Source organism: Hydrogenophaga luteola (genome assembly GCF_042648585.1).
GTDB classification, from domain to species: Bacteria; Pseudomonadota; Gammaproteobacteria; order Burkholderiales; family Burkholderiaceae_C; genus Hydrogenophaga; species Hydrogenophaga luteola.
In genome coordinates this window covers 164,463-218,781 of the sequence record NZ_JBHRXX010000002.1, presented here as the reverse complement: position 1 = coordinate 218,781, position 54,319 = coordinate 164,463, and the positions used below count along the sequence as shown (strand labels likewise).

General features: G+C 68.1%; 56 protein-coding genes (2 of these 56 only partly in view). 28 read left to right on the top strand and 28 right to left on the bottom strand.

What is annotated here, in order from left to right; translation table 11 throughout:
• The 9 genes from ACFOPI_RS04790 to ACFOPI_RS04750 all read left to right on the top strand — a co-directional run.
• Positions 1-38 carry the 3' end of a VirB3 family type IV secretion system protein gene (locus tag ACFOPI_RS04790; RefSeq protein WP_382171520.1) on the top strand. It extends 247 nt beyond the left edge of the window, so 38 of the gene's 285 nt are visible here — the last part of the coding sequence; the start codon falls outside the window, past its left edge; its stop codon occupies positions 36-38.
• Between the two features lie 10 nt (positions 39-48).
• Positions 49-2,496, top strand: a complete 2,448-nt coding sequence (trbE, locus tag ACFOPI_RS04785) for a conjugal transfer protein TrbE (protein ID WP_382171517.1) — start codon at positions 49-51, stop codon at positions 2,494-2,496.
• The gene (gene trbJ / locus ACFOPI_RS04780) at positions 2,493-3,266 is read left to right on the top strand and encodes a P-type conjugative transfer protein TrbJ (RefSeq protein ID WP_382171515.1); all 774 of its coding nucleotides are present in this window, start codon (positions 2,493-2,495) and stop codon (positions 3,264-3,266) included. The genes trbE and trbJ overlap by 4 nt, the downstream gene beginning before the upstream one ends.
• Before the next feature lie 18 nt (positions 3,267-3,284).
• Entirely contained in the window at positions 3,285-4,652 is a 1,368-nt protein-coding gene (gene trbL, locus ACFOPI_RS04775; RefSeq protein ID WP_382171512.1) for a P-type conjugative transfer protein TrbL, read from the top strand.
• A 12-nt stretch (positions 4,653-4,664) separates the two neighbouring features.
• The gene (trbF, locus tag ACFOPI_RS04770) at positions 4,665-5,369 is read left to right on the top strand and encodes a conjugal transfer protein TrbF (RefSeq protein WP_382171510.1); all 705 of its coding nucleotides are present in this window, start codon (positions 4,665-4,667) and stop codon (positions 5,367-5,369) included.
• Positions 5,366-6,379, top strand: coding sequence for a P-type conjugative transfer protein TrbG (gene trbG, locus ACFOPI_RS04765; RefSeq protein WP_382171507.1), 1,014 nt, complete (start codon positions 5,366-5,368; stop codon positions 6,377-6,379). The genes trbF and trbG overlap by 4 nt, the downstream gene beginning before the upstream one ends.
• 8 nt (positions 6,380-6,387) lie before the next feature.
• A complete protein-coding gene (locus tag ACFOPI_RS04760) occupies positions 6,388-7,701 on the top strand; it encodes a TrbI/VirB10 family protein (protein WP_382173056.1) in 1,314 nt (437 codons plus the stop codon).
• Complete coding sequence (locus ACFOPI_RS04755) at positions 7,698-7,973, top strand: DUF2274 domain-containing protein (RefSeq protein ID WP_382171504.1); 276 nt, start codon at positions 7,698-7,700, stop codon at positions 7,971-7,973. Before ACFOPI_RS04760 ends, ACFOPI_RS04755 begins: the two co-directional genes overlap by 4 nt.
• 160 nt (positions 7,974-8,133) lie before the next feature.
• On the top strand, positions 8,134-8,442 hold the full coding sequence (locus tag ACFOPI_RS04750; protein WP_382171501.1) for a helix-turn-helix domain-containing protein: 309 nt from the start codon (positions 8,134-8,136) through the stop codon (positions 8,440-8,442).
• Here ACFOPI_RS04750 and ACFOPI_RS04745 read toward each other — a convergent pair.
• Together ACFOPI_RS04745 and ACFOPI_RS04740 are read right to left on the bottom strand one after the other, a co-directional pair.
• Positions 8,369-9,595 carry a tyrosine-type recombinase/integrase gene (locus tag ACFOPI_RS04745; protein ID WP_382171499.1) on the bottom strand — a complete coding sequence of 409 codons (1,227 nt, stop codon included), beginning with the start codon at positions 9,593-9,595 and terminating at the stop codon, positions 8,369-8,371. The genes ACFOPI_RS04750 and ACFOPI_RS04745 overlap by 74 nt on opposite strands.
• 291 nt (positions 9,596-9,886) lie before the next feature.
• Complete coding sequence (locus tag ACFOPI_RS04740) at positions 9,887-10,459, bottom strand: OmpA family protein (protein WP_382171497.1); 573 nt, start codon at positions 10,457-10,459, stop codon at positions 9,887-9,889.
• Positions 10,460-10,557: 98 nt separating this feature from the next.
• On the opposite strand from ACFOPI_RS04740, the gene ACFOPI_RS04735 reads away from it, so the two are divergent.
• Both ACFOPI_RS04735 and pdxH read left to right on the top strand, forming a co-directional pair.
• Positions 10,558-11,211, top strand: coding sequence for a gamma-glutamylcyclotransferase (locus ACFOPI_RS04735; protein ID WP_382171494.1), 654 nt, complete (start codon positions 10,558-10,560; stop codon positions 11,209-11,211).
• 19 nt (positions 11,212-11,230) lie between these two features.
• The gene (pdxH, locus tag ACFOPI_RS04730; RefSeq protein WP_382171491.1) at positions 11,231-11,866 is read left to right on the top strand and encodes a pyridoxamine 5'-phosphate oxidase; all 636 of its coding nucleotides are present in this window, start codon (positions 11,231-11,233) and stop codon (positions 11,864-11,866) included.
• A gap of 9 nt (positions 11,867-11,875) precedes the next feature.
• Here pdxH and folK read toward each other — a convergent pair whose 3' ends face one another.
• Genes folK through ACFOPI_RS04705 form a run of 5 tightly spaced genes read right to left on the bottom strand, consistent with a single transcriptional unit; the run spans position 11,876 to position 16,559 of the window.
• Complete coding sequence (gene folK / locus ACFOPI_RS04725) at positions 11,876-12,352, bottom strand: 2-amino-4-hydroxy-6-hydroxymethyldihydropteridine diphosphokinase (protein ID WP_382171489.1); 477 nt, start codon at positions 12,350-12,352, stop codon at positions 11,876-11,878.
• An 18-nt stretch (positions 12,353-12,370) separates the two neighbouring features.
• A complete protein-coding gene (gene pcnB / locus ACFOPI_RS04720; protein WP_382171487.1) occupies positions 12,371-14,065 on the bottom strand; it encodes a polynucleotide adenylyltransferase PcnB in 1,695 nt (564 codons plus the stop codon).
• Entirely contained in the window at positions 14,062-14,730 is a 669-nt protein-coding gene (locus ACFOPI_RS04715; RefSeq protein WP_382171484.1) for a histidinol-phosphatase, read from the bottom strand. Before ACFOPI_RS04715 ends, pcnB begins: the two co-directional genes overlap by 4 nt.
• A gap of 12 nt (positions 14,731-14,742) precedes the next feature.
• Positions 14,743-15,429, bottom strand: a complete 687-nt coding sequence (hda, locus tag ACFOPI_RS04710; RefSeq protein ID WP_382173055.1) for a DnaA regulatory inactivator Hda — start codon at positions 15,427-15,429, stop codon at positions 14,743-14,745.
• A 17-nt stretch (positions 15,430-15,446) separates the two neighbouring features.
• Positions 15,447-16,559, bottom strand: coding sequence for an AI-2E family transporter (locus ACFOPI_RS04705; protein ID WP_382171481.1), 1,113 nt, complete (start codon positions 16,557-16,559; stop codon positions 15,447-15,449).
• Between the two features lie 103 nt (positions 16,560-16,662).
• On the opposite strand from ACFOPI_RS04705, the gene purM reads away from it, so the two are divergent.
• The 4 genes from purM to ACFOPI_RS04685 all read left to right on the top strand — a co-directional run bounded on the left by purM (position 16,663) and on the right by ACFOPI_RS04685 (position 19,984).
• Positions 16,663-17,700: a phosphoribosylformylglycinamidine cyclo-ligase gene (purM, locus tag ACFOPI_RS04700; RefSeq protein ID WP_382171478.1), complete on the top strand. Its 1,038-nt coding sequence runs from the start codon at positions 16,663-16,665 to the stop codon at positions 17,698-17,700.
• A gap of 93 nt (positions 17,701-17,793) precedes the next feature.
• Positions 17,794-18,360: a cysteine hydrolase family protein gene (locus ACFOPI_RS04695; RefSeq protein ID WP_382171476.1), complete on the top strand. Its 567-nt coding sequence runs from the start codon at positions 17,794-17,796 to the stop codon at positions 18,358-18,360.
• Positions 18,357-18,989: a DJ-1/PfpI family protein gene (locus tag ACFOPI_RS04690; RefSeq protein WP_382171474.1), complete on the top strand. Its 633-nt coding sequence runs from the start codon at positions 18,357-18,359 to the stop codon at positions 18,987-18,989. Before ACFOPI_RS04695 ends, ACFOPI_RS04690 begins: the two co-directional genes overlap by 4 nt.
• Positions 18,968-19,984, top strand: a complete 1,017-nt coding sequence (locus tag ACFOPI_RS04685) for a GlxA family transcriptional regulator (protein ID WP_382171471.1) — start codon at positions 18,968-18,970, stop codon at positions 19,982-19,984. Before ACFOPI_RS04690 ends, ACFOPI_RS04685 begins: the two co-directional genes overlap by 22 nt.
• Positions 19,985-19,988: 4 nt before the next feature.
• Here the strand turns inward: ACFOPI_RS04685 and ACFOPI_RS04680 are convergent, their stop codons facing one another.
• Together ACFOPI_RS04680 and murJ are read right to left on the bottom strand one after the other, a co-directional pair.
• Positions 19,989-20,846, bottom strand: coding sequence for a SirB1 family protein (locus ACFOPI_RS04680; RefSeq protein WP_382171469.1), 858 nt, complete (start codon positions 20,844-20,846; stop codon positions 19,989-19,991).
• A 7-nt stretch (positions 20,847-20,853) separates the two neighbouring features.
• A complete protein-coding gene (murJ, locus tag ACFOPI_RS04675; RefSeq protein WP_382171467.1) occupies positions 20,854-22,419 on the bottom strand; it encodes a murein biosynthesis integral membrane protein MurJ in 1,566 nt (521 codons plus the stop codon).
• A gap of 117 nt (positions 22,420-22,536) precedes the next feature.
• On the opposite strand from murJ, the gene rpsT reads away from it, so the two are divergent.
• Entirely contained in the window at positions 22,537-22,836 is a 300-nt protein-coding gene (gene rpsT / locus ACFOPI_RS04670; protein WP_382171464.1) for a 30S ribosomal protein S20, read from the top strand.
• 117 nt (positions 22,837-22,953) lie between these two features.
• Here rpsT and ACFOPI_RS04665 read toward each other — a convergent pair whose 3' ends face one another.
• Complete coding sequence (locus ACFOPI_RS04665; RefSeq protein WP_382171462.1) at positions 22,954-23,784, bottom strand: TIGR00266 family protein; 831 nt, start codon at positions 23,782-23,784, stop codon at positions 22,954-22,956.
• 69 nt (positions 23,785-23,853) lie between these two features.
• A complete protein-coding gene (locus tag ACFOPI_RS04660; RefSeq protein ID WP_382171459.1) occupies positions 23,854-24,183 on the bottom strand; it encodes a DUF3579 domain-containing protein in 330 nt (109 codons plus the stop codon).
• Between the two features lie 215 nt (positions 24,184-24,398).
• Between ACFOPI_RS04660 and ACFOPI_RS04655 the strand changes: the two genes are divergently transcribed.
• Genes ACFOPI_RS04655 through ACFOPI_RS04635 form a run of 5 tightly spaced genes read left to right on the top strand, consistent with a single transcriptional unit; the run spans position 24,399 to position 28,153 of the window.
• Complete coding sequence (locus ACFOPI_RS04655; RefSeq protein ID WP_382171457.1) at positions 24,399-25,604, top strand: aspartate aminotransferase family protein; 1,206 nt, start codon at positions 24,399-24,401, stop codon at positions 25,602-25,604.
• Positions 25,605-25,622: 18 nt separating this feature from the next.
• Entirely contained in the window at positions 25,623-26,570 is a 948-nt protein-coding gene (argF, locus tag ACFOPI_RS04650; RefSeq protein WP_382171455.1) for an ornithine carbamoyltransferase, read from the top strand.
• A gap of 7 nt (positions 26,571-26,577) precedes the next feature.
• Positions 26,578-26,889, top strand: a complete 312-nt coding sequence (locus ACFOPI_RS04645) for a YkgJ family cysteine cluster protein (RefSeq protein ID WP_382171452.1) — start codon at positions 26,578-26,580, stop codon at positions 26,887-26,889.
• A gap of 5 nt (positions 26,890-26,894) precedes the next feature.
• Positions 26,895-27,215: a YkgJ family cysteine cluster protein gene (locus ACFOPI_RS04640; protein WP_382171450.1), complete on the top strand. Its 321-nt coding sequence runs from the start codon at positions 26,895-26,897 to the stop codon at positions 27,213-27,215.
• A gap of 8 nt (positions 27,216-27,223) precedes the next feature.
• Positions 27,224-28,153 (top strand): class I SAM-dependent methyltransferase, encoded by a 930-nt coding sequence (locus ACFOPI_RS04635; RefSeq protein ID WP_382171448.1) that lies wholly within the window; start codon positions 27,224-27,226, stop codon positions 28,151-28,153.
• A 6-nt stretch (positions 28,154-28,159) separates the two neighbouring features.
• Here the strand turns inward: ACFOPI_RS04635 and ACFOPI_RS04630 are convergent, their stop codons facing one another.
• The 3 genes from ACFOPI_RS04630 to ACFOPI_RS04620 are packed head-to-tail and all read right to left on the bottom strand — an operon-like array spanning position 28,160 to position 30,521.
• Positions 28,160-28,345 carry a hypothetical protein gene (locus tag ACFOPI_RS04630; protein WP_382171445.1) on the bottom strand — a complete coding sequence of 62 codons (186 nt, stop codon included), beginning with the start codon at positions 28,343-28,345 and terminating at the stop codon, positions 28,160-28,162.
• Positions 28,342-30,216 carry a ferrous iron transport protein B gene (feoB, locus tag ACFOPI_RS04625; protein WP_382171443.1) on the bottom strand — a complete coding sequence of 625 codons (1,875 nt, stop codon included), beginning with the start codon at positions 30,214-30,216 and terminating at the stop codon, positions 28,342-28,344. Before feoB ends, ACFOPI_RS04630 begins: the two co-directional genes overlap by 4 nt.
• Positions 30,213-30,521, bottom strand: a complete 309-nt coding sequence (locus ACFOPI_RS04620) for a FeoA family protein (protein WP_382171441.1) — start codon at positions 30,519-30,521, stop codon at positions 30,213-30,215. Before ACFOPI_RS04620 ends, feoB begins: the two co-directional genes overlap by 4 nt.
• Before the next feature lie 192 nt (positions 30,522-30,713).
• Here ACFOPI_RS04620 and kynB point away from each other — a divergent pair, with 192 nt between their 5' ends.
• Genes kynB through ACFOPI_RS04600 form a run of 4 tightly spaced genes read left to right on the top strand, consistent with a single transcriptional unit; the run spans position 30,714 to position 34,653 of the window.
• Positions 30,714-31,361, top strand: a complete 648-nt coding sequence (gene kynB / locus ACFOPI_RS04615; RefSeq protein ID WP_382171440.1) for an arylformamidase — start codon at positions 30,714-30,716, stop codon at positions 31,359-31,361.
• 19 nt (positions 31,362-31,380) lie between these two features.
• Positions 31,381-32,655: a kynureninase gene (gene kynU, locus ACFOPI_RS04610; protein ID WP_382171438.1), complete on the top strand. Its 1,275-nt coding sequence runs from the start codon at positions 31,381-31,383 to the stop codon at positions 32,653-32,655.
• 10 nt (positions 32,656-32,665) lie between these two features.
• Positions 32,666-33,544, top strand: coding sequence for a tryptophan 2,3-dioxygenase (kynA, locus tag ACFOPI_RS04605; protein WP_382171435.1), 879 nt, complete (start codon positions 32,666-32,668; stop codon positions 33,542-33,544).
• 17 nt (positions 33,545-33,561) lie between these two features.
• Positions 33,562-34,653, top strand: a complete 1,092-nt coding sequence (locus ACFOPI_RS04600) for a DNA glycosylase AlkZ-like family protein (RefSeq protein ID WP_382171432.1) — start codon at positions 33,562-33,564, stop codon at positions 34,651-34,653.
• On the opposite strand, the gene ACFOPI_RS04595 is transcribed toward ACFOPI_RS04600, so the two are convergent.
• The 7 genes from ACFOPI_RS04595 to acnA form a co-directional block, all read right to left on the bottom strand.
• Positions 34,640-35,623 (bottom strand): Bug family tripartite tricarboxylate transporter substrate binding protein, encoded by a 984-nt coding sequence (locus ACFOPI_RS04595; protein ID WP_382171430.1) that lies wholly within the window; start codon positions 35,621-35,623, stop codon positions 34,640-34,642. The two genes, ACFOPI_RS04600 and ACFOPI_RS04595, sit on opposite strands and share 14 nt — an antisense overlap.
• Positions 35,624-35,645: 22 nt before the next feature.
• A complete protein-coding gene (locus tag ACFOPI_RS04590) occupies positions 35,646-36,869 on the bottom strand; it encodes an FAD-dependent monooxygenase (RefSeq protein WP_382171427.1) in 1,224 nt (407 codons plus the stop codon).
• A gap of 55 nt (positions 36,870-36,924) precedes the next feature.
• Entirely contained in the window at positions 36,925-37,992 is a 1,068-nt protein-coding gene (locus tag ACFOPI_RS04585) for a VWA domain-containing protein (protein WP_382171424.1), read from the bottom strand.
• On the bottom strand, positions 37,989-39,017 hold the full coding sequence (locus ACFOPI_RS04580; RefSeq protein ID WP_382171421.1) for a DUF58 domain-containing protein: 1,029 nt from the start codon (positions 39,015-39,017) through the stop codon (positions 37,989-37,991). Before ACFOPI_RS04580 ends, ACFOPI_RS04585 begins: the two co-directional genes overlap by 4 nt.
• 13 nt (positions 39,018-39,030) lie before the next feature.
• Positions 39,031-40,032 (bottom strand): AAA family ATPase, encoded by a 1,002-nt coding sequence (locus ACFOPI_RS04575; RefSeq protein WP_382171418.1) that lies wholly within the window; start codon positions 40,030-40,032, stop codon positions 39,031-39,033.
• Positions 40,033-40,048: 16 nt separating this feature from the next.
• Positions 40,049-40,981, bottom strand: a complete 933-nt coding sequence (locus ACFOPI_RS04570) for a S1C family serine protease (RefSeq protein WP_382171415.1) — start codon at positions 40,979-40,981, stop codon at positions 40,049-40,051.
• Between the two features lie 65 nt (positions 40,982-41,046).
• Complete coding sequence (gene acnA, locus ACFOPI_RS04565; protein WP_382171412.1) at positions 41,047-43,800, bottom strand: aconitate hydratase AcnA; 2,754 nt, start codon at positions 43,798-43,800, stop codon at positions 41,047-41,049.
• A gap of 113 nt (positions 43,801-43,913) precedes the next feature.
• On the opposite strand from acnA, the gene trhP reads away from it, so the two are divergent.
• The gene (trhP, locus tag ACFOPI_RS04560; protein WP_382171409.1) at positions 43,914-45,293 is read left to right on the top strand and encodes a prephenate-dependent tRNA uridine(34) hydroxylase TrhP; all 1,380 of its coding nucleotides are present in this window, start codon (positions 43,914-43,916) and stop codon (positions 45,291-45,293) included.
• Between the two features lie 7 nt (positions 45,294-45,300).
• On the opposite strand, the gene ACFOPI_RS04555 is transcribed toward trhP, so the two are convergent.
• The 3 genes from ACFOPI_RS04555 to ACFOPI_RS04545 form a co-directional block, all read right to left on the bottom strand.
• On the bottom strand, positions 45,301-46,440 hold the full coding sequence (locus tag ACFOPI_RS04555; protein ID WP_382171406.1) for a M48 family metallopeptidase: 1,140 nt from the start codon (positions 46,438-46,440) through the stop codon (positions 45,301-45,303).
• A 12-nt stretch (positions 46,441-46,452) separates the two neighbouring features.
• Positions 46,453-47,616 carry a YjgN family protein gene (locus ACFOPI_RS04550; RefSeq protein ID WP_382171403.1) on the bottom strand — a complete coding sequence of 388 codons (1,164 nt, stop codon included), beginning with the start codon at positions 47,614-47,616 and terminating at the stop codon, positions 46,453-46,455.
• A gap of 102 nt (positions 47,617-47,718) precedes the next feature.
• Positions 47,719-48,120, bottom strand: coding sequence for a hypothetical protein (locus ACFOPI_RS04545; RefSeq protein ID WP_382171400.1), 402 nt, complete (start codon positions 48,118-48,120; stop codon positions 47,719-47,721).
• A 112-nt stretch (positions 48,121-48,232) separates the two neighbouring features.
• Between ACFOPI_RS04545 and ACFOPI_RS04540 the strand changes: the two genes are divergently transcribed.
• Entirely contained in the window at positions 48,233-49,060 is an 828-nt protein-coding gene (locus ACFOPI_RS04540; protein WP_382171397.1) for a helix-turn-helix domain-containing protein, read from the top strand.
• Positions 49,057-49,938, top strand: coding sequence for a Rossmann-like domain-containing protein (locus ACFOPI_RS04535; RefSeq protein WP_382171395.1), 882 nt, complete (start codon positions 49,057-49,059; stop codon positions 49,936-49,938). Before ACFOPI_RS04540 ends, ACFOPI_RS04535 begins: the two co-directional genes overlap by 4 nt.
• Before the next feature lie 13 nt (positions 49,939-49,951).
• Here ACFOPI_RS04535 and ACFOPI_RS04530 read toward each other — a convergent pair whose 3' ends face one another.
• From ACFOPI_RS04530 to ACFOPI_RS04515, 4 genes are all read right to left on the bottom strand, one after another.
• Entirely contained in the window at positions 49,952-50,548 is a 597-nt protein-coding gene (locus ACFOPI_RS04530) for a hypothetical protein (RefSeq protein WP_382171392.1), read from the bottom strand.
• Positions 50,549-50,719: 171 nt separating this feature from the next.
• On the bottom strand, positions 50,720-51,085 hold the full coding sequence (locus tag ACFOPI_RS04525) for a hypothetical protein (RefSeq protein ID WP_382171390.1): 366 nt from the start codon (positions 51,083-51,085) through the stop codon (positions 50,720-50,722).
• Positions 51,086-51,227: 142 nt separating this feature from the next.
• The gene (acnB, locus tag ACFOPI_RS04520) at positions 51,228-53,825 is read right to left on the bottom strand and encodes a bifunctional aconitate hydratase 2/2-methylisocitrate dehydratase (protein ID WP_382171387.1); all 2,598 of its coding nucleotides are present in this window, start codon (positions 53,823-53,825) and stop codon (positions 51,228-51,230) included.
• 44 nt (positions 53,826-53,869) lie between these two features.
• Positions 53,870-54,319: the final stretch of an HpcH/HpaI aldolase/citrate lyase family protein gene (locus ACFOPI_RS04515; RefSeq protein ID WP_382171385.1), read on the bottom strand. It continues 534 nt past the right edge of the window; only the last 450 of its 984 coding nucleotides appear in the window; the start codon falls outside the window, past its right edge; the stop codon is at positions 53,870-53,872.

Here is a 54,319-nt window from a genome sequence, read left to right as displayed (position 1 = left end):
CCCGGCACCTGAAGCACAAGCCGCTACTGGACGTGTGAGGACGACGCCATGCTCAACCTATCCGAGTACCGGCAACGCCCCGCCCTGCTGGCCGACTGGCTGCCCTGGGCCGGGCTGGTGGCGCCCGGTGTGGTGCTGAACAAGGACGGCTCGTTCCAGCGCACCGCACGCTTCAGAGGCCCTGACCTGGACAGTGCCACGCAGGGCGAACTGGTGTCCACCACCGCGCGCCTGAACAACGCGTTGCGCCGCCTGGGCTCAGGCTGGGCGCTGTACGTGGACGCCGAGCGCCGGCCAGCGGCCGACTACCCGCGTTCGTCCTTTCCGGACGCGCTGTCGTGGCTGGTGGACGAAGAGCGGCGCGCAGCCTTCGAGGAATCGGCCAGCCACTTTGAGAGCCGCTACCACTTCACCCTGCAGTACCTGCCCCCCGAAGAGTCGCGCGCACGAGCCGCCAGCCTGCTCTACGAAAACCGCTCCAGCACCGGTGTGGACTGGCGCGAACGGCTGGCCGCCTTCATCGCCGAGACCGACCGCGTATTCGACCTGCTCGACGGCGTGATGCCGGAGATCGCCTGGCTGCAGGACGCCGACACGTTGAGCTACCTGCATACCACGGTGTCGCCACGCACCTACCCGGTGGCAGTGCCTGAGGTCCCGTTCCACCTGGATGCGTTGTTGGCCGACGCGCCCCTGCTGGGTGGTCTGGCGCCCATGCTGGGTGACGCTCATCTGCGGGTGGCCACGGTGCGCGGGTTCCCCACGTCCACCTGGCCCGGCGTGCTGGACGATCTGAACCGGCTCGGCTTCGGTTACCGCTGGTCCACGCGCTTCCTGTGCATGGACAAGGCAGAGGCCGAGAAGGAGCTGGGCCGGCTGCGCCGGCAGTGGTTCGCCAAGCGCAAGAACGTGCTGGCCCTGCTGCGCGAGACGCTGTTCCAGCAGGAGTCGCCGCTGGTGGACACCGACGCCGGCAACAAGGCCGCCGACGCCGACGCTGCCCTGCAGGAGCTGGGCAGCGACCAGGTGGCCTTTGGCTACGTGACCGCCACCGTCACGGTGCTCGATGCCGACGCGACCGCTGCCGACGAGAAGCTGCGCATGGCCGAGCGCGTGATCCAGGGGCGCGGCTTCGTCACCATCCCGGAGACGCTGAACGCGGTGGAGGCCTGGCTGTCGTCGATCCCGGGCAACGCCTACGCCAACGTACGCCAGCCCATCGTCTCGACACTGAACCTGGCGCACCTGATGCCGGTGTCGGCGGTGTGGGCAGGACCGGAGCGCAACCGGCACCTGGACGGTCCGCCGCTGGTCGTGACCCGCACCGAAGGCTCCACGCCGTTCCGGCTGGTGACCCACGTCGGTGACGTGGGTCATACCCTGGTGGTGGGACCAACCGGCATGGGCAAGTCGGTGCTGCTAGCCTTGCTGGCCCTGCAGTTCCGGCGCTACTCCGGTTCGCGCATCTTCGCTTTCGACATGGGCCGTTCCATGCGCGCCACGGTGCTGGGCCTTGGTGGCGAGCACTACGACCTGGGCAGCGATGGCGACATCGCCTTCCAGCCACTGGCCGGCATCGACCAGGTGGGCTACCGCAGCTGGGCCGCCGAGTGGGTCGAAGGCCGACTGGTGCACGAGGGCGTGGCCATCGGGCCGGACGAGAAGGCCGCGATCTGGTCGGCATTGGGCAGCCTGGCCGGCGCGCCGCGCGAGCAGCGCACGCTCACCGGTCTGTCGGTGCTGCTGCAGTCCAATGCGCTGCGCCAGGCGCTCGCGCCCTACGTGCTGGGCGGCGCCCACGGCAAGCTGCTGGACGCAGACCACGACCGCCTGGGCACGGCCGACGTGCAGTGCTTCGAGATGGAAGAGCTGATGGGCAGCCGTGCGGCGGTGATGGCCGTGCTGGGCTACCTGTTCGTACGCTTCGAGGCGCGCTTCGATGGTGCCCCCACCCTGCTGATGCTGGACGAGTCCTGGCTGTTCCTGGACGACCCGGTGTTCGCGGCTCGCATCCGCCAGTGGCTCAAGACGCTGCGCAAGAAGAACGTGTCGGTGCTGTTCGCCACGCAGAGCCTGGCCGACATCCAGGGCTCAAGCATCGCGCCAGCCATCGTGGAAAGCTGCGCGAGCCGCATCTTCCTGCCGAACCCGCAGGCCACCGAACCACAGGTGCGCTCGATCTACGAAGCCTTCGGCCTGAACCGCCGGCAGATCGAGATCGTGGCCACCGCCGTGCCCAAGCGCGACTACTACTACCAGTCGCGGTTCGGCAACCGCCTGTTCGACCTGGACCTCGGACCCGTGGCCCTGGCCTTCGCCGGCGCATCCACACCGCAAGACCAGCGGCTGATCGACGAGGTACTGGCTTCGCACCCGTCCGATGGCTTCGCCCCTGCCTGGCTGCACCGCCGTGGCCTGGACTGGGCGGCCGATCTTTTTCACCAACACCCCCACCACCAACCCGGGCATGCCCGACCTTCAGGAGAAACGCCATGAGCTTTCAGTTCCCCACCCGCGCCCTCAAGACCCGCCTGACAGCGCTGGCCACCGCCGCCGCGCTGACCCTGGGCGTCATGCAGCCCGCGCACGCACTCTTCGGCGTTGGCGACATCGTTCTGGACCCGGTCAATCTGGTGCAGAACACCATGACCGCCGCGCGCACGCTGGAGCAGATCAACAACCAGATCCGCCAGCTGCAGAACGAGGCGCAGATGCTGATGAACCAGGCGCGCAACCTCGCGAGCCTGCCGTTCAACGTGGTCAACCGCCTGCGCTCGACGCTGGACACGACGCGGCAACTGATTGCCCAGGCCCAGGGCCTGGCCTACCAGGTGTCGAACCTCGACGCCGAGTTCGCCCGCCTCTATCCCGAGCAGTACGCCGCCACCGTGAGCGGCAACCAGATGTTCCAGGACGCGCGCCAGCGCTGGAAGAACACGCTCAACGGCCTGCAGACCGCCATGCAGATGCAGGCCCAGGTGTCGCAGAACCTGAGCCTGGACGAAGGCGTGCTGGCCGACCTGGTCAGCCAGAGCCAGTCGGCCACCGGCGCGCTGCAGGCCATGCAGGCCACCAACCAGCTGCTGGCCCTGCAGGCCAAGCAGTCCATCCAGTCGCAGCAGCTGATGCTGACGCAGGACCGTGCCTCCTCGCTGGAACTGGCCCGGCAGGCCGCCGCCATCGAGCGCGGCCGCGAGGTGACGCGCCGCTTCATCGGCAGTGGCACGGGCTACACGCCGCAGGGCGTGAGCTTCTACGGCCACTGAAACAACGGGAGCCCTGCCATGGACGACGTCGCCGTCATCGACCGCTTCCTGAACACTTTCTCCACCTACATCGACTCGGGTTTCGGGTTGCTGAACGGCGAGGTCGCCTTCCTCACCGCCACGCTGGTGGCCATCGACATGACCCTGGCCGGCCTGTTCTGGGCCATGGGCCATGCCACCGGCCATGGCGAGGACGTGATGGCGAAGCTGATCCGCAAGGTGCTTTACGTGGGTACCTTCGCCTACATCATCGGCAACTTCAACAGCCTGTCGGGCATCGTGTTCCGCTCGTTTGCCGGCCTGGGCCTTCAGGCCAGCGGCTCGGGCATGAGCCTGGCCACCTTCCTGCAGCCGGGCCACCTGGCCAAAGCCGGCATTGATGCGGCGGCCCCGATCCTGAAGCAAATCAGCGACCTGTCCGGCTTTCCGGAGGTGTTCATCAACATCGCGCCCATCGTGGTGCTGTTCCTGGCCTGGCTTACGGTGATCGTGAGCTTCTTCGTGCTGGCCGTGCAGCTCTTCGTGACGCTGCTGGAGTTCAAGCTAACGACGCTGGCTGGCTTCGTTTTGGTGCCCTTCGCCTTGTGGAACAAGACTACCTTCCTGGCCGAGAAGGTGCTGGGCAACGTGGTGTCTTCGGGCATCAAGGTGCTGGTGCTCGCGGTGATCGTGGGCATCGGAACGGGACTGTTCGCCCAGTTCCAGACCGCACCGGCCGAACCCTCCATCGACCACGCGCTGGTGGTGATGCTGGCCTCACTCTCATTGCTGGGACTGGGCATCTTCGGGCCCGGTATCGCGACCGGCCTGGTGTCCGGCGCGCCGCAGCTGGGTGCGGGCGCGGCGGCCGGCACGGCGCTGGGCGCCACGGGTCTGGCGGTGGCAGGTGGCGCTGCCGTGGCGGGTGTCGGAGCGGCCGTGGCCGCCGGCGCACGCATGGCGCCCGGCGCGGCACGGGCCGCGATCGGCAGCGGCGCCTCGGCCGCCCGTTCGGCCAGTGGCCTTGCGGCCGGCGCGAAGTCCGCCTACGAGACCGGCGCTGCCGCGTCCTCTGGTGGTCCGCTGCGCGCCGCCGGAGCTGGCGTTGCCAACGTCGCCCGCACTGGCTCCAGCGCGGTGGGACAAAAACTGGCCGATGGCGCCAAGGCCGTGAAGGACAAGGTCTCGGGCTTCGTGGCGGACGCTGCCGCGCCAGCGGCTGCCAGCGCCGAGTCGGCCGCCACAGCGTCCTCCAGCCCGCCCCCAGCCACCGAGCCCGCCTGGGCGCAGCGCATGCGCCGGCGCCAGCAGATGGGGCACGCCGCCACGACGGCCGCGCACACCCTGCGCGGTGGCGATGGGGGCGGTTCGGGCAGCGGGCCCAGCCTTCGTGATTCGGACTCCTGAGGAGAACCCAGTATGCGATTCAAACGACCGCAGGTGCGCTATGCCGATACGCCGCAGCCTGCCACCCCCTACCAATCGGCCGCGCAGGCCTGGGACGAGCGCATCGGCTCGGCCCGCGTGCAGGCCCACAACTGGCGCCTGATGGCCTTCGGTTGCCTGTCGCTGGCCTTGCTGATGACCGGCGGTCTGGTCTGGCGCTCGGCTCAATCCATCGTGACGCCTTACGTGGTGGAGGTGGATCAGGCAGGTCAGGTGCGCACCGTGGGCGAGGCTGCCTCACCCTACCGCCCCGGCGATGCACAGATTGCGCACCACCTGGCCCGCTTCGTGACGCTGGTGCGTTCGCTGTCCATCGACCCGATCGTGGTGCGGCAGAACTGGCTGGACGCCTACGACTACACGACCGACCGCGGGGCCGCCTTGCTCAACGAATACGCCCGCACCAACGACCCGTTCGTGCGGGTTGGCAAGGAGTCAGTGACGGTGCAGATCACCAGCGTGGTCCGCGCCAGTGACGCTTCGTTCAACGTGCGCTGGACCGAACAGCGCTACGTCAACGGCGCGCCGACCGGCACCGAGCGGTGGACGGCCGTGGTCTCCACCGTGTTGCAGACGCCGCGCACCGAGCAGCGCCTGCGCAAGAACCCTCTGGGCATCTACGTCAACGGCCTGTCCTGGAGCCGCGAACTGGATGCAAACGAAGGAAGCAAACCATGAACACCCCGAACCCGACCCAGCGCCTGCTCTTCAGTGCGATCGCCGTTGCTGCGGCCCTGACGGGTTGCGCGTCGCAAGGCACGCCGCCCCCCGTGATCCCGCTGGACGAGCCAGTGATGGCGCAGCCCCTGCCCGAGCCGCCCGAGCCGGTGGAGGTGGTCGCGATACCGCAGGTGCTGCCCATGCCCTCGCAGATGAAGCCGCTGCCTGCAGCGCAGGACAAGCCGCCGGTGTCCGAGCCCGTGGACGAACGGCTGCGGGTGTCAAGGGCCAACGAAGAGGCCCGGGTCGCGCCGACGCGTGAGGGCTACGTCAATGCGATCCAGGTCTGGCCCTACACCGACGGTGCGCTGTACCAGGTCTACGCAGCGCCGGGCCGCGTGACGGTGATTTCGCTGCAGGCGGGCGAAGAGTTGGTCACGGTGGCAGCCGGCGACACAGTGCGCTGGATCGTGGGCGACACGTCCAGCGGAGCCGGCGATGCACTGCGCGTGAACGTGCTGGTCAAGCCCGTACGCACCGGCCTGAAGACCAACCTGGTGATCACCACCAACCGGCGCACCTACCTGATCGAGCTGACCTCGACCGAGAAGGCTTGGATGGCTTCGGTGTCCTGGGACTATCCCAAGGACCGCATGCTGGCCTTGCAGCGCCAGGCCCAGGCGGCGCAGACAGCGGCGCCGGTGGATGCGGGGCTGTCGCTGGAACGCCTGCGCTTCCGCTACGCGATCAGCGGCAGCACACCGCCCTGGAAGCCCTTGCGGGCCTTTGACGATGGCGAGAAGGTCTACATCCAGTTCCCGGCCGGCATCGCGCAAGGCGAGTTGCCGCCGCTGTTCGTCATCGGCGCGCAGGGCGATGGACAGCTGGTGAACTACCGCTTCCGCTCGCCCTACTACATCGTCGACCGCCTGTTTGGTGCGGCGGAACTGCGGCTGGGCGCCGACAAGGGCGACGTGGTCCGCATCGAGCGAACGGACGGATGGCTGCCGACCGCCCGGAGGAACTGAACATGCCCATGCACGACCCCGCACCGTCGGGCGCGCCCGGCCGCCCTGCGGCGGCCAAGGTGTCGCCCGAATCGATGGCGCTGCGCGCCCAGCCGCGACCGGTGACCCGGCTCAATCGCCGCAGCCTCGCGCTGCTGGCGGGCCTGCTGGCCTTGGGCGTGTTGGGGGCGACGGTCTGGTCGCTGCAGCCCAAGTCACGCCGGGAGTCCAGCGAGCCCGCCGAGCTGTTCAACGTTGATCGCGTCTCGCGCTCCGAAGGCCTGGGGCGGTTGCCGGCGGACTACTCCAAGTTACCGCCACCTGCCCCGGCACCGGTGCCGGAGTTGGGGCCTCCCTTGCCCGGCGACCTGGGCCCAGCCATCGTCAAGTCGAAACAGCCGGTGGTCCCGAGCTATTCGCCACCGGGACACGACCCTGCCGCATCAGAGCGTGATGCCCGGCGCAAGGAGTCCGAGCAGGCTGCCGCCGCATCGGTGTTTTTTCGCAATGGTTCGCAGCGCGCGGCAACTGCTGCGCCGACCGCTGCGGCCCCTGGCACCCCGAGCTCGGTGCTAAGCAGCCTGACGGGTTTCGACCCCATGGCAGCTGGCCCGGCGTCCACGCCAGCGCAGGCCAGCGGTGCCGACGCCACGGCGTCACAGAACCGGCAAGACCAGAAGGAGGCTTTCCAGAAAACCGCTTCCACGGAAACACGCAATTCCGGCTCGTTGCAACTGCCCGCCTCGCCATACCAAGTGATGGCGGGCACGGTGATCGCCGGTGCCTTGGTCACCGGAATCCAGTCCGACCTGCCCGGCGACGTGATCGCCACGGTCACCGAGCCGGTCTACGACACCGCCACCGGCAAACACCTGCTGATCCCGCAGGGATCTCGCATCCTCGGGCGCTACAACAGCCAGGTGAGCTATGGCCAGAGCCGGGTGCAGGTGGTGTGGAACCGGGTGATCCTGCCCGACACGTCGTCACTGACACTGGACAACCTGGTGGGTTCCGACCCTGCCGGCCGGGCCGGGCTCGAAGATGGCGTGGACTGGCACTGGGATCGCGTCTTCGCAGGGGCCGCACTGACCTCGCTGCTGGGCATCGGTGCCGAGCTGGCCGCACCCGAGAACCGGCAGGACGGCAACCGCATCGTGATCGCCGGACGCGACAGCCTGCAGGACAGCGTGAACCAGATCGGCCAGGAAGTGACCCGCCGCAACCTGAACATCCAACCGACACTGACCGCGCGACCGGGTTTGCCCATGCGCGTCATCGTCAACCGAGACCTGGTGCTGCGGCCCTACCAGCCACTGTTCTTTGTTCGAGGAGCGCAACGATGAGCACGAGCACAAGGCTACGCCTGGGGCCCCTTCCCAAGACCGAAAGCGTCAAGCTGACCTTCTCTTGTCCGTCCGACCTGAAAGCCGAGCTGGATCGCTACGCCACTCTGCACGCTCAGACCTATGGCGAGGCGACGGATGCTCTGGCGCTGATTCCGCACATGCTGGCAGCGTTCATGGCCAGGGACCGAGGATTCAGGCGAGGAGATGCCAAAGGTAAAACTCCATTGGCGTCGACCAAGTCGGCCGATGCTGGCAGGGTACTGGAATGAACTGCTTGGTGAAAACGTTTGAGCCCATCTGGCCACATCTTGGGTTAGTTGGTAGCGAGAACGCGGCACACCACAAAGTCAAGAATGGCGTGTGGGTGGGCAGCTCCATGGTGTTCGATCCGCCCGAGCGCCGCGAGCACCATCAGCAAGGCGGTGCCACATGACCGACGAAACGATCAACGCCGAACAGTGCGCCGAACTCCTGCACTGCACCGAGCAACGTATCGAGGAACTGACCCGAACCGGCGAGCTACCGGGGATGAAATTCGGCCGCGGCTGGATCTACGTGAAGGCCGACCTGCTGGCCTACATTGCCGACCGCGCCCGGAAAGAGGCGGAAGAGCGGCGCCAGGACCTCAACGCAAGAAAGTCGGTCCCGCGCCTGGACATCCCGCTTAGGCCGCGGCGGCAGACGCCTCCACCGCTGCCGGTGCCGGCCAAAGCCTTTGCGCAAGGTCCACGCCCCTGAAGCTGGCGTAGCGTTGGGCCATCACCGAGCCCGGCTTCCATCCCATGATCCTGTTCAGTTCTTCCAGACGGAACAAGTCGCGCCCGTCTTTGTCTTTCAGCTCCAGCCACCGGCACGTCGCTTCGTGTCTCAGGTCGTGTTCATGGAGGCCAACGATGTCCATGTACTCGAAAGCGATCCTGAAACGGAATGACAGCCGTTGACTGGTACGCACCAAGCCCTTTTTCCCTTCCTCGACCCCTTCCTCGTGGAGGAACGGGAAGAGGTTCGCGTCGGGTTCAAACGGCGGCCGCGATGCAAAGTACGAGGAGAGCGCCTGATGCACTTCGGGACGCATCGGGACATCCCGATAAGAAATCTTCCCACGCCACTGCTTAGTCTCCTTGGCATGGATCACCTTGTTCTGCATGTCAATCTGGCCCCTGGTCAGTGTGTACGCCTCCCTGAGCCGCAGTCCCGTGTTCAGGATCAGCAGGTACAAGGTCAACAGCGCATCGCCTCCCTTGAGTTCGAGGCCGCGCGAGCGGTCCGGCCGCTCATAGCCCGACAGCACCGCCACGATCTTCTCGTGCTCCCCTGGCAGCAGGCGCCTGTCGCGCGCCACGTTCACCTTCACCTTGCCTCCCTTGGCTTTCGCCATCTGGGCATCGACGTCGGTATACGTCGAGTAGCCCTTGGGCAGCAGCTTCACGGGGTTGCTGATCTTGACGTTCACGTTGTGCCGCAGGTACTCGTCAATGGCCCGGCTCAGCGCCTGAATGCGGTGCTTGATGGACGAAGGAGACAGGTTCTTCTCCACCTTCAGGGAACGGAGATAGCCGGTCAGCCATTTGTAATTGACGTCCGAGAACCGCACCGAACCCACCTCGCGCGTCAGTGTCTTGAGCGTGAGAATTTGCGAAGGCGCCGCGAAACCGCTGTCCGACCACTCACCAAGAATGCGCAGCAAGCGCACGCCGTTGCCGGGAGACGTGGGGGCAGTCAGTTCTGCCGGTGGCGGGATGTCCGCGTGCTTCATCAGCTTCCACTGCTGCCCGTACGCAATGGCTTCGGCCTCGGTGTCGAAGGTGAAGTACTTGCGCCCGTTCGGAAGCGATGGGTGCCTCAGCCCTATTTCCCACTTCCCAGATGGCTTGAGTCGGGGTTTCGCCATGCCACAATCTCCATCATGTCAATGAGATGGATCATTGCATGATCTGATCGAGATATAGCCGCCATTTTGTGGCGTCTGCAGGTGCTTTTGAGGCGCTTCTCAAGCACCGAATAGTCTATAAGTTGTTGATTTATAAGACTTATAAAAATGACAGCAAACACCAAAATCAGCTACAAGATCGAACTCATCCAACGCGCCGACTCGGACGCCGGCCAGGGCCTGCGCTGAAACGGCGCGCCCACAAAAAGCCCGCAAAACACGGGCTTTTTTGTACGGCAACGGATGGGCCGCTTACTGGGCGATCACCACTTCCACGCGGCGAGCCTCGGCATTGTTGCCAGAACCGGTGGCGGTCTCGGGCTTCTTGAGTTCGATGCCCGACTCGGCCACACCGGCCGCCTTGAGCGCGTCGCGCACCGCGAGGGCACGCTGCTTGGCCAGCTCGGCGTTCATGGCCGGATCGCCGGTCGAATCGTGGAAACCGGAGATCACCAGCTTGCTGCCCGCCTTGCCGGCTGTGATGGCATCGGCCAGCGCTTCCGCGGCGCCTGGCGCCAGGTCGGACTTACCCGACGCGAAGTAGAACTTCACCACGCCGTTTTCCACCACCACGCTGGCATCGTCGCTGCCCGCGGCCTGAGCCACTGCACCGGGTGCCGCGGTAGCGGCTGCAGATGCGCCGGCTGCGTCACCGCTGGCGGAGGCATCGCCCGCCACAGCCACGGCTGCGGGAGCCGTCTTCGCGCCCGAGCCGCGCACCTTCTGGATCGCCACACCGATGGCCAGACCGACCGCCATCAGCACCACTGCGATCAGCACCACCGCCGCAACGCGGTATTCCTGTTGTTCGTCCTGGGAAGACATGGGCAACACTCCGTGAAGAATAATGAGGGATTGAACTTCAGCCCCCTGCAGCTCCTCCCTGAAGGAGTCCGACAGGCGCAAAAACCCAAAGATTGTAAATGGCTGCCCCTCGCGCCCGACCGTTGCTTCACCTGCCCCGCAACCGCCCCCAGCGCACCTGGGAACCCTCGCAACGCGATGGACGGCAGATGATGGCGGACACCCTGGCGCAGTGGCGCTCGCTAGGCCCGGGTGCCGACCTCTGGGTGTTCGGCTACGCCTCGCTGGTCTGGCGCCCCGAGTTCGAAGCCGCCGAGCAGCGCCTGGCCCAGGTGCACGGCTACCACCGCTGCCTGAACATGTACAGCCGCGTCAACCGCGGCACGCCCGAACGCCCCGGCCTGGTGTTCGCGCTGATGCCCGGCGGCAGCTGCACCGGCATGGCGCTGCGCCTGCCGCACGACCAGGTCGAGGCGGCCATGCCGGCGCTGTGGGCGCGCGAAATGCCCAACCCGGTCTACGACCCCAAGTGGCTGCTCTGCCGGACCGCGCAGGGGCCGGTCTGCGCCCTGGCCTTCACCCTCTCGCCCCGCAGCCCCAACCACACCGGACCGCTGAGCGACACCCAGTACCGCGACATCTTCATGCACTCGCGCGGCCGCTACGGCACCACGCTGGACTATGCACGCCAGACCCTGCAGGGCCTGCGCGCACACGGCATTGAGGACCGTGCACTGGCTCGGCTGCTCAGCATCGCGGACGATCTCCCCTGATCAACGGAAAGACAACACCATGAACATCGCCGACCTGCGCAAGAGCTATGAAAAGGCGGAACTCAGCGAATCCGCCTCGCACGCCGATCCATTGAAGCAATTCGACCAATGGCTGAACGAGGCCATCAGCGGTGAAGTGCCCGAGCCCAACGCCATGACCCTGGCCACCGTGGGCGCCGACCTGCGGCCCACCACGCGGGTGGTGCTGATCAAGGGCTACGACGAGCGCGGCATCGTCTGGTACACCAACTACAACAGCCAGAAGGGCCGGCAGCTGGCCGGCAACCCGTACGCCGCGCTGCAGTTCCACTGGGTCGAGCTCGAGCGCGTGGTGCGCATCGAAGGCATCGTGGAAAAAGTGAGCGACGAAGAGAGCGACGCGTATTTCCACAGCCGCCCGCTGGACAGTCGCATCGGCGCCTGGGCCAGCCCGCAGAGCGAGGTGATCGACAGTCGCACCGTGCTGGTGACCAACGCCGCGAAGTACGGCGCCCAGTTCATGCTCAAACCGCCCCGCCCGCCGCACTGGGGTGGCTACCGCCTCAAGCCCGACACCTGGCAGTTCTGGCAGGGCCGCAAGAGCCGCCTGCACGACCGGCTGCGCTATTCGCTGCAGGCCGGAGGTGAATGGCTGCGGGAGCGCCTGGCGCCGTGAGCGCCCCCCTCAGAGTCGTTTGATCTCCTGGTCGGCAACGGCTGAGAGGCGTTGCCCGGTCACCAGACCGGGAGCAATCGCGTGCAACGGCACCAGCACAAACGCCCGTCCCCACATGCGCGGATGCGGCACGGTCAGTTCGTGGGATTCGATGCGTGCACTGCCATACAGCAGCAGGTCCAGGTCCAGCGTGCGTGGGGCGTTGCGGTAGGGGCGCTCGCGGCCGGCGGCGTTTTCAATCGCCTGCAGCGTGCGCAGCAGCGCGGGCGCAGTGAGCGTGGTGGCGACCTCGGTCACTGCGTTGACATAGTCGGGGCCGCTGGAATCCATGGGGGCGGTGCGGTAGAGGCTGGAGGCCTGGACCAACCGAATGCCATGCGCGCAGCCCAGCGCCTGCAGCGCATCGCGCAGGGTCCGGGCGGCGTCGCCGAGGTTGGCGCCGAGGGCCACATAGGCCGTGACCTCGGGTCGCCCGGTGTCGCTCATAGATACAAGAGGTCTTTGTCAGTCGACCGACGGCGTGGGTGGCGCGCCTTCACCACCACCGGACGGCTTGCGCCGACGACGGCGGCGCTTGCGGGCCGGCGCCCCACCTTCGCCGGGCGCGGCGGTGTCGTCGGCATGGTCGCTGTCAGGTGCAAAAGCGCTGCCGTAGAACACGGTGCGCGCGGGGCCCTCGTCCTGCTCGTCACCGCCCTCCGCGGGCCGGAAACGCGGATCGTCCTGCACCGGCTCGCTGGCACCCGACGCCGGATGGTCGGCGTCGGTCTTCTTCACGCGGCGTGCCTTGCCGCCACCGCCAGCCCCCTTGGGCTGGCCGGCCTTGCGCTGCGCATCCACCATGTCCTGGCGGTGGTCGTCGTCGGCGGTGCTGAAGGTTTCCCACCAGTGGGCCAGTTCTTCGTCCACCTCGCCGGTCTGCGCACGCAGGCGCAGGAAGTCGAAACCGGCGCGGAAGCGCGGCTGCTCGACCAGGCTGAACGGGCCGGTACCGACGCGCTTGTCGAAGCGCGGTTGCATCATCCAGATCTCGCGCATGTCGGTGCCCAGCTTGCCGCGGCCGGACACGTCGCCGATGCGCGCGTCGAAGGCCTCGTCCACTGCGTCCTGCAGCGCGGCGAACGGGGTGGGCGGGCGCTGGTTGCCGCGCGGCTGCAGGCGCCGCTCCCAGCCCTTGCGCACGTCGGCCCAGAGCACGCAGGCCAGCAGGAAGCTGGGCGCGACCGGCTTGCCCTCGCCGACACGGCGGTCGGTGTCCTGCAGCGCCAGCTTGACGAAGTCGTCCTCGGCCCGCTCGACCACCAGGTCGAGCAGCGGGTAGATGCCGCGGGCGAGGCCGTGCGCCTTGAGCGCCTCGACGCTGGCCAGCGCGTGACCGGTCTGCAGCAGCTTGAGCATTTCGTCGAACAGGCGGCTCTGCGGAACCTCTTTCAGCAGGTCCACCGAGGACACCAGAGGCTCGCGCGTCTTGGCGTCGAACTTGAAGCCCAGGGCGTTGAGCTTGGCGGCAAAACGCACGGCACGGATGATGCGCACCGGGTCTTCGCGGTAGCGCGTGGCGGCGTCACCGATCATGCGCAGCGTCTTCTTCTGCGCGTCACGGATGCCATGGTGGAAGTCGACCACCACCTGCGCCTCGGGGTCGTAGTACATGGCGTTGATCGAGAAGTCGCGCCGCGCAGCGTCCTGCTCGATCGGACCCCACACGTTGTCGCGCAGCACCCGACCGCTGGCGTCCACCGCGTGCTTCATGCCCGAGAGCTCGCCCTTGCTGGTGCGCTCGTTGCCGCTGACCTGCTCGGCGTCGGCACTGTCGAGGTAGGCACGGAAAGTCGAGACCTCGATCACCTCGTGTTCGCGGCCGCGGCCATAGATCACGTGCACGATGCGGAAACGCCGGCCGATGATGAAGGCGCGGCGGAACAGGTTCTTGACCTGCTCGGGCGTGGCGCTGGTGGCCACATCGAAGTCCTTGGGGCGCAGGCCCAGCAGCAGGTCTCGCACCGCGCCGCCGACGATGTAGGCCTCGAAGCCGGCCTGTTTGAGGGTGCGCACCACGTCCAGGGCGCGCTGGTCGACCAGCTTGGGGTCGATGCCATGGACTGAAACTGGCACGTCTTCGCGCTTGCCGAACTTGCTGGTCTTGGCGCTCTTGCCGGTGGCCTTGCCCAGCAGCTTGTCGATGAATTTCTTGATCATTCGAATAGGTTCAGGATGCGCCAGCCTCGCTCGGTGGCGATGGCGCTGAGGCGGGGGTCCGGGTTGGTCGCCACCGGCTCGGTCACTTTCTCCAGCAGCGGGAGATCGTTGAGGGAGTCGCTGTAGAAGCTGCTGTGCTCCACGTCGGCCCAGGACAGGCCGCGGGAAGCCAGCCATTGTTCCACACGCACGACCTTGCCCTCGCGGAACGAGGGCGTGCCGTGGATGGCGCCGGTCGGATTGCCCCGAAGGTCGCGCTCCAGGTCGATGGCGATCAGCTCGGGGACACCGAATGCCGCAGCGATGGGGCGGGTGACAAACTCGTTGGTGGCGGTGACGATCACCACCTGGTCACCCGCCGCCTGGTGGCGGCGCACCAGCTCGACGGCCACCGGCCGGATGGCCGGGCGGATCACCTGGTCCATGAAGCGGCGGTGCGCGGCGTTGGATTTGTCCACCCCGTGTTCGGCCAGCGGGGCCACCGAAAAACGGATGTATTCGTGGATGTCCAGCGTGCCGGCCTTGTACTGCTCGTAGAAGGCGTCGTTGGCGCGGGTGTGGGTCTCGGCATCGCGCCAGCCCAGCTCCACGGTGAACTGGCCCCAGGCGTGGTCGGAGTCCAGGGGCAGCAGGGTGTGGTCCAGGTCAAACAGCGCAAGTCTCATTCGGGGAAGTCTTCATTCGTTGTCCAGCATGGACTTGATCAGCGGAATCGTGATGGCGCGCTGCGTGCGCAGGGCGTAGGCGTCGAGCTGGTCCAGCAGCATCATCAGGCTGGAGAGGTCGCGCGAGAAGCGGTTGAGCATGAAGTCCATGACCTCGTCGCCCAGGAACACGCCGCGCTCGTCGGCGGCACGCCGCAGCACAGAGCGGCGCTCGGCCTCGCCCAGGGCCTTGAGCTGGAACACATGGCCCCAGCCCAGTCGCGTGCGCAGGTCTTCGCGCAGTTTCAGGTCGGCCGGTGGCCGGTCGGCCGCAGCAAGCACCCAGCGTGCCGGACCGTGGGCCGGGGTCTGGGCGTTGACGAACCAGTTGAAGGCAGAGGCCTGCTGCTCGGCGGTGTAGAGGTGGCAGTCGTCCAGGATCACCGCATCCCAGCTCTCGTCGAATTCAAGAGGATGCAGGATGCCCGCCCCGATCCAGCCGGTGCGGGCGCCCAGGTCGCGCAGGGTTTCGCGCACCGCCCGCAGCAGGTGGGTCTTGCCGCTGCCGGGCTCGCCCCAGAGGTAGGTGGGCACCGGCGAACGCAAGGGGTTGTAGGTCCACAGCCGCAGGTGCTCGAGCACAGCCTCGTTGCCCGCGGCCACGAAGTTGTCCAGCGTGGGCACGGGCGCCAGCCCGATGTCCAGCGCCATCTGTTTCATGGGCGGCTGGACCGGCTTCATTCTGCGCCGTCCTGCGGCTGGGCCGGCGCGGCCGGGTCGGCCTTCGAGCCGGGAAGGTACAGGTCGCTGGTCAGGTAGCCGGCCTTGGCTCGGCGGATGCCCACCAACAGCACGGCGCTGGCCGGCAGTGCGATCAGCACCCCGACAAAGCCGAACAGGTGACCGAAGGCCATGAGGGCGAAGATCACCGCGATGGGGTGCAGCCCGATGCGCTCACCCAGCAGGCGCGGCGTCACGTACATGCTCTCGGCCACCTGGCCCACCGTGTAAACCGCACCGACCAGTAACACGCCGGTCAGGCTCTGGAACTGCAGCACGGCGGCCAGCAGGCCCATCACCAGGCCCAGACCGAAACCTAGGTAGGGCACGAACACGGCCAGCCCGGTGAACACGCCGATCGGCAGCGCCAGCTTGAGCCCCACCAGGGCCAGCGCCACGGTGTAGAACACCGCCAGCACGCCCATCACCAGCAGCTGGCCGCGCAGGTACTGGCCCAGCACCTCGTCCGTTTCATCCAGGAAGCTCTGCACCGAGGGCAGCCAGCGCGGCGGAATCAGCCGCTTGCTGCGCTCCACCAGCCCCGACCAGTCCAGCAGCAGGTAATAGGCGACGATGGGCGTGAGCACCAGGTTGCCGAACACGGCCGCCAGCGCGCTGCCGCCGATTCGCAGCGAGGACAGCAGGCCGTTGATCAGCTCCTGCTCATGCCCGGTCACCAGTTCCTTGAGCCACTCGCGCACCTGGGCCACGTCGATCTGCAGGTCGATGCCGAAGCGCCCCGCCAGCGGCACCAGGCTGTCGTTGACGCGGTCCAGCAGCGCCGGCACCTGCTCCTTGAGCAGCGGCACCTGCTTGGTGATCACCGGCACGATCAGCAGCACCACCGCGAGCAGCACCAGCATGAGCAGGGCAATGGCCACGCCGGCGCCCAGCCAGCGGGGAATCCGCCGGTCGTTGAGCTTTTCCACCAGGGGATGCAGTGCGTAGGCCATCACCGCGGCCAGCACGAAGGGCATCAGGACCGGCGCCAGCACCGTCAGCAGCGCCCAGATCGCCACGGCGATGGCAACCCAGGTCAGGGAACGGATCTGGGCGGGGGATAGGGTCATGGGTGCAAGCTCGGGTGGATGGGGGCCGGAGGGCGAACCCTTAAAATCAGCCGCAAATTCTAGTCCCCGGCCCGCGCTGGCCCTCTCCCCGCCCTCCCCCCTTATGACCTCCAGCACCACCCCCCTTTCCTACAAAGACGCCGGCGTAGACATCGACGCGGGCGACGCGCTGGTCGAGCGCATCAAGCCACTGGCCAAAAAGACCATGCGCGAAGGCGTGCTGGCCGGCATTGGCGGCTTTGGCGCGCTGTTTGAAGTGCCCAAGCGTTACCAGGAGCCGGTGCTGGTCTCCGGCACCGACGGCGTGGGCACCAAGCTCAAGCTGGCCTTTGAGTGGAACCTGCACGACACCGTGGGCATCGATCTGGTGGGCATGAGCGTCAACGACGTGCTGGTGCAGGGCGCCGAGCCGCTGTTCTTCCTGGACTACTTCGCCTGCGGCAAGCTGGACGTGGAAACGGCTGCGGCCGTGGTCGGAGGCATCGCCAAGGGTTGTGAGCTGTCCGGTTGCGCCCTGATCGGCGGCGAAACCGCCGAAATGCCCGGCATGTACCCGGCGGGTGAATACGACCTGGCCGGTTTCTGCGTCGGCGCAGTCGAAAAGTCCAAGATCCTCACTGGCCAGAACGTCAAGCCCGGTGACGTGGTGCTGGGCCTGGCGTCGCACGGCGTGCACTCCAACGGCTTCTCGCTGGTGCGCAAGTGCATCGAGCGCGCCGGCGCCGATCTGCCCGCCACGCTGGACGGTCAGCCGTTCAAGCAAGCCATCATGGCCCCGACCCGCCTGTACGTGAAGAACGTGCTGGCCACCCTCGCCAAGCACCCCGTGAAGGCCCTGGCCCACATCACCGGCGGCGGCCTGCTGGAGAACATACCGCGCGTGCTGCCCGAAGGCACGGCCGCCCACCTCAGGAAGGGCAGCTGGCCGCAGACCGAACTGTTCGCCTGGTTGCAGAAGGTGGCCGGCATCGACGACATCGAGATGAACCGCACCTTCAACAACGGCATCGGCATGGTGGTGGTGATCGACGCGGCCGAAGCCGCAGCCTGCGCCGCCACCCTGCGCGAACTGGGTGAGACGGTCTACGAGATCGGCGCCATCGCACCCAAGGGCGACGGCGCTTCGGTGGTCGTGGCCTGATGTCCTGATCTGATCGAAACCTGTCCGTGGCGGTGGCGGACAGGCAGCGTCCTGGCAGGAACAATGCAGCCATCTTTTCAAAGGAGCTGCCCCATGAACACCGCCCTGCTGGTCATCGACGTACAGGAATCCTTCCGCCACCGCCCCTACTTCGACGCCTCGGCACTGCCCGCCTACATGGCCGAGCAGAACGCCCTGATCGATGGCTGCCTCGCGCAGGGCATCCCGGTCGTCCGCATCCTGCACAGCGACGGGCCGGAGACACCGGAGAACCCCTTCTCGCACGCCAGCGGCCATGTCCGACCGCTTGCCGAGCTGTCCGTTTTTGATCCGGCCGCCAGCTTCGTCAAGCACCGCCACAGCGCCCTGGTCGGCACCGGGCTGGACGTCTGGCTGACCGAAAATGGCATCCGCCGACTGATCGTCAGCGGCATCCGCACCGAGCAGTGCTGCGAAACCACGACGCGCCACGCCTCCGACCTCGGCTGGGAGGTGGACTACGTGACGGACGCCACACTGACCTTCGACATGACCCAACCCGACGGATCGCAGTTGACCGCGGCCGAGATCAAGGCCCGCACCGCCACCGTGCTGCAAGGCCGCTTCTGCACCCTCACTTCGGTGGGCGAGGCGCTGGCACGCGCCGGGGCAGCGGCGTGACCCGCCCCTTCGGCATCGCCATCCTGGCCTTCGACGATGTCGAGGCGCTGGACCTGGCCGGTCCCTACGAGGTCTTCACCACCGCCGCCCGCATGGCGGCCCGCCCGGAGGCCGCGGGCTGGCCCGGCCAACCGGTCGCGGCGGGCTGGCAGGTGGACTGTGTGGCGCGCACCCGGGCGCCGGTGCGCGCCCGCGCCGGGCTGCAGGTGCTGCCGACCCGGGATTTCAGCGACGAGACGCCGGTGGACCTGCTGATCGTGCCCGGCGGTTTGGTCGACGCCGCCGCTCACTGCCCGGACACGCTGGCCTGGGTGCGGCGCACCAGCGCGCAGGCGAGCCTCACGGCTTCGGTCTGCACAGGCGTGTTCGTGCTGGCCGCCGCCGGGGTGGTGAGCACCCACCGGGTGACAACCCACTGGGAAGACCTGGACGACCTGCGCCGCCAGTGGCCGTTGCTGGACGTGGCCGACGGCGTGCGCTGGGTCGAGGACGGCCACGTGTTCAGCTCGGCGGGCATCAGCGCCGGCATCGACCTGTCGCTGCACCTCGTGGCCCGCCTGACCTGCCCCGAACTGGCCGAACGCACCGCACGACAGATGGACTACCGATGGATGAGCCGACCCGACTGACACCCGCCACTGTGGTGGACGTGCATTTCGTGCTGCTGGACGACAGCCTGATCCTCGATTGGGCGGGTCCGGCCGAGGCGCTGCGCATGGCCAACCAGTCGCTGCAGGCCAAAGGCCGGCCGGCGGCTTTTGCGCTGCATTTCACCGGCCCGTGCACCGAGACGGTCAGTTCGGTGGGCGCCCGGGTGTCGGGGCTGGTCCCGCTGCCCGACCTGTCCCGGCCCCAGCGCCCGCAGTGGGTGGTGCTGGTGGGCCAGCCGGGTGACCAGGTCGCGCTGGACAGCCCCGCCGCGCGCGAGCTGCTGCACTGGCTGCGCGGCCTGCGGCTGGCCGAGGGCCGGGTGGAGCTGATGTGCATCTGCGCCGGCGCCGTGGTGGCAGCCCGTGCCGGCCTGCTGGCACGCCGCAAGGCCACGACACACCACCACCACCTGGACGAGCTGCGCCAGTCCGCGCCCGACTGCGAGGTGCTGGCCAACCGGGTGTTCGTGCTAGACGCACCGGTGTTCAGCAGTGCCGGTGTGACCACCGGCATCGATCTCACGCTGCACCGCATCGCCGCCCGCCTGGGGCCGGCCCTGGCGGCCGAAGTGGCGCAGACCATGGTCGTCGCCCTGCGGCGGGGCCCGCAAGATCCGGAACTCTCCCCCTTCCTGCACCACCGCGACCACCTGCATCCTGTGGTGCACCGGGTGCAGGACGCGGTAAGCCAGGCGCCGCAGGAGGCCTGGACCGTGCCGCGCATGGCCGACCGGGGCCACACCTCGGCACGCCACCTGACGCGCCTGTTCGAAGAGCACGCGGGGGTGTCGCCGCTGACCTACCTCCAACGCATCAGGCTCGCGGTGGCTCAGGCGGCGCTGCACAGCGGCCACAGCGTCACGCAGGCGGCCCAGATCTCGGGGTTCGGGTCGGACACCCAGTTGCGTCGGGCTTGGCACCGGCACGGGCAACCGGGCACGCCCGGTGCCACACACAGAGCTGCAGCCCGCTGAGCTCTCAGCCCCGGGCGCGACGCAGCTCGTTCAGCCGCGACTGGATGGCGTCGCGGTCCAGCGCATCGTCGGTGTGGGCGATGTAGACCTCCAGGTCCTGGGCGGCCAGGGCCGCGTCGCCCATTTCGGCCCAGGCCAGGCCCCGGTCGCGGTACTCGACCCAGGCGTCGGGCAGCAAGATCAGCAGCCGGTCCTGCACCGCGATCAGGCGCAGCCAGTCTTCCTGCGTGCGGTGGATTTCCTTCAGGTTGCGCAGCATGCGGGCGATGATGTCGCGCGAGGGCGCCGCCTGCAGGTACAGGCCCACCGGCACGTCGAAGTCGTCGACCAGGCCGTTGCGCCGCTTGTAAGGCTCCAGTCGCTCGGACAGCTCCTCGCGGCTGAGCGACTGACCGGTGAACGGATCGATCACCACCTGCCCTTCCGGCAGGTTGATCTTGACCAGAAAGTGCCCGGGAAAGTTGATGCCGCGCGCCTTCAGGCCCAGCCCCTGTGCCAGCTCGAGCCACAGCACGGCCAGCGAGATCGGGATGCCACGGCGCGTCCTGAGCAACACATTGAGGTGGCTGTTGTCGGGATCGTGGTAGTCGTTGACATTGCCACCAAAGCCCAGATCGCGGAAGAAGAACTGGTTGAGCGCACGCAGTCGCTGCAGGGGCTCGGCATCCGAGGGGCTGCGCCGGCGCAGGCGGGAAAGCAGCACATCGACTTCGCCCAGCACCTCCTGCACATCCAGGTCCGGGTACTCGTCCTGGGCGATGGAAGCCGCCGCCTCCAGCAGCGGGAGGCTGTCGTCGTCCTTCACCAGCGAAGCGAAATACGCCAGCGGCGTCGACGAGGGGAGTTCATAGGCGGAAGACATGATGAGTTCATTTTCGGACGAATTGCCGAAGTTTTAAACCCGAGAGCATCAGCGCTGCAAAATACAGCAGCGCCGCCCCCACGATGATCGCGGCCATCAGCCCGACCCGCAGCAGCGCGCCACCCTCGAACGCCACCCAGTTCACCGACCCGGCGCTCCACATCAGGAACACGGCCAGCAGCGCGCTGGCGGCCAGCACCTGCATCGAAAACCGTGCCCAGCCGGGTGCCGGCCGGTAAGCGCCGCGCCGCACCAGCCCGATCAGCAGCCACAGCGCGTTGACCATCGCGCCCAGGCCGATGGCCAGCGCCAGACCGGCATGGGCCAGGTAGGGCACGAAGACCAGGTTCATGGCCTGGGTCAGCAGCAGCACCACGATGGCGATCTTCACCGGCGTGCGGATGTCCTGGCGGGCGTAGAAACCCGGCGCCAGCACCTTGATGGCCACCAGCCCCAGCAGACCGGCGCCGTAGCCCATGAGCGCGGTCGTGGTCTGGGCCACGTCGCGCTCGGAGAAGGCGCCGTAGTGGTAAAGCACCGCCACCAGAGGCTTGGCAAAGGTCAGCAAGGCCACCGCGCAGGGCACCGCCAGCAGCACCACGAGCCGCAGCCCCCAGTCCAGCAGCGCGCTGTAGCGCTCGCCGTCGTCGGACGCGCGGGCGGCGGCCAGTTGGGGCAGCAGCACCACGCCCAGTGCCACACCCAGCATGGCGGTCGGGAACTCCATCAGGCGATCGGCGTAACTCAGCCAGCTCACGCTGCCGGTCGCCAGGTGGGAAGCGATCTGGGTATTGATCAGCAGCGAGATCTGCGCCACGCTCACGCCCAGCAGGGCGGGAAGCATCAGGGTGGTCACACGCCGCGTGCCCGGGTGCGCCCAGGCCGAGCGCAGAGACGACCAGCGCAGTCCCACGCGCGGCAGCATGCCGATGCGCAGCAGCGCCGGGATCTGCACCCCCAGCTGCAGGGCCCCGCCGAGCATCACGCCAGCCGCCATCGCGTAGATCGGCTCGATGCCCATCGACTGGAACCAGGGCGCCCCCAGCCAGGCGGCACCGATCATCGCCACGTTCAGCAGCACCGGCGTAGCCGCCGGCACGGCGAACTTCTTCCAGGTGTTCAGCACACCCGCCGACAGCGCCACGAGTGACATGAAGCCGATGTAGGGGAACATCCAGCGCGTCATGAGCACCGCCGATTCGAAGCCCTGGGGACTCTGCTTGAGGCCACTGGCCATGGCCCACACCAGCACGGGCGAGATCGCCACACCCACCACACAGGTGGCCACCAGCGCCCAGACCAGCACGGTGGCGATCTGGTTCACCAGTTCCCGGGTGGCGTCGTCGCCGTCCTTGGCACGCACACCGGCGAGCACCGGCACGAAGGCCTGGCTGAAGGCCCCTTCGGCAAACAACCGGCGCAGCAGGTTCGGAATGCGGAAGGCAACGTTGAAGGCGTCGGTCAGGGCGCTGGCGCCGAAGGTGGACGCCATCAGCAGCTCACGCACCAGACCGGTGATGCGCGAGGCCAGGGTCAGCAGGGAAACCAGGGAGGCGGACTTGAAGAGCGACACCGCGGCAGTGTAACCACCCGGTCGCCGCCCGGCGGGCCGGACTGGTCCGGCCTGGGGGTGCGTGGTAGAATCGCGGGCTTTGCTGGCAACATCCCCAAACACGTAAAGGATATTCACATGGCAACCAAGCCGAAGAAAAAGAACCCCCGTCTGGCGTCTGGCCGCAAGCGCGCCCGCCAGGACGTCAAACTGAACGCTGCCAACACCTCACTGCGTTCCAAGTACCGCACCGCCGTCAAGAACGTCGAGAAAGCCGTTCTGGCCGGCGACAAGACCAAGGCCGCTGAACTGTTCGCCAAGATGCAAGGCGTTGTGGACAGCGTGGCCGACAAGGGCATCTTCCACAAGAACAAGGCCGCCCGCGACAAGAGCCGCCTGTCCGCCAAGGTCAAGGCCCTGGCCACCGCCGCCGCCTGATCAGGCGCCGTGCACCAGCCCGGACCGGTTCTCCGGTCCGCCGTTTGAAACGGTGCGCTGCCAGCAAAAAAGAAAACCGCCCCTCGGGGCGGTTTTTCTTTGGGCGCTTTGGACGCGTCAGTCGTCGTCCCCGCCGATGAGCCCGCCGAGCAGGCCGCCGCCCAGAATGCCTGCGGCCAGGCCGCCCTGTTCACCTCCCGAGCCGCCACCGCCCTGTGTGCGCGGCGCCGCCGCGAAGATGCGCGAGGCCAGGCGCGCAAACGGCAGCGACTGGATCCAGACCGTACCGGGGCCTCGCAGGGTGGCGAAGAACAGGCCTTCGCCACCGAACAGCGCGGTTTTCACGCCGCCCACGAACTGGATGTCGAAATCGATGCCCGTGGTGTAGGCCACGACGCAGCCGGTATCCACGCGCAGCACCTCGCCCGGTGCCAGATCGCGCTTGAGCACCGTGCCGCCCGAGTGCACGAAGGCCAGACCGTCTCCTTCGAGCTTCTGCATGATGAAGCCCTCGCCGCCGAAGAAGCCGGTGCCCAGCTTGCGCTGGAAGGCGATGCCCAGCGACACGCCCTTGGCGGCACACAGGAAGGCGTCGCGCTGGCAGATCAGGGTGCCACCAATCTGGGAAAGGTCGAAGGGAATGATCTTGCCGGTGTAGGGTGCCGCGAAACCGACCTTGCGCTTGCCACTGCCCTGGTTGGTGTAAACCGTGGTGAACAGCGACTCGCCGGTGATGAGGCGCTTGCCCGCCCCGAGCAGCTTGCCAAACAGGCCGCCGGCCCCCGACCCGGCCGAGCCGTCACCGAAGACGGTGGTCATGCCGATGCCGTCCTCCATGTACATCATGCTGCCCGCCTCGCCGATGGCGGCCTCGCCGGGGTCGAGCTCGATCTCGACGAACTGCATGTCGTCGCCGTGCAGGTAATAGTCAACAACGTCCATTGCCATGGGAACACGCTCCTGATTCGGTTGGGAAGAAATCCGGAGCGGGAGCATACCCGCGAAGAAGCGCAGGCTTCAGCCCTTGGAAGGCGGCTCGGGCAGCAGGCAGCCTTCGACGACCTGCAGGTCGTTGTCCTTGGCGAAGTTCATGACGAAGTCCCAGGCCATGGGCTCGGCATCACGCAGGTCGGTGTGCACGATCACCACCTTGGTGCCGTTCATCACGGTGGGGACGCACCAGGGCGAGTACGCAATGTGGCTGCCGATGCGGCCGGACGCGCCGCCCGGTCCGAACTGGCTCATCACACCCGCCAGCCGTTCCGCCCAGTCGCTGGGGCGGAACGTACGCCCACCCCGGGTGATTCCCTGGATGAACACTTGTTTGGTGGTGGGGCGGTCGACCATGAAATGGAATGCCGTTGCGGATGGCGGTATTCTATCTTATATAAGACTTGTGATCAGGGTTAACCCGGCAGGCGTCGGCAGACGGTACTGTGCCGCATCTCTGTGATGCAGAACAAGCAAAGAAGATGCCGATGCCTGCCCCTAAAATCGCCTTTCAACGGCTCAACCTGCGTTGAGCCGCTTCTTTTTATGGCCCCTGCTTCCGGAGTTTCCTCATGAAAGCCGCCCCGATTGTTCCGTCCTCCCCCCATGTGATGAACACCTACGGCCGCCTGCCGATCGCGCTGACGCACGGCAAGGGCTGCCGAGTCTGGGACGTCAACGGCAAGGAATACCTGGACGCGCTGGCCGGGATCGCGGTGAACACCCTGGGGCACGGGCATCCCAAATTGGTGAAGGCGCTGCAGCAGCAGGTAGCGGACATGATCCACTGCTGCAACTACTACCACGTGCCCGGCCAGGAAGAGCTGGCCAAGCTGCTGGTGGAGCGTTCGGGCCTGACCAATGCCTTCTTCTGCTCCACCGGACTGGAAGCGAATGAGGCGGCGCTCAAGCTGGCGCGCAAGTTCGGCCATGACAAGGGCATCGACAAGCCGCAGATCGTGGTGTACGAGAAGGCCTTCCACGGCCGCTCCATCGCCACCCTGTCGGCCACCGGCAACCCCAAGGTGCAGGCCGGCTTCGGCCCGCTCGTCGAGGGCTTCATCCGCGTGCCGGCCAACGACCTGGAGGCCCTGAAGAAGGCCACCCAGGGCAACCCGAACGTGGTCGCCGTGTTCTTCGAGACCATCCAGGGCGAAGGCGGCATCAACCCCATGCGTGCCGAGTACCTGCAGGGCGTGCGTGCGCTGTGCGACGCCAACGACTGGCTGATGATGATCGACGAGGTGCAGTGTGGCATGGGCCGCACCGGCAAGTGGTTTGCCCACCAGTGGGCCGGCATCAAGCCGGATGTGATGCCACTGGCCAAGGGCCTGGGTTCGGGCGTGCCGATCGGCGCCGTCGTCGCCGGCCCCAAGGCCGCGAACATCTTCGGCCCCGGCAACCACGGCACCACGTTTGGCGGCAACCCACTGTCCATGCGCGCGGGCATCGAGACCATCCGCATCATGGAAGAGGACGGCCTGCTGCAGAACGCTGCCAAGATGGGCACCCTCATCCAGACCCGGCTGGTCACCGCCCTGATGGGCAAGAAGGGCGTGAAGGAAGTGCGCGGTCAGGGCCTGATGATCGGCATCGAGCTGGAGCAGCCCTGCGGCGTGATCACCCAGCGCGCGGCCGACGCCGGCCTGCTGCTGTCGGTGACGGCCGACAACGTGATCCGACTGGTGCCGCCGCTGATCATCAGCGGCGCCGAGGCCGACGAGATCGTCGCCCGCCTGCTACCGATCATCGAGACCTTCCTGAAAGAACAGGGCTGACCGCCCGGAGCGCACCGCATGTCCATCCGCCACTACCTTCAGTTCAAGGATTTCAGCGCCGAGGAATACGGCTACCTGCTGCGCCGCGCCGCGTTCATCAAGGCCAAGTTCAAGGCGGTCGAGAAGTACCAGCCCTTCGCCGACCCGGACCGCACCCTGGCCATGATCTTCGAGAAGGCCAGCACGCGCACCCGCGTGAGCTTCGAGGCCGGCATGTACCAGATGGGTGGCTCGGTGGTGCACCTGACCACCGGCGACAGCCAGCTCGGCCGCGCAGAACCCATCGAGGACAGCGCCCGCGTGATCAGCCGCATGGTCGACATCGTGATGATCCGCACCTTCGGCCAGGACAAGATCGAGAAGTTCGCGCAGTACTCGCGCGTGCCGGTCATCAACGGCCTGACCAACGAGTTCCACCCCTGCCAGATCCTGGCCGACCTGTTCACCCTGACCGAGTACCGCCCGGCTGCCAGCGGCGATCCGCTGGACGCCATCCGCGGCAAGGTCGTGACCTGGGTGGGCGACGGCAACAACATGGCCAACACCTGGCTGCAGGCGGCCGAGCTGCTGGGTTTCACCGTGCACGTGAGCACGCCCAGCGGCTACGAGGTCGACGCGAAGCTGGCCGGCGTCTCGAATCCAACCTGCTACAAGGTCTTCAAGGACCCGAAGGAAGCCTGCCGGGGCGCTCACCTGGTGACCACGGATGTGTGGACCAGCATGGGCTACGAGGCCGAAAACGAGATCCGTCGCGCCGCCTTCAAGCAGTGGTGTGTGGACGAGGCCATGATGGCCGTGGCCCAGCCCGATGCCCTCTTCATGCACTGCCTGCCCGCCCACCGCGGTGAGGAAGTGACCGCCGAAGTCATCGACGGTCCGCAGAGCGTGGTCTGGGATGAGGCCGAGAACCGCATGCACGTGCAGAAGGCGCTGATGGAGTACCTGCTGCTGGGCCATCTGGCCTGAACGGTCCGTGAGCGCCTGCACCAGCTGCGGCGCCTGCTGCGCCAGCTTCCGCGTGGACTTCTCGGTGTACGAAACCCAGTCCGAAGGCGGTAGCGTGCCCGACGGGCTGTGGGTGCCGGTGACCGATGGCATCAGTCGCATGCGCGGCACCGACCACGGCCGTCCGCGCTGTGCAGCGCTGTACGGCCCCGTGGGCCAGAAGGCCACCTGCGGCATCTACGAATGGCGGCCCAGCCCGTGCCGCGAGTTCGAGGAAGGCAGCGACGCCTGCACATCGGCCCGGCGCCGGCATGGTCTGGAACCCTTGCCTTCACACTGAACACCATGTCCGAGTGCCAGCGCTGCGGCGCCTGCTGCGCGGCCTACCGCGTGCAGTTCTCCGTGTACGAGCTCGACGACGCCGGCGGCACCGTGCCCGTGGCACTCACCGAGCCGGTCAACGGCGCCACCTGCCGCATGCGCGGCACCGGCGAGGTGCCGATCCGCTGCGTGGCGCTGACCGGAGTGGTCGGGCAATCAGTGGGCTGTTCGATCTATCTGCAACGCGCTGCCCCCTGCCGAGAACTGACCGAAGGCAGCTACGCCTGCGACAAGGCCCGCGCCCGCCACGGCCTGCCCGCCCTGGGCGATGACCTGCCCCTCTGAAACAGCCCATGCAAGCCCTGCTCGACACCATCGCCCACGCCACACCGGGCCCCGACGCCCAGCGCCTGTTCCACGGTCGCGGCGGGCTGTTTCCCGGTTGCGAAGAGTGGGCGCTGGACTGGTATCCGCCCGTGTGGGTGCTCACCAAGTTCGGCGAAGCGACAGCCGAGGAAACGCAGGCCATCGGCGCCGCACTGGCCGCGCGGCAGGCGCAGATCGCGCCCGACCAGCCGCTGAACTGGGTGTTCCAGCGCCGCCAGCCCGACGGCCCGGTCAGCCGCCCCGTCACCGAGCTGATGACCGGCGGCGTGCCCGATCCGCATGTGGTGACCGAAGACGGTGCGCGCTACCGCGTGCAGGTGCAGCGCGGCCAGAACCACGGCCTGTTCCTCGACATGGCCGAGGGCCGGCGCTGGGTGCGCGCCCACGCGAACGGCGCCAAGGTGCTCAACCTGTTCGCCTACACCTGCGCCTTTTCGGTGGCCGCGCTGCAGGGCGGCGCGAAGGAGGTGATCAACCTCGACATGGCGCAGGGCGCACTGACCACGGGACAGCAGAACCACCAGCTCAACGGCATCCACGCCGGCGCGAAGTTCCTCGCGCACGACCTGTTCAGTTCCTGGGGCAAGGTCACGCGCATGGGTCCGTACGACCTGGTGATTGCCGACCCGCCGAGCTACCAGAAGGGCAGCTTCGTCGCGACCAAGGACTGGCCGCGTCTGCTGCGCCGCCTGCCCGACCTGCTCAAGCCCGGCGGCCGTGCCCTGCTCTGCCTGAATGCGCCCGAGATCCCCGAACAGTTCCTGCGCAACCAGCTCGCGGCCGAAGCGCCCGAACTGGTGGTCGAAGAACGCCTGCCGAACCCGCCGGCCTTTGCCGACGTGTCGCCCGACCGTGCGCTCAAGGTGCTGGTCGCGCGGCTGCCGGCGCTGGCCTGAATCGATTCAGTGACAGCCGCCGCTGCGGCCGCTACAACTCTTGCAGGCCCCGCAGGCCGAGGGCGTTTGGGCCTCGGCCTTTGCGACACTGGGCGTCGGCGCCACGGTGCGCACCCGTCGCCACCACGGCCGCAGCAGGTACACCAGCGCGGCCCCCACGCACAACAGCACGATCAGAAGCTGGAGATTCATGAGCCGCTCCAGGCCAGCACCAGCCGGTAGGTGAGCCAGGAGGCCGCCCAGGCCAGGGCGAACAGATAGACCGTGACGATGGCCGAGTGGCGCCAGCCGCCCGCCTCGCGCCGGATGGCCGCCAGCGTGGCCACGCACTGCGGCGCGTAGACGAACCAGACCAGCAGCGACAGCGCCGTGGCCAGCGACCACTGGCTGCCGATCAGGCCACCGAGGGCGTCGGCCACCTGGTCGCCGGTAGCGCTCAGCGCGTACACTGTGCCCAGCGCCGCGACCACGACCTCGCGCGCCGCCATGGCCGGGATCAGCGCCACCACGATGCGCCAGTCGAAGCCCAGCGGCGCGAACAGCGGCGCCAGGAACAGGCCCAGGCGGCCGGCGAAGCTGGCCTCGACCGGCGCACCCGCGAAGCCCTCGGGCGGCGCCGGATAGCTGGAGAGAAACCACAGCAGCACCATCAGCGCCAGGATGATCCCGCCCACGCGCTTGATGAAGATCATCGCGCGCTCCCACAGGCCGCGCGCGATATTGCGCGCGCTGGGCCAGCGGTAGGCCGGCAGCTCCATCAGCAGCGGCGTCGACCGGCTGCCGGCGCCACGGCGCGAGACGATGAAGGCGACCGCCATCGCGCTGGCGATGCCCAGGGCATACAGACCGAACAGCACCAGGCCCTGCAGGTTGAACACACCGGCCACGCTGCGCTGCGGCACGAAGGCGCCGATGAGCAGCGCGTACACCGGCAGCCGCGCCGAGCAGGTCATCAGCGGCGCCACCAGGATGGTGAGCCAGCGGTCGCGCCAGTGGCTGATGGTGCGCGTGGCCATGATGCCGGGCACCGCGCAGGCGAAGCTGGACAGCAGCGGGATGAACGAGCGGCCCGAGAGCCCCACCGAGCCCATCAGCCGGTCCATCAGGAACGCGGCGCGCGGCAGATAACCCGAATCTTCGAGCAGGAAGATGAACAGGAAGAGCACCAGGATCTGCGGCAGGAAGACCAGCACGCCACCCACGCCCGCAATCACGCCGTCCACCAGCAGGCTGCGCAGCGGCCCCTCGGCCATGTGCGCGCCGACCTGTTCGCCCAGCCAGCCCATGCCCGCCTCGATCAGGTCCATGGGCCAGGCCGCCCATGCGAACACCGCCTGGAACATCAGCAGCAACAGGCCCGCCAGCAGCGCATAGCCCCAGACCGGGTGCAGCGCCCAGCGGTCGATGCGGTCGTCGGCGGTCCAGCGGCGCTGCGGCTCGTCCAGCACCGCGGCCAGCAGCGTGCGCACGCGCAGGTTCAGATGCCCGGGATCGGTGGCCTCGCCCAGGTCGCCGGGTGCTTGGGGTGGTGGCAGACCGGCTGCCATCAGCTCGTCAAGCTGGCGCAACAGGGCCTGCGCGCCGTCGCGCTGCACACCCACGGCCGTGACCACCGGCAGGCCCAGCTCTTCGGCCAGGCGTGCAGTGTCGATGCGCAGCCCCCGCGCCTGCGCCACATCGGCCATGTTCAGCACCAGCACCATCGGCAGGCCCAGGGCCCGCGCTTCGAGCACCAGGCGCAGGTTCAGCCGCAGGTGGGTGGCGTCGACCACGCAGACCAGCAGGTCGGGCCGCGCTTCGCCGGGCAGCCGGCCGGTGACCACGTCGCGCGTCACCGACTCGTCCTGGCTCAGGGGCTCCAGGCTGTAGGTGCCTGGCAGGTCCAGCACCTGGGCGCGCCGGCCCTGCGGGGTTTCGAGCCAGCCCTGCTTGCGCTCGACCGTCACGCCCGCGTAGTTGGCGACCTTCTGGCGCGCACCGGTGAGCAGGTTGAACAGCGCGGTCTTGCCGCAGTTCGGGTTGCCCAGCAGCGCCAGGCGGGGCAGTGCCACGGCGTCGTTCATGCCACCTCCCGCACACGCAGCAGCGCCGCCTCGTGGGCCCGCAGCGCGAAGGTGGAGCCACCCACGCGCACGGCGATCGGACCGCCGCGGCCACCGGCGCGCGCCACGATCTCGACCGTCTCGCCGGGCAGGAACCCGATTTCTGCCAGGCGGTGCAGGGTGCGGCGGATGTCGGGGTCGGGCACCGGCGCAAAGCCCTGCAACACCGCGGACGTGCGCAGGGGCCAGGCGTCGAGCGTGTGGGGCTCGGTGTCGCGGGCGTCTGGACAGGCGCCGGCACAGGTGGGGGACGATGCGGTGGACATGGTGAAACCCGACTCCTGAAGCAAGGAAGGTTTCAATGTATTCAAACAAGAGTGTTTCTCATTTGCTTTTCATCAAGGTCTGAACAATTTCTTCGTCTCCCTCACCTCATTTGCTTTAGGCCTGAATTATTTCCTGATCGTTGGGAATAACCGACACCACGGTTTTTTCGCCGGTGCTACCTTCCCCGAACCATGAAAAACACCCCCCCACGCTCGAAAAAGCTCTGGGACATTTCCCCTCCCGTGCACGCCGATTCGCCTGTGTTCCCGGGCGACACCGCCTATGCGCAACAGTGGGTGGCCAGCATCGGCCCCGGCTGCCCGGTCAATGTGAGCGCGATCACGCTCAGTCCACACGTGGGCGCCCACGCCGACGCCCCGCTGCACTACGACCCTGCGGGCGCGGCCATCGGCGCGGTGGACCTGCAGGCCTTCATCGGCCCCTGCCGCGTGATCCACGCCATCGGCTGCGGGCCGCTGGTGCGGCCTGAGCATCTGGCGCACGCTATGAGCGGGCTGCCTGCGAGAGTGTTGGTCCGCGTCTATGAACGCATGCCGCAGGACCGCTTCGACACCGCCCTGCCCGCCTTCGCACCCGAGACCGTGGCCCTGCTGGCCGACCGCGGCGTGGTACTGATCGGCATTGACAGCGCCAGCATCGACCCCGCCGAAAGCAAGACCCTGGACAGCCACCAGACCATCCGCCGGCGCGGCCTGCGCGTGCTGGAGAACCTGCTGCTGGACGACGTACCCGAGGGCGACTACGAACTGATCGCCCTGCCCCTGAAACTGACCACCGCCGACGCCAGCCCGGTGCGCGCGGTGTTGCGTGAACTGTGAATCCGAAGGAGACACACCGATGACCACCAAAGAAGACTGCCTGCAGATGGACATCCAGGATCCGTTGCGCGACCTGCGCGACGAGTTCAACCTGCCGGTCGACACCATCTACCTCGACGGCAACTCGCTGGGCGTGATGCCACGTGCCGCGCCCGGCCGCGTGGCCCAGGTGGTGACGCAGGAATGGGGCACCGACCTCATCCAAAGCTGGAACAAGCACGGCTGGTTCCAGATGCCCGGCAAAGTGGGCGACAAGATCGCGCGCCTGATCGGCGCCGGCCCCGGCGAGGTGGTGGCCACCGACAGCACCTCGGTCAACCTGTTCAAGGTGCTGAGCGCGGCCATGAACATCGCCGCAGCCGATGCGCCGCAGCGCAAGCGCATCGTGAGCGAGCGGAGCAACTTCCCGACCGACCTCTACATTGCCGAGGCCCTGTGCAAGGAACGCGGCATGGAACTGGTGCTGGTGGAGCCCGAGGAGATCGCGGCTTCGCTCACTGCTGACGTCGCCATCCTCATGCTCACGCACGTGAACTACCGCACCGGCGCCATGCACGACATGGCCGCCGTGACCGCGGCGGCACACGCCGAAGGCATTCTGACCGTGTGGGACCTGGCGCACAGCGCGGGCGCGGTTCCGGTGGACCTGAAGAAGGCGAAGGCGGACTTCTCGGTGGGCTGCGGCTACAAATACCTCAACGGCGGCCCCGGCTCGCCGGCCTTCGTGTGGGTGAACCCGCTGCACGCGGACCGCTTCTGGCAACCGCTGGCCGGCTGGTGGGGCCACGCCGCGCCCTTCGCCTTCACGCCCGACTACCAGCCTGCGCCGGGCATCACGCGCTACCAGTGCGGCACGCAGCCCATGATCAGCCTCGCCGCGCTGGAGTGCGGCGTGGACACCGTGCTGGGCGCCGAGCCCTTGGGCGGCATGGCCGCGCTGCGCGCCAAGTCGCTGGCGCTGACCGACCTGTTCATCCAGTTGGTGGAAGAGCGCTGCGCCGGCCACGGCCTGGGCCTGGCGACGCCGCGTGAACATGCACAACGCGGTTCGCAGGTCTGCCTCACCCGCGACGAAGGGGCCTACGCCATCGTGCAGGCCCTGATCGCGCGCGGCGTGATCGGCGACTTCCGCGCCGGCGACGGTGGGCGGCACAAGGACATCCTGCGCTTTGGCTTCACGCCGCTGTACATCGGCTTTGTCGACGTGTGGAACGCGGTCGAGCACCTGAAGCAGGTGCTCGAATCGGGAGAGTGGCAACGCCCCGAGTTCAACCGGAAACATGCGGTGACCTGAAGGAGCGACCATGACCTGCCCCTACCACGACACCGGCGACAGCACACCCGCCTCGGCCACCGAAGCCATCGTGCGCGACGAGAAGGCGCAGCTCGACTTCAGCCAGGACATGAGCTACGGCGACTACCTGCAGCTCGATGCGATCCTGACCGCGCAGAAGCCGCTCTCGCCCGCGCACGACGAGCTGCTGTTCATCGTGCAGCACCAGACCAGCGAACTCTGGATGAAGCTGATGCTGCACGAGCTGACCGCCGCGATCCGCAACATCGCCGCCGACGAGCTGAACCCGGCCTTCAAACAGATGGCGCGCGTCTCGAAAATCATGGAACAGCTGGTGCACGCCTGGGATGTGCTGGCCACCATGACGCCGCCCGAGTACAGCGCGATCCGGCCCTACCTCGGCCACTCCAGCGGCTTCCAGAGCTTCCAGTACCGCTGCATCGAGTTCGCGATGGGCAACAAGAACGCGGCCATGCTCAAACCCCACGCCCACCACCCGGAGCGCGCGGCCATGGTGCAGGCGGCCTACGAAGCGCCCTCGCTGTACGACGAGAGCCTGCGACTGCTGGCGCGCCGCGGCATCGCGGTACCGGCCTCTCATCTGGAACGCGACTGGACCCAGCCTTACGAGGCCAGCGAAGCGGTCGAGCAGGCCTGGCTGCAGGTCTACCGCAACCCGAAGCAGCACTGGGACCTGTACCAGCTGGGCGAAGAACTCACCGACCTGGAGGATGCGTTCCGCCTCTGGCGCTTCCGCCACGTGACCACGGTGGAGCGCGTGATCGGCTTCAAGCGCGGCACCGGTGGCACCGGCGGCGTGAGCTACCTGCGCAAGATGCTGGACGTGGTGCTGTTCCCCGAGATCTGGACACTCAGAACAGCACTCTGACTCCGGCATGATGGCGCATGGCCGCCATCACCCTAGCCCACCTGCGCCGCCACGCCGTGGCGCGCAGCCTCTTTGCCCCCACCTCCCTGCCCAAGGCCATCGAACGCCTGGGCTTCGTGCAGGCCGACCCGATCCGTTCGCCCGCCCGTGCGCAGGACCTGACTTTGCGGCACCGCGTCAGGGGCTACCGGGTCGGTGACCTGGAGCGGCGTTACCCGAAGCTCAGGGTCGAAGAGGACTTCTTCGTCAACTACGGCTTCGTCACACCCGAGCTGCACGCACTGATGCACCCTCGCAGCGCACTGCGCGAGTGGCCCGCCGAACGCTGGGCGCAGGCCGAAGCGGTCTGGCACTTCGTGCAGGCGCGTGGCGAGGCGCACCCGCGCGAGGTGGACGACCACTTCGCCCACGGCCACACCACCAACGGCTTCGGCGGCCGGTCCAAGGCCAGCACCCAGTTGCTCGACGCCATGCACTATCGCGGCCTGCTGCGCGTGGCGCGGCGCGACAACGGCATCCGCCTCTACGCCGCCCACCAGCCGCAGATCGCGCCCGACGATGTGCCGGCCACGCTGGACCGGCTGGTGGACGTGCTGGTGAACAAGTACGCGCCGCTGCCCCAGCCTGGCCTTCGCCAGCTGGTGGCCATGCTGCAGCACGCGGTGCCGCAGTGGAAGGGCCAGTTGCGCGCGGCGCTGCAACGCGCCACACAGCGCCTGCCAAATGCCGAGCTGGACGGTGTGCGCTGGTTCTGGCCCGAGGGCGAAGACCCGGCCGCGCGCCGCTGGAAAGTGGAAGAGCGCGTGCGCCTGCTCGCGCCCTTCGACCCCGTGGTCTGGGACCGCGGCCGCTTGGAGCGTCTCTGGGGCTGGGCCTACCGCTTCGAGGCCTACACCCCGCCCGCGAAGCGCGTGCGCGGCTACTACGCGCTGCCGCTGCTGTGGCGCGACGAAGTGATCGGATGGGGCAACCTGTCGGTGGTGGGTGGGCGCCTGCAGGCCGACATCGGCTATGTCAACGGACAGGCGCCGAAAGACCAGGAGTTCCGGCAGGCACTGGATGCGGAACTGGCGGACATGGCCGCCTGCCTCGGCGTCAGTTGGGTTTGATGTTGTTCTTCTGGATCACCTCAGACATCGCCGCGGTATCCGCGGCGATGCGCCGGGCCAGACCCTCGGGCGAGGTGCCCGCCACCTGCCAGCCCTGATTCAGGATCTTCTGGCGGATGTCCGGGCGGCGCACGATCTCGGCCAGCAGCGTGGCCAGTTTCTGCACATGGGCCTTGGGCAGACCGACTGGCGCTGCCACCGCGTTCCAGATCTCCAGCTGCAGGCCCTGCACGCCCGCATCGGCCAGGCTCGCCACCTCGGGCACCACGCTGCTGCGGCCCATGGATGTGACGCCCACGGCCTGCAGCTTGCCACCCTTGACCTGGGCCATCGCCAGCCCCGGCGGCAGCAGAGCCATCTGGATCTGGCCGCCGATCAGTGCCGTGATCACCTGCGGATTGCCCGGGTAAGGCACATGCACCGGCGCGATGCCGGCCCTGGCCTTGAGCAGCTCCATGCCCAGATGGGCCACCGTGCCCACGCCGGGGGTGCCGTAGTTGAGCTTGTCGCCCTGCGCCCTGGCCTGGTCGAAGAAGGCCTTGCCCGCCGGGGCACCCGCCGGAGCGGCCAGCACCAGCGGCGAGACCGCGATCAGCGAGACCGGTTGCAGGTCCTTGAGCGGGTCGTAGGTGGTGGCGGGGTTGAGGATCTTGGCGATGGTCAGGTTGCCGTTGATCATCAGGCCGATGGTGTGGTCGTCGGTGGCACGGGCCACGGCGTCGGCACCGATGTTGCCGCCCGCGCCGGCCTTGTTCTCGACGATCACCGGCTGGCCCAGCGCTTGCGACAGCGGCTCGGCCAGCAGGCGCGCGGTCAGGTCCGGCGAAGAGCCGGCCGGAAAACCCACCACCATCTTCAGCGGCTTGCTGGGCCAGGCTGCCTGTGCGAACGTGGACGGCGCACCAAGTGCAAAAAACATCCCCGCTGCAATGGCGGCGGCAACGGCTTGACGGCGTGGGTGGCTGGGCATCGGTCGGCTCCTTGGAAGGTGGTCAGTCCGCCAGGGGATCTGGCGGACCGCTGTACAGCCAGGGATTGTCGATCAGCGACTCGCCCAGCACCGCCATCGCCGCATTGCGCGCCAGGCGAAGGGGGCCGCTGGCGTGGAAGATGGTGCCGTTGCGCTGCGAGCGGGCCTGCACGCGCGCGTTGCGCTGCCAGCGGGTCTGCGCGTAGCGCGCAAACAGCGCGCTCCAGTCGATCGCGCCGCCGGCCGCCCCCGCCAGACGACCCAGCGTCCAGGCGTCCTCGATGGCCATGGCCGCTCCCTGCGCCAGGTAGGGCCGCAGCGGGTGCGCCGCGTCGCCCAGCAACGCCACCCGACCGCGGGCGTGCTCGTCGGCGCTGGCCACCGGCGAGCGGTCGTTCAGCGCCCAGAGCTTCCATTCGCCCACCCGGTCCAGCATGGCCTTGAGGTCCGGGCACACCGGCCCCAGCGCGCGCAGCAGGTCGGCCTGCCGCGCCTCGTGACTCCAGCTCTGCGGATCGCTGCCGGGCGGACCGCCGTGGCCGCGGCCGAGCAGACCCTCGACCACCGCCACCACGTTGAACCACTCGCCGCGCCGCACCGGGTAGTGCACCACGTGCAGGCGGGGCCCGAGCCAGGCGGTGACCAGCGGTTCGCGCATCACGCCGGGCAGATCGCTGGCCGCCACCATGCCGCGGTAGGCCAGGTGACCGCTCACCCGCGCCGGGCGGTTGCCCAGCATGCCGATGCGCACCCGGCTCCAGAGCCCGTCGGCCCCGACCAGGGCATCGGCCTCGTAGACGGTGTCTTTCTCGCAGGTCACGCGCAGGCCGTCGGCCGTCTCCTCGTAACCGGCCAGGCGGGTGTCCAGGTGCAGCCGGACGCCGGCCTCGCGCTGCACCGCTTCGAGCAGCAAGCCATGCAGGTCGGCGCGGTGGATGGTGGCGTACGCCGCGCCATAGTGGGCCCGGCTGAAGGGCCCCAGACGGAGCTTGCCCAGCGAGACCGCGCTGTGCGCGTCGCGCACGCGCAGCGACTCGGGAAAGGCCGCACAGGCGTGCAGCGCCCCGGACAGCCCCCACTGCTCCAGCACCCGCACCGCATTGGGCCCGAGCTGCAGGCCCGCCCCGACCTCGCCAAACGCGGTGGCCTGCTCCAGCAGATCCACCTCCACGCCCGCGCGCGACAGGGCCAGCGCACACGCCAGCCCACCGATGCCGCCACCGGCGACGACGACCTTTTGATTCATGGCGGCGATTGTGCCGGCCCGCCGTACCGCGGCGTTGACGAATGTCAGGGGATGGTCACAGCACCCTGTTGAACCAGAACAGCGACAAGCCGGCAGACAGCAGAACCAGCACCGCCGCCGCCAGCGCCAGCAAAGCCGAGACCTCGGTCTCCTTCTTCTCCACCGTCAGACGCGTGCTCAGCGACTCGTACACCTGCTTGAGGTTCTCGGCCGTGCCGGCGTAGAAGTACTCGCCCTTGGTGTCGCGCGCCACGGCCTTGAGCGTGTCCTCGTCCAGCCGCACCCGCATCGACCAGCCCTCGAAGCCGATCACCTCACCGTCCACCGTGCCCACGCCCACGGTGTAGACCCGCACGCCCCGGTCGGCCGCCATCTTGGCCGCTTCGGCCGTGTCGACCCCGGTGGTGCGCTGGCCATCGGTCAGCAGGATGATCGCGGCCGAACCGTAGGAGCCCGGCGGCACCGGCTCGAAGGGCTTCTTCGCGGTCTGCGGCTGGTCGATGGCCCGGCCCTGCGGAGCGAACGGGTCGTTGCTGGCACGGCCGTAGGTCACGCTGGCCAGGTCGACCTGCCCGGGGAACAGCTCGGAGAGCGCGACCACGATGGCGCTGCCGATGGCGGTGGCGCGCTGCATCTGGAACTTGTCGATGGCGGCGTTCAGGTCTTCGCGGCTGAGCGTGACCGGCTGCACCACCTGGGCCGAGCCCGCAAACGCCACGATGCCCACCTTCACATGCCGCGGCAGTTCCTTGAGGAAGGCCTTGGCCGCGTTCTGCGAGGCCACCAGGCGGTTGGGCTGCACGTCGGTGGCGCGCATGCTGCCCGAGACGTCCATGGCCAGGATGATGGTCTGTTGGGTCGAGGGCAGCGTGATGGTGGCCACCGGCCGCGCCGCGGCCAGCAGCATGGCGGCAAACGCCAGCAGCAGCAGGAAGGGCGGCACATGGCGCCGCCAGCCGGATGTGCGGCCCATGGCCTCGCGCACGATGGACAGGCTGGCATAGCGCAGCGCCACCTTCTTGCGGCGGCGCAGGATCCACCAGTACAGCAGCACCAGCAGGGGCAGCACGGCCAGCAGCCAGAGAAACTGCGGCCAGAGGAAGTTGACGGGAAAGTCCTTCATGCGGCGGCTCCGGAAAGCGTGGGCGCGAGGTGGGCGGGTCGTCCCTGCCGCAGGCTGCTTCGGCGCTTGCGCAGGTCCACGAAACGCAGGATGGCGTTGGCCAGGTCGTCGCTGGTGGACAGCTCCAGCGTGTCGACACCGGCACGGCCCAGGCTCTCGCGCAGCGTGGCCTCGCGCTGGGCGGCGATGCGGGCGAAGCGTTGGCGAAAGCCTTTGTCGGCGGTGTCCACCATCAGCTGCTCGCCCGTCTCGGCGTCGCGGATGGGGATCAGGCCCAGGTCGGGCAGTTCCAGCTCCAGCGGGTCCAGCAAGCGCACCGCTACCACGTCGTGGCGCCGTGCCAGTTCGCCCAACGGCTTCTCCCAGCCGGGCTCGCTGATGAAGTCGGACACCACGAACACCGTGGAGCGCTGGCGCACGCTGAGCGTCGCGGCGTGGAGCAGGTCGGCCAGGCGGGTGGCGCCGGCCTCCTTCGCGCCACGCGAGGGAGGCGCAGCAGCGTCGGCACCGATCAGCTGAAGCAGTCGCAGAACCTGCAACCGCCCCCCACGCGCCGGCAGAACGGTGTCGACCGCCGCACCGCCGCGCGCGCCATACAGCATGGCGCCCACGCGGTTGCCGTGGCGGCTGATCAGCCGCGCCAGCACGCCCACAAACCCCTGCAGCAGCTCGCGCTTGCGCTGCTCGCCGGAACCGAAGTCCACCGAGGGGCTGAGGTCCAGCAGGAACCAGGCCGCCATCTCACGGTCTTCGGTGAACACACGCACGTGCGGTGTCTGCAGGCGCGCGGTGACGTTCCAGTCGATGTGGCGCACGTCGTCGTGGTGCTGGTACTCGCGCAGGTCCGCCAGGTCCAGCCCGGTGCCTCGCATCAGGGTGCGGTGGTCGCCCTGCAGCAGGCCGTCGAGCCGCTTGAGCACGGTCCATTCGAGACGCCGCAGCAAGGCCTCTGTGCGCCCTCCGTCGCCCACCGGCAGGTCGGCTGGTGGTGGCGGCGCCTTTCGCTTGAACAGGCTCAGCAGCATGGCGGCGCTCCGATCAGGCGGCCTTCTTCTCGTGCTCCAGCGGCTTGGCCGGCGCCGGCACCGCCTTCATGATGCGTTCGATCAGCGCATCGCTGGTCAGTCCCTCGGACAGGCCCTCATAGGACAGCACCACGCGGTGTCGCAGCACGTCGGGCACCAGGGCCACCATGTCTTCGGGCAGCGCGTAGCTGCGGCCACGCAGCAGGGCCAGCGCCCTTGCTCCTTCGACCAGACCGATGGTGGCACGCGGGCTGGCGCCGTAGGTGATCAGGCGGCCCACGTCCTTGAGGCCATGCTTGTCGGGCGTGCGCGTGGCCGACACCAGCTTCACCGCGTACTGCACCAGCGAGGGGTCCACATACACCTCGCGGCACTGGGCCTGCAGCGCCGCCAGCTGGTCGGTGGTGGCCACAGCATTGACCTGCACCGCCGGGCCGGTGACGCGTTCGACGATGACGTATTCCTCATCGTCGGTTGGATAGTCCACCAGCACCTTCATCATGAACCGGTCCACCTGCGCCTCGGGCAGCGGGTAGGTGCCTTCGGTCTCGATCGGGTTCTGTGTGGCCATGACCAGGAAGGGCTCGGGCACTTTGTGCGTCTCGCCGGCGATCGTCACCTGCCGTTCCTGCATCACCTCCAGCAGCGCGCTCTGCACCTTGGCCGGCGCGCGGTTGATCTCGTCGGCCAGCAGCAGGTTCGCGAACACCGGGCCCAGCGCGGTGGAGAAGTCGCCCGTCTTCTGGTTGTAGATGCGCGTGCCCACCAGGTCGGCGGGCACCAGATCGGGCGTGAACTGGATCCGCTTGAAGCGGCCCTGCACCACGTTCGCCAGTGTCTTGACAGTCAGCGTCTTGGCCAGCCCCGGCACGCCCTCGACCAGCAGGTGGCCCTGCGCCAGCAGCGCGACCATGACACGTTCCAGGAACCGGTCCTGCCCCACCACCACCCGCTTGACCTCGTAGAGGATCTGCTCCATGAGCTGGGCGGTGTCGGGGCTGGTGTTCTCGCTCATGAAGGGCTCCTTGTGTTCAGAAGGGGGGAAGTCCGGCGGCCGATGCGGCGCTCTCGATCGGCACAGCAAATCCGATGCCCAGGAAGGTCCTGGCGCGGGTCGGGTTGAGGATGCCGGTGACCACGCCGACCACCTCGCCGTCCATGGTGACCAGCGGTCCGCCCGAGTTGCCGGGGTTGGCCGCGGCGTCGAACTGGATCAGGTTGCCGATCTCCTGCGTGCCCTCGGGCGACTTGAAGGAGCGGCCGAGGCCGGAGATCACGCCGGCCGAGGTCGAGGGACCGATGCCAAAGGGAAAGCCCACCGCCACCACCTCGTCGCCCGGCACCAGGTCGGCCGTGCTGCGCAGCGTGGCGGCGTGCAGGTCGTCGGGAATGGTGTGGGCCTGCAGCACGGCCAGGTCGTGCTGGGCCTGAACGCCTGCGACGCTGGCCCGGGACTCGCTGCCGTCGGCAAAGGTCAGCTTGATGCCCTGCGCGGACTGCACCACGTGCAGGTTGGTCAGGATGATGCCCTTGTCCTGGATCACCACGCCGGTGCCCACGCCCTGCTCCACCTCTTCGCCCTTCTTGTCCTTGTCGTAGGCCACGACGCGCACCACGGCGGGGCGGATCTTCTCGGCCGCGCGCGCTGCGCGCGAGGGCAGGTTCTGGGTGGTGAGGGTGCGCAGGACGGCGGCGTCGATGTCCTTCTGCGTCAGCGCCCTGGGCGTGTGCGCGGACTGTTGCCACCAGAGACCACCCAGCAGGGCCAGCACCAGCAGCCAGGCGCTCCAGATGACCCGGTGGTCACGGCCAGCGCCGGCCAGCCGTTGGCGCCAATGCGGCCTGGGAACTGCGGGTGCCAATGCCGGTGGCGCTTCGTCCGGGCCCCCGTCGCTCTCCACCCGCGCCGCCTCGTGCGCTGGGCCGTGGCGGGCTGATCGGCTGTAGAGCGGGGTCTGGCGCATCGCGGACTCCTCGTGCGCCCGGTGCGGGCGCGTTGAACAGATGATGCCGGTTTGCGGCGCCGGGCTCAAGCGCCCAGCAACTGCCTCAGCACATAGGGAAGGATTCCGCCGGCACGGAATTGGTTCACTTCCACCGGCGTGTCGATGCGCAGCACCAGCGGGCGGGTCAGGCGCGTACCGTCGGCGCGGGTCACCACCAGGGTGGCCTCGCTCAGCGGCTGCAGGTCGGGCTGAGGCAGCACGTCGACCTGTTCGTCACCGCGCAGACCCAGCGACTCCCACGAATCGCCCGGTGCAAACTGCAGCGGCAGCACGCCCATGCCCACCAGGTTGCTGCGGTGGATGCGCTCAAAACTGCGCGCCACCACGGCGCGGATGCCCAGCAGCTGCGTGCCCTTGGCGGCCCAGTCGCGGCTGGAGCCGGTGCCGTACTCCTCGCCCGCGAAGACCACCGTCGGCACGCCGGCCGCACGGTAGCGCATGGCGGCGTCGTAGATGCTCATCTTCTGGCCCTGGCCCACGCCCTCATGCTGGTAGAGCGTCCAGCCACCCTCTTCGCGCGCGCCGTCCGGCCCGGGCTGCAGCATCAGGTTGCGGATGCGCACGTTGGCGAAAGTGCCGCGCATCATCACCTCGTGGTGGCCACGGCGGGCGCCGTAGCTGTTGAAGTCGGCCTTGAGCACGCCGCGCGAGATCAGCCACTGCCCCGCGGGCGAGGCCTCGGCAATCGAGCCGGCGGGCGAAATGTGGTCGGTGGTGATCGAGTCGCCGAACAGGGCCATGATGCGCGCCCCGCGCACACCCGGGTCGGCCTGCGCCGGCGCCTGCAGCGAGAAGCCCTCGAAGAACGGCGGCTCCGCGATGTAGCTGCTGTCCGGCCAGCCGTAGGCCATGCCGGTGCCGCCCTTGATGCGTTCCCACAGCGGACCCGGCTCGCTCTGGATGCGCTCGTAGTTCTCGCGGTAGGCCTTGCCGTGCATCGCGGCCTTCATCAGCGCGTGGATCTCGTCGCTGGACGGCCAGATGTCCCCCAGAAAGACCGGCCGACCGCCATCGCCCATACCCACCGGCTCGGACATCAGGTCGCGCCGAACCGTGCCCGCGATGGCGTAGGCCACCACCAGCGGCGGACTGGCCAGGAAGTTGGCCTTGAGGTTGGGGTGGATGCGCGCCTCGAAGTTGCGGTTGCCCGAGAGCACCGCCGCACCGACCAGACCGTTGCGGGTGATCGTGTCGTTGATGTCCGGCCGCAGGTCCCCCGCGTTGCCGATGCAGGTGGTGCAGCCGTAGCCGGCCAGCGCGAACCCCAGCTGCTCCAGGTAGGGCAGCAGGCCGGTGCGCGTGAGGTACTCGGTGACGATGCGCGACCCTGGCGCCAGCGAGGTCTTGATGTGTGGCTTGACCTTCAGCCCGGCCTCGACCGCCTTCTTGGCCAGCAGACCGGCCGCCAGCATCACCCCGGGGTTGCTGGTGTTGGTGCAGCTGGTGATGGCCGCGATCAGCACATCGCCGTCGCGCAGCTCGGTGCCGCGCGAGGTCCTGAACGCGCCGGCCAGGCGCTGCGCCGGCTGGTTGAAACCGTTTTCGGACTGCGGCAGCGAGAACAGGGTGTCGAACTGCGCCGCCACCTCACCGATCTCGATGCGGTCCTGCGGGCGCTTGGGGCCGGCCAGGCTGGGCGCCACGTTGCCCAGGTCCAGCCGGACCACCTGCGAGTACTGGATGTCGCCCGCCGCCTGCGACGCCCCTTCGGCGCCGGGCACACCGAACAGGCCCTGGGCGCGGAAGTAGGCCTCGAAGGCCTCGATCTCGGCGCTGCTGCGTCCAGTGCCGCGGAAATACTCGATGGTCCTGCCGTCGACCGGGAAGAAGCCCATGGTCGCGCCGTACTCGGGCGCCATGTTGGCGATGGTCGCGCGGTCGGGCAGCGAGAGCGAGGCCGTGCCCTCGCCGAAGAACTCGACGAACTTGCCGACCACCTTGTGCTTGCGCAGGATCTCGGTGACGGTGAGCACCAGATCGGTGGCGGTGCAGCCCTCGCGCAGACGGCCGGTCAGCTCGAAGCCGACCACGTCGGGCGTGAGGAAGGCGACCGGCTGGCCCAGCATGGCGGCTTCGGCCTCGATGCCTCCGACACCCCAGCCCACCACACCAATGCCGTTGATCATGGTGGTGTGGCTGTCGGTGCCAACCAGGGTGTCGGGGTAGTACAGACCGCCCTTGAGGTGCACGCCGCGGGCCAGGTATTCGAGGTTGACCTGGTGCACGATGCCGAAGCCCGGCGGCACCACGCCAAAGGTCTCGAAAGCCTGCATGCCCCACTTGAGGAACTGATAGCGCTCCTTGTTGCGCTGGAACTCCAGCTTCATGTTGAGGTCCAGCGCGTTCTTCGAACCGTAGTGGTCGACCATCACCGAGTGGTCCACCACCAGGTCCACCGGCACCAGGGGCTCGATGCGTTTCGGGTCGTGGCCCAGCCGCTCGGCAGTGCTGCGCATGGCCGCCAGGTCGGCCAGCAGGGGCACGCCGGTGAAGTCCTGCAGCACCACGCGCGCCACCATGAACGGGATCTCGTCGGTGCGGGGTGCGTTGGGCTGCCAGTTGGCCAGCTGGGCCACCTGCTCGGGCAGCACCTTTTCGCCGTCGCAGTGGCGCAGCACGCTCTCCAGCACGATGCGCAGCGACACCGGCAGCCGGCTCACATTGGGAAACTGCTGCGCCAGGGCGGGCAGCGAATAGAAGCGCCCCGACTTGCCGGACGCGGTGCGGAAGGTCTTGACGGTGCTGGAAAACGGATGCTGGAATGGGGTATTGGGCACGAGGGCGTCTCCTTGAAACACGTGAACCATTGTGGTCAGGGCGAATGCCTGTGCGGCGCGCGCGGGTATCCGGCAAGCACACAACCAGGCGATGCGGGACAATCCACCCCCTGATGAAAGCCCCTGAACTGCTCCTGCCCGCCGGCTCGCTGCACCGCATGCGCGCCGCCTACAACTTCGGCGCCGACGCCGTCTACGCCGGCCAGCCGCGCTACTCCCTGCGCGCGCGCAACAACGAATTCCGTCTCGAACAGATCGCCGAAGGCATCGGCGAGGCACACCAGCGCGGCAAGAAGTTCTTCGTCACCAGCAACCTGATCGCGCACAACGACAAGCTGCGCACCTACCTGCGCGACCTGCAGCCGGTGGTCGAACTCAAGCCCGACGCCCTCATCATGGCCGACGCCGGCCTGATCATGCTGGTGCGCGAGCAGATGGAAAAAGGCCTCTGGCCCGAGGTGCCGATCCACCTCTCGGTGCAGGCCAACACCACCAACAGCGCCGCGGTGAAGTTCTGGCAGAAGCAGGGCGTGACCCGCATCATCCTCAGCCGCGAGCTGAGCCTGGACGAGGTGGCCGCGATCCGCAACGACTGCCCGGACATCGAGCTGGAAGTCTTCGTGCACGGCGCGCTGTGCATCGCCTACTCGGGCCGCTGCCTGCTGTCGGGCTACTTCAACCGCCGCGACCCCAACCAGGGCACCTGCACCAACGCCTGCCGCTGGGAATACAAGACCCAGGCCGCCACCACCGACACCGACACCGGCGACGCCGCCCCGGTCGCCAAACTCGACGGCTTCAACTTCGCGCAGGAAGACGAGGAAGCTGCCAGCGCCTTCTCCACCACCGGCTCGGGCCAGCGCCACCCCGAGGCCAACAAGGTCTGGCTGATCGAGGAAGCCGGCCGCCCCGGCGAGCTGATGCCCATCATGGAAGACGAGCACGGCACTTACATCATGAACAGCAAGGACCTGCGCGCCGTCGAGCACGTGGGCAAGCTGGCCGCCATGGGCATCGACTCGCTCAAGATCGAGGGCCGCACCAAGAGCCACTACTACGTGGCGCGCACCGCGCAGGTCTACCGCCGCGCCATCGACGACGCGGTGGCCGGCAAGCCTTTCAACCCCGAGCTGCTGCTCGAACTCGAAGGCCTGTCCAACCGCGGCTACACCGGCGGCCTGATGGAGCGCCGGCCGGCGCAGGACTACCAGAACTACATCACCGGCCACAGCGAGAGCCACCGCAGCCAGTTCGTGGGCGAGGTGCTGCAGGTGCGCGAAGACGGCTGGGCACAGGTGGAGACCAAGAACCGCTTCGCCGTGGGCGACCGGCTCGAAGTCATCCACCCAAGCGGCAACCGCGTGGTGCAGCTGGACGCCATGCGCAATCAGGACGGCGAGGCCATCGAGGTCGCCCAGGGCAGCCCGGTCAAGGTATGGGTGCCGCTGGCCGCGCCCAGCGAGGGCGCGCTGATCGCGCGACTGATCGCCTGAGCGGGTTTCAGCGTGCCGCGTCGCGGAAGAAGGCGATGCGGTCTTCGTCGGCTGGGTGTGAGGCAAAGCCCAGACCCCAGAAACCGCCCTTCTCCTCATCGTCTTCGCCAGAAGCTGGCTGGGGCAGGCACACCGGCGCACTGCCGGCCGGCACGGGCTTGAGGATGTCGTCGCCGCAGCGCTTGAACAACGCGAAGCGCTCGAACAGCCGGGTCATCACCGCTGGCGACAGGCCCGCGTCGCGCAGCACGGTCACGCTGTAGGCATCGGCCTCGCGCTCGGCCTCGCGCGAATAGTGGGCCTGGCCCAGCCAGAGCGGCACCGTGGCCAGCACGCCACTGTAGTCGCCCCAGAGCGTCGAGGTGACGAAGCCGAGCACACCCACCTGCACCAGCATGCGCACGCCGTGCCGGTGCTGCACATGGCCCAGCTCGTGCGCCAGCACACCCGCGATCACCTCGGTGTCGTGCTGCAGCAGCCGCGCCATGTCGTCGGTCAGCAGCATGGTGCCGCCCGGCAGCGCCAGCGCGTTGGGGCCGATGTCCTCGCTGGCGCGGATCAGCAGGCGCGAGGGCCGCACCGCCACGCCGCGCGCCGCCTGCGCCGCGGAGTGCGCGCGCAGCACCCGCTGCCAGGCCTGCTCGATGGCCTGCTGCTCCTGGGCGCTGAGCTGGCTGGGCTTCACGAACTCGTCGACCTGGGCCAGCACCGTCTCGCCGATCTGCTGCTCGACACCGTCCGGGAACCGGTCGGCCACCGCGCGCGCCGCCCAGGGCAGGCCCCAGACATAGCCGGCTGCGCTCACCACCACCAGCAGCAGGAGGCTGACCAGCACGCCGCGCCAGCTCTGCTGCAGCCGCACCACCACCGATTCGCCGTGGCCGGCCGAGCGAACCCATTCGTCCCAGGCCGCCCCGTCGTCGGACTGCAGGCTGCCACCGTCCGGCAGCTGGGCAATGCGCGGCCCGCGCCGGGTGCGCTCGGGCCACTGCACCCGCCGGGCCTCGATCGTGCGGTCCACGTCCGGCCCGCTCAGGCGCAGCGTTGCCTGCACCAGCCTGGCCTCCACCTCGCGCGGGCGGCTGCTGCGGCCGTCGAAATAGCGAACCGTGAGGGCCTGTGAATCGACCGAAGCTGCATCGTCCATGGTCTGCGCGCCTCAAAGACCCACGTCCAGCCCGAAGAAATCGCCGGCCGCGTCACCCGCCGCCTCCTGGGGCCGCTCATGCTCGGCCGCCAGCAGGGCCTGCATGTCGGTGATCGTGCGCACGTGCACCGCCTCCAGCCGCAGGCGCGCCATCGCCACCTTGGCAAACGGCCAGTACAGCCCCAGCGTGATGCCGATCAGCAGCCCGTTCTTGATGCTCATCCAGAGCATGTCGCGAAAGCGCAGCTGGCTGATGAAGCGCATCTGCCCATTGCCGGTCTTGGTCCAGACCAGGTTCTGCAGGCGGGTGGTGATCCAGGGACCGATGCAGAGGAACATGAGCACCCAGAAACCGACGACCAGCACCGGAACTACCCACATCATCTCGACCAGCAGGCCACCCAGCGCGCCAGCGCTGCCGAAGCTGGTGACGATGTACAGCGCGATCAGCCCCATGACCCCGGCGAACAGCAGGAAGGGCTTGATCGCCAGCAGGTAGAACGAACCCACGCTGGCGCGGAAATCGGTCTGCAAGGGGCCGAGCGCGTAGTGCCGGTGCTGGTAAGCCTTCATGCGCCACAGCAGCCAGGGCAGCGTCAGCACCAGCAGCACAAACGCCCCGCCGAAGGACGCCATGACCCACTCGGGTGGGGCCTGCTCCGGGTCCTCAGGAATCGAAAAAGACAGCAGCACCATCGGCAGGACCACCAGAAACGGTGGCAGGTGCGCCAGGTAGGCATCGCGCAGCGAGCCCACGAAGCGGAACCTCAGCCCCCGCCAGCTGGTGTTGGCCATGCGGAAGGCCATCGACGAGCGCCACAGCGCGGGCCACAGCGCGGCCAGCGCCACAAAAGCCACCAGCCCTGCCACGGCCGAGAAGCTGCTGGCCCAGTTGTAGAGCACGAACAGCACCCCGACCAGCGCCCACCCCTTGAACATCTGCTTCGGGTCACCGTGAAAGCCCAGCGGATCGCCATCGACCAGGGTGTTGCCCCAGAAGTAGCGCTGCCGCCGCACCTTGGCCCAGGGCCAGTACAGCCCCAGGGTGACCAGGAGCAGCAGCAGGTTGACGATCCAGATGCGGAAGTACTCGCTGCCGGAGCCGGTGAATTCGATGGGCAGGCGGCGGACGGTGGCGACGGAGGAAGGCTCGATGTGGTTGTCGTTGAAAGACATGTGACGGCAGGACAGTGGTGACAGACGCGGCATTGTGCCCGCCCGCCACCGGCTTCCCGCTGCGGCTGTCGCCTCCCGGATCCCGCCCGGCGGGCCGAAGGCTCAGGCCATCGCCAGACCCTGCGTCCGGCGGGCACCGGCCCACTCCAGCTCGGCCATGAGCAGCACCAGCAGCGCCTGTGCCAGCACCCAGCCCAGACCCAGCGTGGTCAGCGACAGCCCCGCGCCGAAGGCCAGCCATAGGCTCGCCGCCACCCAGGCGAAGTTGCCCGCCACCAGCAGCCTGACGCCGCCCGCCGGGGGCTCGGCCCGGCTCGCAAGCCACCCGGCCAATGAGGCCGCGCCGAACACGACCAGCGCCGCCACCTGCAGCCAGGCGGCCGGAATGCCGGTCCAGCCCGACAGCGGTTCGGCCAGCGCCAGGTGGGACAGGCCCATGCCGAAGCCGCTCGCGGCATCGAGCCAGAGCACACGGCGCAGGGTGGAAGCAGAGACAGTGAACATGATGGACTCCTTGAAATGAAACGATGGGAGCCCGATGCTCGTGGCGCCAGGGCATGGCGTCCATGACCTCTCAGGTCATGGTTCGCGCGGCATCCGGGCCTACCATGCGCCCATGTCGAACGCCACCCTTCCTCACGCCAGCCGTCGCCTCTCGGTCGGCGACCACCTGCGCCACTGGCGCCAGCTGCGCCACCTCAGCCAGCAGGACCTCGCCCTCGACGCCGAGCTCTCGACAAGGCACCTGAGCTGTGTCGAGACCGGCAAGGCCAGCCCCAGCCGCGAGCTGGTGCTGCGCCTGTGCGAACGGCTGGCGGTGCCGCTGCGCGACCGCAATGCGTGGCTGGTCGCCGCCGGCTACGCCCCCATGTACCGCGAACAGCGGCTGGACGAGCCGTCGATGGATGCGGCGCGGCGCGCGGTGCAGCACATCCTGGACAGCCACGAACCCTGGCCCGCCGTCGCCTTCGACCGCCACTGGCACATGGTGCTGTCCAACCGCATGGTCGCGCCGCTGCTGACCGGCGTCGACCCGGCCCTGCTGCAACCGCCGGTGAACCTGCTGCGCGTGAGCCTGCACCCGGGCGGGCTGGCGCCGCGCATCGCCAACCTCGACCAGTGGCGCGAGCACCTGTTCGCGCGGCTGCAGCAGCAGATCCGCGCCACCGGCGACGAGGCGCTGGCAGACCTGCTCGCCGAGCTGCGCGCCTACCCGGGCCAGACGCCCGGGTCGGCGGCGCGCCTGGCCGGCGAACACCTGGGGGTGCTGATGCCCTTCCTGGTCCACACACCGGCCGGCGTGTTGCACCTGATCAGCACCACCACCGTGTTCGGCTCGCCCACCGACATCACCTTGCAGGAACTGGCGCTGGAGACCTTCTTCCCCGGCGACGAGGCCACGGCGCAGGCGCTGCGCGCGCTCGCGGCTACCATGCCCGCATGAGTCAGAGCCCGAACCGGACACCGATCGCCACCGCCCTGCTGCAGCAGCTCGCCGCCATCGCCACCCGATGGCCGAGCCCCAAGGTCCGGCGGCTGCACATCCCGCAGCGCCATGGCGAACCGGGCGAACACGACGCCGAGTTCTGCGCCATCGAGCTGGACGACGGCGCCTTCGGCCTGTCCTACATCCTGCTCGGGGACACGCTCGACCACCTGCTCGCCCGGCACGGCAGCGACCGCCACAACGCGCTGGCGGGGGCTGACCCAATGGCCATGGCGCAACGGCTGGCCGGAGGTGATGAAGTGGAACGGGCGGTCGCGCTGGCTGCGGTCAACGCGCTGACCGACTCGGTCTGGCGCCGCGTCGGCTACACGCCACCGCCCGCAGGCAACTCGCTGGGCGATGTGGTGCTGGGCCCGCAGGACCATCTGGGCATGATCGGCTTCTTCCCGCCGCTGGTGCGTCGTGTCGACGAAGCCGGTGGGCTGCTGACCGTCGTGGAGATGAATGCGGAGATGGTGGCGCGACAGCAGGATCGTTTCCCCAGGGTGTGCATCACGCTAGACCGCACCGCGCTCGCCGACTGCAACACCGTGGTCGGCACCTCGACCATGCTGCTCAACGACTCGCTGGACGCGATGCTCGCCGCCGCGCCGAACGCTTCGCGGTTCGCCGTCATCGGCCCCTCGGCTGGCCTCTGGCCCGACGCGCTGTTCGAGCGCGGGGTGACCCTGCTGGGCGGCACCCAGGTGGTCGATGGCGCCGCCTTCGCAGAGGCCATGGCCACCGGCGACTCGTGGAGCGCTGCCAGCCGCAAGTTCGCGATTGCGCGGGACGGCTGGCCCGGCTGGACCGCCCTCACGGGCGGCCCGGCCTGAAACACACCAACGGTCAGAAGGTGCGCGTTTCGTTGCGGCTGCCCGCCGCAATCGACAACCCCCATTGCGCAAAGGTGATGGTGGAGCCGTCGGATGAGCCGTTGAAGCGCACGCCCAGCGCCTCCTCACCATCGATCCACAGCACCTGGCTGCTGCTGGCCCCCTGCGAGACAGCCACCGGCACCCGCTGGATCACCTCCGACCGCGTCATGCCGGGGCGCAGGGCCAGGAAGGCCTGGTAGAGGGTGCCGGTACCGCCACCGCCATTGCCTGCAAAGCGGAAGGTGCGCAGATAGGAGCGCCCGGTGGTGCGGTCGGTCCAGCGGGCCGTGGCGATGCGGTCACCGGAGAAAGTCACCTCCAGGAGTTCTGTATCGGTCTCCCAGCGCAGCACCGAAGCCGAGGTGCCCGACACCGGCGCCCGGTTGACCAAGCGCTGCACATCGTCCCGTGTCATTCCGGCGCGCAGGTCGTTGAAGGCGGTCCAGAGCGGCTGGTCATCGCCATCGTCCCCCCCGCCGCAGCCGGCCAGCGCCAGCCCGATGCCAGCCACAAGACCCAGGCCCAGCTGGCGACGGGTCAGCGCGGAACCGAGAAGTTGTTTGTTCATTGAATGATCCTCCTGATGTATTGAAAGGCGTGGCAAGACGCTCCACCACGTCCGGGCCGGATGTTAGCGGCGGTGGCCGGGAAGCCGGCCCAGGCGGGCATAAAAAAGACGGCCCCAAAAGGCCGTCTTTCATTCATCGAAGGGATGGCGCTTTGGCCGGTCGCCCGGGCCTCACTCAAACACGATGGGATCGTCCATGGCCCGGCAGAAGTCGAACTTCGCGGGCTCGCTGGCGCTGCCGTCGGCAAAGCGCGCGCGAATCCACTGCTCGCAATCCTCGCTGTTGGTGCTTTCGTCCCACACCAGCCGCGAGGACCGGCCTTTGCCGATGCCGCGGCCGATGTCGAAGAAGCCCCAGTCCCGCTTGTCCTCGGACACCTCGAGTTTGACGATGCGGGAGTTCGTCTTGTTTTCCACGTAGAAGTAATAGTCGCCTGCATGGGCAGACCTAGGTGAGAGCGACAAGGCCACCACGGGGGCGGCAGCGTACAGCGCGGCGCGGATCACGCGGATTGCGGCGGCGTTGGACAGCGGCATGGGAGCTCCTGAAAGCGTTCACATGAACGCGAGCATTCTGGAAGGAGCACCCGGTCGAAGCGCAATCTCCCACCGGGCACAGGGGCTTTTCAAAGAAAAACGGCCCCGAAGGGCCGTCTTTCATTCATCGAAGGGATGCCGCTCAGGCCACCGTCTTCGCGGTCTCCACGTACTCTTCGATCTGGTCGAAGTTCATGTACTTGTAGATCTGGTCGGCCTTGGCGGTGACCACCCCGGTGGCGGCCAGGTACTCCTCCTTGGTCGGCAGCTTGCCCAGCTTGGACGCCACGGCGGCCAGCTCGGCCGAGCCCAGGAACACGTTGGTGTTCTTGCCCAGACGGTTCGGGAAGTTGCGGGTCGAGGTGGAGATCACCGTCGCGCCTTCGCGCACCTGGGCCTGGTTGCCCATGCACAGCGAGCAGCCGGGCATTTCGGTGCGGGCACCGGCAGCGCCGAAGTTGGCGTAGTGGCCTTCCTTGGTCAGCTCGGCTGCGTCCATCTTGGTCGGCGGAGCCACCCAGAGCTTGACCGGGATGTCACGCGCGCCGCCCAGAACGGTCGCTGCCGCACGGAAGTGGCCGATGTTGGTCATGCACGAACCGATGAAGGCCTCGTCGATCTTGGTGCCGGCGACTTCGGACAGGAACTTGGCGTCGTCCGGGTCGTTCGGGCAGCAGACGATGGGCTCGGTGATCTCGGCCAGGTCGATCTCGATCACGGCGGCGTATTCGGCGTCCTTGTCGGCTTCCAGCAGCTCCGGCTTGGCCAGCCAGGCCTCGACCTTCTCGATGCGGCGGGCCAGGGTCTTCGCGTCCTGGTAACCGTCGGCGATCATGTTCTTCATCAGAACGATGTTGGACTTCAGGTACTCCTGCACCGGCTCCTTGTTGAGCTTGATGGTGCAGCCGGCGGCCGAGCGTTCGGCCGAGGCGTCGGACAGCTCGAAGGCCTGTTCCACCTTCAGGTCGGGCAGACCTTCGATTTCCAGGATGCGGCCCGAGAAGATGTTCTTCTTGCCGGCCTTGGCGACGGTCAGCAGACCGGCCTTGATGGCGTACAGGGGAATGGCATGCACCAGGTCACGCAGCGTGACTCCAGGCTGCATCTTGCCCTTGAAGCGCACCAGCACCGACTCGGGCATGTCCAGCGGCATCACGCCGGTGGCGGCGCCGAAGGCCACCAGACCGGAGCCGGCCGGGAACGAGATACCGATCGGGAAACGGGTGTGCGAGTCACCGCCGGTGCCCACGGTGTCGGGCAGCAGCAGGCGGTTGAGCCAGCTGTGGATCACGCCGTCGCCCGGGCGCAGGGACACGCCGCCGCGGCTGCTGATGAAGGCCGGCAGTTCGCGGTGGGTCTTCACGTCCACCGGCTTCGGGTAGGCCGCGGTGTGGCAGAAGGACTGCATCACCAGATCGGCCGAAAAGCCCAGGCAGGCCAGGTCCTTCAGCTCGTCGCGCGTCATCGGGCCGGTGGTGTCCTGCGAACCCACGGTCGTCATCTTGGGCTCGCAGTAGGTGCCGGGGCGCACGCCCTGGCCTTCCGGCAGACCGACGGCGCGGCCGACCATCTTTTGCGCCAGGGTGAAGCCGGCCTTGGTCTCGGCAGGGGCTTGTGGCAGTCGGAACAGTGTGCTGGCGGGCAGGCCCAGGAACTCGCGCGCCTTGGCGGTCAGCGAACGGCCGATGATCAGGTTGATGCGGCCGCCGGCGCGCACTTCGTCGAACAGCACATCGCTGCGCAGCTTGAACTCGGTGACGGTCTCGCCGTTCTTCACGATCTTGCCGTCGTAGGGCATGACTTCGATGACGTCACCCATCTCCAGCTTCGATACGTCCACTTCGATCGGCAGCGCGCCGGAGTCTTCCTGCGTGTTGAAGAAGATCGGGGCGATCTTGCCGCCCAGCGTGACACCGCCAAAGCGCTTGTTCGGCACGAACGGGATGTCCTGGCCGGTGGCCCAGATCACGCTGTTGGTGGCCGACTTGCGCGAAGAACCGGTGCCGACCACGTCGCCCACGTAGGCGACCAGGTGGCCCTTTTTCTTCAGGTCTTCGATGAACTGCATCGGACCGCGCTTGCCGTCTTCCTCGGGCTTGAAGGCCGCGTCGGGACGCGTGTTCTTGAGCATCGCCAGGTAGTGCATCGGGATGTCCGGGCGGCTCCAGGCGTCCGGGGCGGGCGACAGGTCGTCGGTGTTGGTCTCGCCGGGCACCTTGAACACGGTGACGGTGATGCTCTTGGGCACTTCGGGACGGGTGGTGAACCACTCGGCGTCGGCCCAGGATTGCATCACTTCCTTGGCCTTGGCGTTGCCGGCCTTGGCCTTCTCGGCGACGTCGTTGAAGAAATCGAACATCAGCAGGGTCTTCTTCAGACCTTCGGCGGCCACGCCCGCCACTTCGGCGTCGTCCAGCAGCTCGATCAGCGGATGCACGTTGTAGCCACCCACCATGGTGCCCAGCAGCTCGGTGGCCTTGGCCTTGGAGATCAGGCCGACCTGGATGTCACCGTGGGCCACGGCGGCCAGGAACGAGGCCTTGACCTTGGCAGCGTCGTCCACGCCCGGCGGCACGCGGTGCGTCAGCAGATCCAGCAGGAACGCGTCTTCACCGGCGGGCGGGTTCTTGATCAGTTCGATCAGGGCGGCGACCTGCTTGGCGTCGAGCGGCAGCGGGGGAATGCCCAGGGCGGCGCGTTCAGCGACGTGGGCGCGGTAGTCGGTCAGGAAGGTCGACATGGCGTTCTCCGGTGGGGTGGGTGATGGTTGGTGTTCGAAAAAAGTCATGCAAGAAACCAGCCACGCACGGCCTCGGGCAGGGCATGCCCGGTCTGGTGCGCGCGCTCGATCACTTGCCAGTAATAGCGATAGCTGGCGCGGTCATGCAGCCGGCCTTCGTGCTGCACCGGCGCCCATTCGGCGGACACGGCGCGCTCGATGATGGCCAGCGAGGTCTCGATTTCCGCCTCGGTCGGTGAAAAAGCCGTGACGATGGGCCTGATCTGGTCCGGGTGGATGCTCCACATGCGGGTGTAGCCCAGCTCGGTCGCCGCCTTTCGCGCAGCATTCTGCAGCGCGGACAGGTCCTTGAACTCGGTCACCACGTTGTGCGAAGGCACTTTGCCGTGCGCGTGGCAGGCAGCGGCCATTTCAATCTTGGCGCGCAACACGTGCGGGTGGCTGAACTGGCCTTCGAGGGTCATGGCCGAGGCGGGAATCGCCCCGCCATGGGC

Coding starts and splice junctions, on each gene's coding strand:
- ACFOPI_RS04550 (WP_382171403.1), bottom strand. CDS start 47,616: ATGTCTTTCAACGACAACCACATCGAGCCTTCCTCCGTCGCCACCGTC.
- ACFOPI_RS04590 (WP_382171427.1), bottom strand. CDS start 36,869: ATGAATCAAAAGGTCGTCGTCGCCGGTGGCGGCATCGGTGGGCTGGCG.
- trbL (WP_382171512.1), top strand. CDS start 3,285: ATGGACGACGTCGCCGTCATCGACCGCTTCCTGAACACTTTCTCCACC.
- ACFOPI_RS04545 (WP_382171400.1), bottom strand. CDS start 48,120: ATGTTCACTGTCTCTGCTTCCACCCTGCGCCGTGTGCTCTGGCTCGAT.
- folK (WP_382171489.1), bottom strand. CDS start 12,352: ATGAGCGACACCGGGCGACCCGAGGTCACGGCCTATGTGGCCCTCGGC.
- ACFOPI_RS04665 (WP_382171462.1), bottom strand. CDS start 23,784: ATGGCAATGGACGTTGTTGACTATTACCTGCACGGCGACGACATGCAG.
- ACFOPI_RS04555 (WP_382171406.1), bottom strand. CDS start 46,440: ATGGACGATGCAGCTTCGGTCGATTCACAGGCCCTCACGGTTCGCTAT.
- ACFOPI_RS04685 (WP_382171471.1), top strand. CDS start 18,968: ATGGATGAGCCGACCCGACTGACACCCGCCACTGTGGTGGACGTGCAT.
- ACFOPI_RS04575 (WP_382171418.1), bottom strand. CDS start 40,032: ATGAGCGAGAACACCAGCCCCGACACCGCCCAGCTCATGGAGCAGATC.
- ACFOPI_RS04595 (WP_382171430.1), bottom strand. CDS start 35,623: ATGCCCAGCCACCCACGCCGTCAAGCCGTTGCCGCCGCCATTGCAGCG.
- ACFOPI_RS04680 (WP_382171469.1), bottom strand. CDS start 20,846: ATGTCTTCCGCCTATGAACTCCCCTCGTCGACGCCGCTGGCGTATTTC.
- ACFOPI_RS04660 (WP_382171459.1), bottom strand. CDS start 24,183: ATGGTCGACCGCCCCACCACCAAACAAGTGTTCATCCAGGGAATCACC.
- argF (WP_382171455.1), top strand. CDS start 25,623: ATGTCCATCCGCCACTACCTTCAGTTCAAGGATTTCAGCGCCGAGGAA.
- ACFOPI_RS04620 (WP_382171441.1), bottom strand. CDS start 30,521: ATGTCCACCGCATCGTCCCCCACCTGTGCCGGCGCCTGTCCAGACGCC.
- ACFOPI_RS04640 (WP_382171450.1), top strand. CDS start 26,895: ATGTCCGAGTGCCAGCGCTGCGGCGCCTGCTGCGCGGCCTACCGCGTG.
- acnB (WP_382171387.1), bottom strand. CDS start 53,825: ATGTCGACCTTCCTGACCGACTACCGCGCCCACGTCGCTGAACGCGCC.
- hda (WP_382173055.1), bottom strand. CDS start 15,429: ATGAAACAGATGGCGCTGGACATCGGGCTGGCGCCCGTGCCCACGCTG.
- kynB (WP_382171440.1), top strand. CDS start 30,714: ATGAAAAACACCCCCCCACGCTCGAAAAAGCTCTGGGACATTTCCCCT.
- ACFOPI_RS04540 (WP_382171397.1), top strand. CDS start 48,233: ATGTCGAACGCCACCCTTCCTCACGCCAGCCGTCGCCTCTCGGTCGGC.
- trbF (WP_382171510.1), top strand. CDS start 4,665: ATGCGATTCAAACGACCGCAGGTGCGCTATGCCGATACGCCGCAGCCT.
- ACFOPI_RS04655 (WP_382171457.1), top strand. CDS start 24,399: ATGAAAGCCGCCCCGATTGTTCCGTCCTCCCCCCATGTGATGAACACC.
- ACFOPI_RS04600 (WP_382171432.1), top strand. CDS start 33,562: ATGGCCGCCATCACCCTAGCCCACCTGCGCCGCCACGCCGTGGCGCGC.
- ACFOPI_RS04745 (WP_382171499.1), bottom strand. CDS start 9,595: ATGGCGAAACCCCGACTCAAGCCATCTGGGAAGTGGGAAATAGGGCTG.
- ACFOPI_RS04580 (WP_382171421.1), bottom strand. CDS start 39,017: ATGCTGCTGAGCCTGTTCAAGCGAAAGGCGCCGCCACCACCAGCCGAC.
- kynU (WP_382171438.1), top strand. CDS start 31,381: ATGACCACCAAAGAAGACTGCCTGCAGATGGACATCCAGGATCCGTTG.
- trbJ (WP_382171515.1), top strand. CDS start 2,493: ATGAGCTTTCAGTTCCCCACCCGCGCCCTCAAGACCCGCCTGACAGCG.
- kynA (WP_382171435.1), top strand. CDS start 32,666: ATGACCTGCCCCTACCACGACACCGGCGACAGCACACCCGCCTCGGCC.
- ACFOPI_RS04750 (WP_382171501.1), top strand. CDS start 8,134: ATGACCGACGAAACGATCAACGCCGAACAGTGCGCCGAACTCCTGCAC.
- ACFOPI_RS04525 (WP_382171390.1), bottom strand. CDS start 51,085: ATGCCGCTGTCCAACGCCGCCGCAATCCGCGTGATCCGCGCCGCGCTG.
- trbE (WP_382171517.1), top strand. CDS start 49: ATGCTCAACCTATCCGAGTACCGGCAACGCCCCGCCCTGCTGGCCGAC.
- rpsT (WP_382171464.1), top strand. CDS start 22,537: ATGGCAACCAAGCCGAAGAAAAAGAACCCCCGTCTGGCGTCTGGCCGC.
- ACFOPI_RS04715 (WP_382171484.1), bottom strand. CDS start 14,730: ATGAGACTTGCGCTGTTTGACCTGGACCACACCCTGCTGCCCCTGGAC.
- ACFOPI_RS04585 (WP_382171424.1), bottom strand. CDS start 37,992: ATGAAGGACTTTCCCGTCAACTTCCTCTGGCCGCAGTTTCTCTGGCTG.
- ACFOPI_RS04735 (WP_382171494.1), top strand. CDS start 10,558: ATGGCTGCCCCTCGCGCCCGACCGTTGCTTCACCTGCCCCGCAACCGC.
- ACFOPI_RS04755 (WP_382171504.1), top strand. CDS start 7,698: ATGAGCACGAGCACAAGGCTACGCCTGGGGCCCCTTCCCAAGACCGAA.
- ACFOPI_RS04760 (WP_382173056.1), top strand. CDS start 6,388: ATGCACGACCCCGCACCGTCGGGCGCGCCCGGCCGCCCTGCGGCGGCC.
- pcnB (WP_382171487.1), bottom strand. CDS start 14,065: ATGATCAAGAAATTCATCGACAAGCTGCTGGGCAAGGCCACCGGCAAG.
- ACFOPI_RS04630 (WP_382171445.1), bottom strand. CDS start 28,345: ATGAATCTCCAGCTTCTGATCGTGCTGTTGTGCGTGGGGGCCGCGCTG.
- ACFOPI_RS04570 (WP_382171415.1), bottom strand. CDS start 40,981: ATGCGCCAGACCCCGCTCTACAGCCGATCAGCCCGCCACGGCCCAGCG.
- purM (WP_382171478.1), top strand. CDS start 16,663: ATGACCTCCAGCACCACCCCCCTTTCCTACAAAGACGCCGGCGTAGAC.
- ACFOPI_RS04635 (WP_382171448.1), top strand. CDS start 27,224: ATGCAAGCCCTGCTCGACACCATCGCCCACGCCACACCGGGCCCCGAC.
- ACFOPI_RS04740 (WP_382171497.1), bottom strand. CDS start 10,459: ATGTCTTCCCAGGACGAACAACAGGAATACCGCGTTGCGGCGGTGGTG.
- feoB (WP_382171443.1), bottom strand. CDS start 30,216: ATGAACGACGCCGTGGCACTGCCCCGCCTGGCGCTGCTGGGCAACCCG.
- ACFOPI_RS04535 (WP_382171395.1), top strand. CDS start 49,057: ATGAGTCAGAGCCCGAACCGGACACCGATCGCCACCGCCCTGCTGCAG.
- ACFOPI_RS04530 (WP_382171392.1), bottom strand. CDS start 50,548: ATGAACAAACAACTTCTCGGTTCCGCGCTGACCCGTCGCCAGCTGGGC.
- pdxH (WP_382171491.1), top strand. CDS start 11,231: ATGAACATCGCCGACCTGCGCAAGAGCTATGAAAAGGCGGAACTCAGC.
- ACFOPI_RS04695 (WP_382171476.1), top strand. CDS start 17,794: ATGAACACCGCCCTGCTGGTCATCGACGTACAGGAATCCTTCCGCCAC.
- trbG (WP_382171507.1), top strand. CDS start 5,366: ATGAACACCCCGAACCCGACCCAGCGCCTGCTCTTCAGTGCGATCGCC.
- ACFOPI_RS04705 (WP_382171481.1), bottom strand. CDS start 16,559: ATGACCCTATCCCCCGCCCAGATCCGTTCCCTGACCTGGGTTGCCATC.
- trhP (WP_382171409.1), top strand. CDS start 43,914: ATGAAAGCCCCTGAACTGCTCCTGCCCGCCGGCTCGCTGCACCGCATG.